Origin of the sequence: Faecalibacterium sp. 9 (assembly GCF_048320955.1) — a bacterium.
GTDB classification, from domain to species: Bacteria; Bacillota; Clostridia; order Oscillospirales; family Ruminococcaceae; genus Faecalibacterium; species Faecalibacterium wellingii.
The window spans coordinates 1,699,004-1,756,674 of record NZ_JBLWGB010000001.1 but is presented as its reverse complement, the minus strand read 5'-3'; the positions used below and the strand labels follow the sequence as shown (position 1 = coordinate 1,756,674).

The 57,671-nt window shown below is 55.2% G+C and carries 51 protein-coding genes (2 of these 51 running past the window's edge); 21 read left to right on the top strand and 30 right to left on the bottom strand.

Translation table 11 applies throughout. From position 1 onward, the window contains the following. From ACKXF9_RS08465 to ACKXF9_RS08375, 19 genes are all read left to right on the top strand, one after another. Window positions 1-145: the 3' end of a hypothetical protein gene (locus ACKXF9_RS08465; RefSeq protein WP_418265850.1), read on the top strand. It extends 314 nt beyond the left edge of the window; the window shows 145 of its 459 coding nt (coding positions 315-459); its start codon lies off the left edge, out of view; the stop codon is at window positions 143-145. Between the two features lie 13 nt (window positions 146-158). Continuing rightward, a complete protein-coding gene (locus ACKXF9_RS08460) occupies window positions 159-695 on the top strand; it encodes a phage tail tube protein (RefSeq protein WP_418265849.1) in 537 nt (178 codons plus the stop codon). Window positions 696-807: 112 nt separating this feature from the next. Then, on the top strand, window positions 808-1,056 hold the full coding sequence (locus ACKXF9_RS08455) for a hypothetical protein (RefSeq protein ID WP_418265848.1): 249 nt from the start codon (window positions 808-810) through the stop codon (window positions 1,054-1,056). After that, window positions 1,053-1,403 carry a hypothetical protein gene (locus ACKXF9_RS08450; RefSeq protein WP_418265847.1) on the top strand — a complete coding sequence of 117 codons (351 nt, stop codon included), beginning with the start codon at window positions 1,053-1,055 and terminating at the stop codon, window positions 1,401-1,403. The genes ACKXF9_RS08455 and ACKXF9_RS08450 overlap by 4 nt, the downstream gene beginning before the upstream one ends. After that, window positions 1,396-2,007 carry a Gp15 family bacteriophage protein gene (locus ACKXF9_RS08445; protein WP_418265846.1) on the top strand — a complete coding sequence of 204 codons (612 nt, stop codon included), beginning with the start codon at window positions 1,396-1,398 and terminating at the stop codon, window positions 2,005-2,007. Before ACKXF9_RS08450 ends, ACKXF9_RS08445 begins: the two co-directional genes overlap by 8 nt. A 161-nt stretch (window positions 2,008-2,168) precedes the next feature. Next, a complete protein-coding gene (locus ACKXF9_RS08440; protein ID WP_418265845.1) occupies window positions 2,169-5,693 on the top strand; it encodes a phage tail tape measure protein in 3,525 nt (1,174 codons plus the stop codon). Continuing rightward, a complete protein-coding gene (locus ACKXF9_RS08435; RefSeq protein ID WP_418265844.1) occupies window positions 5,683-6,546 on the top strand; it encodes a phage distal tail protein in 864 nt (287 codons plus the stop codon). Before ACKXF9_RS08440 ends, ACKXF9_RS08435 begins: the two co-directional genes overlap by 11 nt. An 11-nt stretch (window positions 6,547-6,557) precedes the next feature. Further along, the gene (locus tag ACKXF9_RS08430) at window positions 6,558-7,550 is read left to right on the top strand and encodes a siphovirus ReqiPepy6 Gp37-like family protein (protein ID WP_418265843.1); all 993 of its coding nucleotides are present in this window, start codon (window positions 6,558-6,560) and stop codon (window positions 7,548-7,550) included. Window positions 7,551-7,562: 12 nt separating this feature from the next. Beyond that, a complete protein-coding gene (locus tag ACKXF9_RS08425) occupies window positions 7,563-8,525 on the top strand; it encodes a phage baseplate protein (RefSeq protein ID WP_418265842.1) in 963 nt (320 codons plus the stop codon). An 18-nt stretch (window positions 8,526-8,543) separates the two neighbouring features. Further along, complete coding sequence (locus ACKXF9_RS08420) at window positions 8,544-8,846, top strand: hypothetical protein (protein WP_418265841.1); 303 nt, start codon at window positions 8,544-8,546, stop codon at window positions 8,844-8,846. Next, a complete protein-coding gene (locus tag ACKXF9_RS08415) occupies window positions 8,843-9,115 on the top strand; it encodes a hypothetical protein (RefSeq protein ID WP_418265840.1) in 273 nt (90 codons plus the stop codon). The genes ACKXF9_RS08420 and ACKXF9_RS08415 overlap by 4 nt, the downstream gene beginning before the upstream one ends. Window positions 9,116-9,170: 55 nt before the next feature. Then, entirely contained in the window at window positions 9,171-9,824 is a 654-nt protein-coding gene (locus ACKXF9_RS08410) for a GH25 family lysozyme (RefSeq protein ID WP_418265839.1), read from the top strand. Window positions 9,825-9,827: 3 nt separating this feature from the next. After that, window positions 9,828-10,145: a serine/threonine protein kinase gene (locus tag ACKXF9_RS08405; RefSeq protein ID WP_418265838.1), complete on the top strand. Its 318-nt coding sequence runs from the start codon at window positions 9,828-9,830 to the stop codon at window positions 10,143-10,145. A gap of 17 nt (window positions 10,146-10,162) precedes the next feature. Beyond that, entirely contained in the window at window positions 10,163-10,504 is a 342-nt protein-coding gene (locus tag ACKXF9_RS08400; RefSeq protein WP_418265837.1) for a hypothetical protein, read from the top strand. A 278-nt stretch (window positions 10,505-10,782) separates the two neighbouring features. Further along, window positions 10,783-12,009 (top strand): class I SAM-dependent rRNA methyltransferase, encoded by a 1,227-nt coding sequence (locus tag ACKXF9_RS08395; protein ID WP_418265836.1) that lies wholly within the window; start codon window positions 10,783-10,785, stop codon window positions 12,007-12,009. Window positions 12,010-12,672: 663 nt separating this feature from the next. Further along, window positions 12,673-14,760 carry a glutamine synthetase III gene (locus ACKXF9_RS08390; protein WP_418265835.1) on the top strand — a complete coding sequence of 696 codons (2,088 nt, stop codon included), beginning with the start codon at window positions 12,673-12,675 and terminating at the stop codon, window positions 14,758-14,760. A 149-nt stretch (window positions 14,761-14,909) separates the two neighbouring features. Beyond that, window positions 14,910-16,229 (top strand): glutamine synthetase family protein, encoded by a 1,320-nt coding sequence (locus ACKXF9_RS08385; protein ID WP_348583663.1) that lies wholly within the window; start codon window positions 14,910-14,912, stop codon window positions 16,227-16,229. Between the two features lie 41 nt (window positions 16,230-16,270). After that, window positions 16,271-16,849, top strand: coding sequence for an ANTAR domain-containing response regulator (locus tag ACKXF9_RS08380; protein ID WP_339394719.1), 579 nt, complete (start codon window positions 16,271-16,273; stop codon window positions 16,847-16,849). Window positions 16,850-16,987: 138 nt separating this feature from the next. Then, on the top strand, window positions 16,988-18,631 hold the full coding sequence (locus ACKXF9_RS08375; RefSeq protein WP_339394718.1) for a CTP synthase: 1,644 nt from the start codon (window positions 16,988-16,990) through the stop codon (window positions 18,629-18,631). A 218-nt stretch (window positions 18,632-18,849) separates the two neighbouring features. On the opposite strand, the gene ACKXF9_RS08370 is transcribed toward ACKXF9_RS08375, so the two are convergent. The 8 genes from ACKXF9_RS08370 to ACKXF9_RS08335 all read right to left on the bottom strand — a co-directional run bounded on the left by ACKXF9_RS08370 (window position 18,850) and on the right by ACKXF9_RS08335 (window position 28,661). Then, a complete protein-coding gene (locus ACKXF9_RS08370) occupies window positions 18,850-18,966 on the bottom strand; it encodes a hypothetical protein (RefSeq protein WP_418265834.1) in 117 nt (38 codons plus the stop codon). Between the two features lie 469 nt (window positions 18,967-19,435). Then, window positions 19,436-22,576: a type I restriction endonuclease subunit R gene (locus tag ACKXF9_RS08365; protein ID WP_418265833.1), complete on the bottom strand. Its 3,141-nt coding sequence runs from the start codon at window positions 22,574-22,576 to the stop codon at window positions 19,436-19,438. Window positions 22,577-22,595: 19 nt separating this feature from the next. Beyond that, window positions 22,596-23,369, bottom strand: a complete 774-nt coding sequence (locus ACKXF9_RS08360; protein ID WP_154251405.1) for a hypothetical protein — start codon at window positions 23,367-23,369, stop codon at window positions 22,596-22,598. Continuing rightward, window positions 23,370-23,924, bottom strand: coding sequence for a restriction endonuclease subunit S (locus ACKXF9_RS08355; protein ID WP_341474354.1), 555 nt, complete (start codon window positions 23,922-23,924; stop codon window positions 23,370-23,372). Between the two features lie 17 nt (window positions 23,925-23,941). Then, complete coding sequence (locus ACKXF9_RS08350) at window positions 23,942-25,198, bottom strand: restriction endonuclease subunit S (RefSeq protein WP_418265832.1); 1,257 nt, start codon at window positions 25,196-25,198, stop codon at window positions 23,942-23,944. Further along, entirely contained in the window at window positions 25,191-26,057 is an 867-nt protein-coding gene (locus tag ACKXF9_RS08345; RefSeq protein WP_418265831.1) for a hypothetical protein, read from the bottom strand. Before ACKXF9_RS08345 ends, ACKXF9_RS08350 begins: the two co-directional genes overlap by 8 nt. 2 nt (window positions 26,058-26,059) lie before the next feature. Beyond that, window positions 26,060-27,097, bottom strand: a complete 1,038-nt coding sequence (locus ACKXF9_RS08340) for a virulence RhuM family protein (RefSeq protein WP_154251402.1) — start codon at window positions 27,095-27,097, stop codon at window positions 26,060-26,062. A 1-nt stretch (window position 27,098) separates the two neighbouring features. After that, window positions 27,099-28,661: a type I restriction-modification system subunit M gene (locus ACKXF9_RS08335; protein ID WP_097777956.1), complete on the bottom strand. Its 1,563-nt coding sequence runs from the start codon at window positions 28,659-28,661 to the stop codon at window positions 27,099-27,101. Window positions 28,662-28,946: 285 nt separating this feature from the next. Between ACKXF9_RS08335 and ACKXF9_RS08330 the strand changes: the two genes are divergently transcribed. Then, on the top strand, window positions 28,947-29,489 hold the full coding sequence (locus ACKXF9_RS08330; RefSeq protein ID WP_113621066.1) for a hypothetical protein: 543 nt from the start codon (window positions 28,947-28,949) through the stop codon (window positions 29,487-29,489). 57 nt (window positions 29,490-29,546) lie between these two features. Here the strand turns inward: ACKXF9_RS08330 and ACKXF9_RS08325 are convergent, their stop codons facing one another. The 6 genes from ACKXF9_RS08325 to ACKXF9_RS08300 all read right to left on the bottom strand — a co-directional run bounded on the left by ACKXF9_RS08325 (window position 29,547) and on the right by ACKXF9_RS08300 (window position 34,101). Continuing rightward, complete coding sequence (locus ACKXF9_RS08325; protein ID WP_154251625.1) at window positions 29,547-30,794, bottom strand: plasmid recombination protein; 1,248 nt, start codon at window positions 30,792-30,794, stop codon at window positions 29,547-29,549. A 274-nt stretch (window positions 30,795-31,068) separates the two neighbouring features. Beyond that, window positions 31,069-31,302, bottom strand: coding sequence for a complexin-2 (locus ACKXF9_RS08320; RefSeq protein WP_097778380.1), 234 nt, complete (start codon window positions 31,300-31,302; stop codon window positions 31,069-31,071). Window positions 31,303-31,387: 85 nt separating this feature from the next. After that, a complete protein-coding gene (locus ACKXF9_RS08315) occupies window positions 31,388-32,512 on the bottom strand; it encodes an AAA family ATPase (RefSeq protein WP_113621068.1) in 1,125 nt (374 codons plus the stop codon). Then, window positions 32,509-32,838 carry a plasmid mobilization protein gene (locus ACKXF9_RS08310; RefSeq protein ID WP_097770292.1) on the bottom strand — a complete coding sequence of 110 codons (330 nt, stop codon included), beginning with the start codon at window positions 32,836-32,838 and terminating at the stop codon, window positions 32,509-32,511. Before ACKXF9_RS08310 ends, ACKXF9_RS08315 begins: the two co-directional genes overlap by 4 nt. Further along, a complete protein-coding gene (locus ACKXF9_RS08305) occupies window positions 32,835-33,911 on the bottom strand; it encodes a site-specific integrase (protein WP_113621069.1) in 1,077 nt (358 codons plus the stop codon). The genes ACKXF9_RS08310 and ACKXF9_RS08305 overlap by 4 nt, the downstream gene beginning before the upstream one ends. A gap of 4 nt (window positions 33,912-33,915) precedes the next feature. Then, on the bottom strand, window positions 33,916-34,101 hold the full coding sequence (locus ACKXF9_RS08300; protein ID WP_015538532.1) for a hypothetical protein: 186 nt from the start codon (window positions 34,099-34,101) through the stop codon (window positions 33,916-33,918). Window positions 34,102-34,434: 333 nt separating this feature from the next. Here ACKXF9_RS08300 and ACKXF9_RS08295 point away from each other — a divergent pair, with 333 nt between their 5' ends. Next, complete coding sequence (locus tag ACKXF9_RS08295; RefSeq protein ID WP_097838603.1) at window positions 34,435-34,938, top strand: helix-turn-helix domain-containing protein; 504 nt, start codon at window positions 34,435-34,437, stop codon at window positions 34,936-34,938. Window positions 34,939-35,095: 157 nt separating this feature from the next. Here ACKXF9_RS08295 and guaA read toward each other — a convergent pair whose 3' ends face one another. The 16 genes from guaA to acrA all read right to left on the bottom strand — a co-directional run. Continuing rightward, the gene (gene guaA, locus ACKXF9_RS08290) at window positions 35,096-36,646 is read right to left on the bottom strand and encodes a glutamine-hydrolyzing GMP synthase (RefSeq protein WP_249238532.1); all 1,551 of its coding nucleotides are present in this window, start codon (window positions 36,644-36,646) and stop codon (window positions 35,096-35,098) included. A 102-nt stretch (window positions 36,647-36,748) separates the two neighbouring features. Continuing rightward, on the bottom strand, window positions 36,749-37,378 hold the full coding sequence (locus tag ACKXF9_RS08285; protein WP_339394708.1) for a GyrI-like domain-containing protein: 630 nt from the start codon (window positions 37,376-37,378) through the stop codon (window positions 36,749-36,751). 268 nt (window positions 37,379-37,646) lie between these two features. After that, a complete protein-coding gene (gene tuf / locus ACKXF9_RS08280; protein WP_348583667.1) occupies window positions 37,647-38,852 on the bottom strand; it encodes an elongation factor Tu in 1,206 nt (401 codons plus the stop codon). A gap of 175 nt (window positions 38,853-39,027) precedes the next feature. Continuing rightward, window positions 39,028-41,154, bottom strand: coding sequence for an elongation factor G (gene fusA / locus ACKXF9_RS08275; RefSeq protein ID WP_348583668.1), 2,127 nt, complete (start codon window positions 41,152-41,154; stop codon window positions 39,028-39,030). 24 nt (window positions 41,155-41,178) lie between these two features. Then, a complete protein-coding gene (gene rpsG / locus ACKXF9_RS08270) occupies window positions 41,179-41,649 on the bottom strand; it encodes a 30S ribosomal protein S7 (RefSeq protein WP_005930552.1) in 471 nt (156 codons plus the stop codon). A 161-nt stretch (window positions 41,650-41,810) separates the two neighbouring features. Then, the gene (rpsL, locus tag ACKXF9_RS08265) at window positions 41,811-42,239 is read right to left on the bottom strand and encodes a 30S ribosomal protein S12 (RefSeq protein WP_005926182.1); all 429 of its coding nucleotides are present in this window, start codon (window positions 42,237-42,239) and stop codon (window positions 41,811-41,813) included. Between the two features lie 289 nt (window positions 42,240-42,528). After that, complete coding sequence (rpoC, locus tag ACKXF9_RS08260; protein ID WP_348583669.1) at window positions 42,529-46,101, bottom strand: DNA-directed RNA polymerase subunit beta'; 3,573 nt, start codon at window positions 46,099-46,101, stop codon at window positions 42,529-42,531. Between the two features lie 124 nt (window positions 46,102-46,225). Then, window positions 46,226-50,068 (bottom strand): DNA-directed RNA polymerase subunit beta, encoded by a 3,843-nt coding sequence (locus ACKXF9_RS08255; protein ID WP_249238528.1) that lies wholly within the window; start codon window positions 50,066-50,068, stop codon window positions 46,226-46,228. Between the two features lie 51 nt (window positions 50,069-50,119). Next, window positions 50,120-50,413: a hypothetical protein gene (locus ACKXF9_RS08250; protein WP_418265830.1), complete on the bottom strand. Its 294-nt coding sequence runs from the start codon at window positions 50,411-50,413 to the stop codon at window positions 50,120-50,122. Between the two features lie 202 nt (window positions 50,414-50,615). Further along, window positions 50,616-51,695 carry an RNA polymerase sigma factor RpoD gene (rpoD, locus tag ACKXF9_RS08245; protein ID WP_348583671.1) on the bottom strand — a complete coding sequence of 360 codons (1,080 nt, stop codon included), beginning with the start codon at window positions 51,693-51,695 and terminating at the stop codon, window positions 50,616-50,618. A 51-nt stretch (window positions 51,696-51,746) separates the two neighbouring features. Further along, window positions 51,747-53,522 carry a DNA primase gene (gene dnaG / locus ACKXF9_RS08240; protein WP_418265829.1) on the bottom strand — a complete coding sequence of 592 codons (1,776 nt, stop codon included), beginning with the start codon at window positions 53,520-53,522 and terminating at the stop codon, window positions 51,747-51,749. 26 nt (window positions 53,523-53,548) lie between these two features. Continuing rightward, entirely contained in the window at window positions 53,549-54,547 is a 999-nt protein-coding gene (locus ACKXF9_RS08235) for a deoxyguanosinetriphosphate triphosphohydrolase (RefSeq protein ID WP_418265828.1), read from the bottom strand. Between the two features lie 174 nt (window positions 54,548-54,721). Then, window positions 54,722-55,342 carry an IMPACT family protein gene (locus ACKXF9_RS08230; RefSeq protein ID WP_249238523.1) on the bottom strand — a complete coding sequence of 207 codons (621 nt, stop codon included), beginning with the start codon at window positions 55,340-55,342 and terminating at the stop codon, window positions 54,722-54,724. Window positions 55,343-55,784: 442 nt separating this feature from the next. Continuing rightward, a complete protein-coding gene (locus ACKXF9_RS08225; protein WP_418265827.1) occupies window positions 55,785-56,729 on the bottom strand; it encodes a CAP domain-containing protein in 945 nt (314 codons plus the stop codon). 290 nt (window positions 56,730-57,019) lie between these two features. Then, window positions 57,020-57,202 carry a hypothetical protein gene (locus ACKXF9_RS08220; protein WP_249238521.1) on the bottom strand — a complete coding sequence of 61 codons (183 nt, stop codon included), beginning with the start codon at window positions 57,200-57,202 and terminating at the stop codon, window positions 57,020-57,022. 281 nt (window positions 57,203-57,483) lie between these two features. Beyond that, window positions 57,484-57,671, bottom strand: partial view of an acryloyl-CoA reductase electron transfer subunit beta gene (gene acrA / locus ACKXF9_RS08215; RefSeq protein WP_097774831.1) — the end only. Its footprint extends 907 nt past the window's final position; the window shows 188 of its 1,095 coding nt (coding positions 908-1,095); the start codon falls outside the window, past its right edge; its stop codon occupies window positions 57,484-57,486.

The following is a 57,671-nucleotide window of genomic DNA, read 5'->3' as shown; positions in this document are numbered from 1 at the left end:
CGACCTGCCTGACCTCTCGGCCTGCGGCGGGGGCAAGACCCCTACCGGCATTGCCGTGACAAACAGCGGCTACATCGTCACAAACAGCGCGGGCAGCTGTAAGATGCAGCTGCAAATGCGCCTGACCTACTACATGCCAAAATGAAAGGAGTTTTGATATGACTGTATCTGAAGCCATTACCAAGTCCGGCATCACGCCCAGCGCGTCGTATACCGGCATTGAGACGGCGGACGACTTCATCCTCGCCTTCCAGATCGAGAGCACCCAGACCAAGGAAAGCCAGTGGATCGTCTGCGCCGACCACGTGAAGGAGCATTCCGGCTCCCTGAACGCCACCACCGAGGATTCCCAGTACATCCGCACCGGCAACGTTACCGAAAAGACCGGCACCCAGCGCACCCTTGCCGTCAACGGCGTCCGCTACACGGGCGATGCTTTTCAGAATTTTGTGCTGAGCCACAAGATCGTGTACGGTACCGGCAGCGATATCATCAGGCCGTACATCTATTTCAGCCTTCGCACCGGCAAGGGCGAGAAGGGCAGCGCTTCCATCATCGTCACCAGCGACGTGGGCGGTGCAGCCGGTTCCAAGGCCACCTTTGCCTGCGACGTGAAGGTCATCGGCACGCCGGAGGAGTTTGACTACAACCCCGCCACCCAGTCCGCTGAGCCTGCCAAGGCCGTCAAGGGCTGATTTTTTTCAAACACAGTCCCCGCTCCACACCGGAACGGGGATTTTTTATGCCGTGAACAAAGCTTATTCCTCCGGGGCAGAACCGGGGCACGGCCCAAGAAGGAGCCAGAACATGGTTATTTGTGGACAGGAATTTGAATTTTCGGCGCTGAACGCCAACGACCTCGACCGTATGGACGCGGCACAGCAGCACATGCAGGCGGCTTCTGACCGCGAGAGCAAGCGCTCGCATACGGGCACCGCCGACATCCTGCGCGGCCAGTGCCGCCTTATGATGGGCTACTTCGACGAGCTGCTGGGCGAGGGTGCATCTGAACGTCTGGGTCTTGACGGAAACAGCTTGGTGCCTGTGTCCGTGTGACGAACGCCATCAAGGAAGCCATCGCCGCAGAACAGGCCACCGTAAAGCAGGCGGCTGCAATGCCCATGAACCGCGAGCAGCGGCGCGCAGCGGCAAAGCAGCAGCAGCGCAAGCAGAAACCCGTGTCCCGCAGCGAGGGTTTCCACCCGCAGGTGGCAAGCCGCCCGGCGCAGCAGCCTATCACCCAGACCAACACTTTCTGGCCGGACACGGAAGCCGAGACCCGCCGCAAGACCGACCAGCTGATCGATGCCCGGCAGGCTGTGAATGCCCTGCGGGACGACCCCGATGCCATGCAGCAGCTGGCAGAGTACGCTCTGCAGCTGGCATCCGAGCGCCATGTCTGACCTGCTGCTGGACGAGTTGCCCACCCGGTGGCACGGACACGAGATCATCCCGGATTTCCGGCCCATGGTCTGGCTGGTGAACGCCTATGTGCGCGGCCAGACAGGAGATGACCCCCTCGGTTTTGCGGTCAGCGCCCTCTGGCGTTTTTACAAAGACCCACACTGTTTTCTGAACGACCCTCAGAAGATCATCGACGCCTACGGGTACATGATCGAGTTTTATAAGGCGGGCGAAAAAGCAGCCGAAAGCGCCGCAGCTGAAAGCAGTACCGCGCCCTCTTCCGGTCTTGCCTTCGACTACCAGTGTGATGCCGGTTACATCGTGGCGGCGTTCCAGCAGGCCTACGGCATCGACCTGACCCGGGAGCGGGTGCACTGGTTCCGGTTCCGGGCGCTGTTCGCGGCCCTGCCGGAGGAGACCCTCATGGCCAAGATCATGAGCTGGCGCACCATGGACCTGTCCGAGTACGAGGGCAGTATGCGTGCCCACTATGCCGACTTGCAGGAGCGCTTTGCCCTGCCTGCTGAGCTGAGAGGGGGTGCCGCCCGTGTCGTGTCCGTCGAAGAGCATGATGCTGCGTTCCTTGCGCGGTTCCGGCACTAGCCGCGCCCCGGTGCCCTGCCCATACTGCGGGCGGGCGCTGCCGGTGTGGGCAGAAAATGCCGCATCCGCCCATGGCCTGTGGGTAAAATGCAAAAATCCCGCCTGTAAGCGGGAGGTAGAGATCAAGTTATAACAGCCTGTGCCCTTGTGCCCGCGCTCTTTTGGAATGGAGAGAGGTGGACACAGTGGCATTTGATTTTGACGTTACCGGCAACACCAAACTGGATACCAGCGGTTTTACCAATGGCATTTCCAGCATGACGGTGGCTGCTGGTAATCTGATCGCTGACTTTGTAAAATCGGCCAGCAGCAAAATGGCCGAGCTGGTGACTTCCTCGGTCGATATTGGTTCATCGTTCGAGACAGCCCTTGCCAAGGTCGGCACCATCGCCGACACGAGCAAGGTCTCCGTGGGCGATCTGAACAAGCAGATCCTTGATACATCCGGCAGCATGGGCGTTGCCGCTGCAGACATTGCCGAAGCAGCCTATCAGGCCATCAGTGCCGGACAGGATACGGCAAACGCCGTAGCTTTTGCCGGACAGGCTTCCAAGCTGGCTGCTGCTGGCTTCACTTCCAGCAGTTCGGCAGTCGATATCCTGACCACCGCGCTGAATGCCTATGGACTGAGTGCAGATCAGGCCATCCATGTATCGGATGTGCTGCTGACCACCCAGAATCTGGGCAAAACCAGCGTGGATGAGCTTTCGTCCAGCATGGGCAAGGTCATTCCTCTGGCTGCAGCGTATGGCGTGACCGTCGAAAATCTGTCCAGTGGTCTGGCCGTCATGACCGCAAATGGTATTGCCACGGCAGAAGCCACCACCTACACCAAGTCCATGCTCAACGAACTTGGCGATGCCGGTTCTACTGTCGGCAAAATTTTGCAGAAACAGACCGGCAAGAGCTTTGCTCAGCTGAATGCTGAGGGCAAGAGCCTAGGCGATGTTCTGCAGATTTTGTATCAGAGCGTCGGCGGCAGCAGCACTGCCTTTGCAGGTCTGTGGTCGAGTGTGGAAGCAGGCACCGGTGCATTGTCGCTGGCATCCGGCGGCGCTGAACATTTCAACGATGTGCTCAGCCAGATGCAGAACAGCGCAGGCGCTACCGAGACCGCCTACGAGACCATGACCGACACCTTTCAGCACAAGGTGGAGACCATGCAGACGGCTGCCCAGAACTTCGGCATCACCCTGTATGACTCGCTGGAATCCTCTCTGAGCGATGCCACTCAGTGGGGCACAGACTGCCTCACCCAGCTGACCACCGCCCTGTCTGATGGCGGACCCGAAGCCATGCTTCAGGCTGCAGGCCAGATTCTCTCCGATCTGGCGGCAGGCATTACCGAGCAGCTGCCCGGCCTGATGAACACCGGCGTGGAGATCATCACCCAGCTGGCTGAGGACATCGTGGAAGCTACACCGGCCATGCTGGACACGGCTGCTGAAGTGCTGGGCGCGCTGGCACAGGGCCTTGTTGACAACATCCCGGACCTGATCGCCAGCGCCGCCGAGATCATCGCCGGATTTATCGGCTACCTCGGTGACCACACAGACGAGATGATGACCGCCGGCCTGCAGATCATCGAGAGCCTCATCATTGGTATCACCGACAATCTCCCTGCACTGATCGAGTCCGCAGGCGCGGCGATTGCCAAGTTTGCCGCCGCGCTGATTTCCAACCTGCCGAAGATCCTCGAGTGCGGCGCGGCTATGCTGACCACCCTTGTGGACGGTATCCTCTACAGCATTGAAAATCTGGCCGAAGCCGCCCTCGCCTGCGTGGCAAAGCTGGTGGGCGTCTGGGACGGCAGCATGGACGAGTGGGGCCATATCGGAGAGAACATCGTTCAGGGCATCATCAACGGCATCGCGTCGATGTGGAACCGGCTGACCTCGTGGGTCAGCGGCCTGATTGCAAATCTGGTGGGCACGGCCAGCAATGCCGCCGTCAACGGCATCACCCAGAGCACCTCTGGCTCTACCTCTTCCGGCTCGACGAGCGCCGGGGCAATGAACCGCGACCAGCGGCACGCCGACGCGCTGGCCGGGAAAGGCATCAGCAATAAGAGCTGGACCGAACGTCAGGAAGAAGCCAAAAAGGCCGGTAAGGAGACGGCAGCATCGATTACTCAGTCGGCAAACAACGCCGCTGCTGCCATCGACAAGTCCGGCAAAAAAGCATCGAAAAGCGCCAAAAAATCCACCGCCGAAGTGGTCAAGTCCATCTCGGACACCACGACCGAAATCGACGGCAAGATCACCCGCACCACCGAAAACATCACCGAAACGCTCTCCAACGGCAAGACACAGCAAAAGCAGGTCATCACCGAGACTTCCCGGCAGATGGTGGACGGCGTGCTGAAAGATGTCAAGACCATCACGGAAGTGGCGGCAAACGGCACCAAGACCGTCAAGCAGACCATGGAGACGGTGCGGGAGACCGCCAAAACTGTCACTTCCACCTTCGAGACACTGGCAGACGGGGTCAAGACCACCACCCAGACCGTCACCGAGACCCTGACCGACGGCACCGAGACCCAGAAGCAGGTCATCACCAAGACCTACGACGACGTGGTGGACGGTGCCCTCGTGACCATCGAGCGGGTCAAGACCATCGCCGCCGACGGCACCGAGAAGGTAGCCGAGCAGATCAAAAAATCCAGCGCAGACACCTTCGACGGCCTGTGGAAGGAGATCCAGACCGAGGCCAACACCAGCGTGCTGGGTACCTTCGATGACCTGTACACTGCTGTCAAGAATCAGGACTGGCTCTCCGTCGGCAAGTGGGTCGCAAGCACCATCTACAGCGGCCTGACCGCCGACCAGAAGCAGCAGGTGCAGTCCTTCGCCCTCGGCATCGTGAATAAGCTCAATAAGGCGCTGGGCGGTGCCCGGGACAAGCTGGTGCAGGGAGCCATCGACCTTGGCGGGCAGATCGTGAACGGCCTGACCGGCGGCTTCTCTGAGGTCTGGCAGCAGGCGCAGGGCCTCGGCTCCACCCTGCTGAACATTTTCAACGGCCTGAAAGACCCGCTGCAGGCGGTGGCTCTCGCCATCAGCAAGGGCCTGAGCGGCGGCTTTCTCTCCTGTATGCCCGAGATCCTCATGGGCGCGGGCAGCGTGATCGTGGCCATCAGCTCGGCCTTTACCGGGATGCTGGAAACCATCGGCGCTGTTGCCGACCGGGTTCGGGACCCCGAAGGGCCTGCTGATGATCGCAGCGGGCATCGCGCTGGTGGCCGCGATCGCAGGCATCGTCGCCGCCCTCGGCGGCTCTTTCAGCAAGAAAGGCTCGTCCGGCGGCGGTTCCTCTGGCGGCGGTTCGTCCGGCTCCGGCGGCATGGGCAGCGTGGATATCACCACCGGCACCGGCAGTCTGGAAGATGCCATCAACGCCAACACCAAGGCGCTGGAAAAGACAAACTCTGCCCTTGCCGATATGATCCGGCAGGCGGGAGCGCTGGTGCTTTCCGACAACATGCGCCTCGGCTCCACCGTGGCCGCTTCCGGCACCGCACAGGTGGTGTCCGCCGCCCGCAGCTACCACCGGGAGGGCGACACCAATATCACCCAGAACTTCTACAATGGCCACGACACCGCCGCCGCACAGCAGCGGGAAGCCCGCTGGGAGGCCGACAAGGCCAAGGCCCGCAAACGATGAAAGGAGGACACCGTGCTTTTTAAGGATCACCTCGAAATAGTCACCGACGCCGGTGCCGTCCTGCATCTGGGCTGGGACTACGACGCCCCTTACTTTCTCGACCCGCTCAACGGCATCGACGTGGACTTGAAAACCGCGCAGGGTGTCAATCAGGTGGGCGACACCGTGGAGGGGCAGAGCGTCTCCGGTGTGTCCCGCACCCTCGATGTGGTGTTCTGGGGCGCGTACGCGCTGGACAATGCCCGGGCGTTCAGCAAAAAAATGCCATACTTCACCAAGGGCACCCTGTACTTTGGCGACCACTATTTCACCCGGTTCGTGCTGCAGAAAACGCCCTACTTTTCCAGCTACACGCCGCAGCCGCGCTGTTCGCTCATGCTCTACAGCGAAAAGCCCTTCTGGTACGACCTCAATGCCGTCAGCAGCGTGCTGGGCGGGTATGAGAAAGCGTTCCGTTTCCCCGTCTGCTACGACAGCCACATCTACGGCATCAAGCGGGACGGCACGGCGGCGGTGCTGCGCAACGACGGTTCGCTGCCAGTGCCCTTCACTGCCACCCTGCGGTGCGACATGCCGGTGACGCATCCCAAGGTGGTGGATCTGCAGACCGGGGCCTTCATCGGCTTTGACCTGACCCTGCAGCCGGACGAGACGCTGGAGATCTACCGCAGCACCTCTGACCGGCTGGCCTGCACCCTGACCCGGGCAGGCGTGACCGAGAACATCTTTGCAAAGCTGGACGAGGACAGCACCCTCACCGAGCTGCAGCCCGGCGATAACGTGCTGAGTATGCAGGCGGAGTCCGGCTCCGGCTACCTGCAGGCATCCGTGAGCTTTTACCCGATGGAGGCGGGCATTCTTCCCGAACCGCTATGAGAATAGACGTTTTGGACGCAGACACCCTTGCCCGCGTGGGCTGGGTGGATGTGTGGGTGTCCCTCTACTGGGACAGCCCCTATTACTCCGAGGGCAGTTTTACCCTTGAGGTGCGGCCCACCGCCGAGAATCTGCAGCTTTTGCAGGAAGGGCGCTGGCTGGTGCGCAGCGACGAGAACCCCCGCATCCCCATGCGCATCTGCTCCCGCACCAACCAGAACGAGGATGCGAATTTGGTCGTGAGCGGCTACCCGGCAACGTGGCTGCTGACCAAGCGGGTGTCTGCGGTGAGCATCAAGAACCAGCCAGCGGAAGCCGCCATGCGCAGCCTTGTGAGCGCCGCAAAACCGTGGCCCCGCCTTGAGCTGGGCACCGAGTACGGCTTTGACACCACCTTTGAAAAGCAGACCTCCGGCGGCACGATCTTCGACTACTGCCAGACCATCGGGCAGGCCTGTGATCTGGGGTTCCGCATCGTGCTGGATGGCAAGGGCAGCAGCAAGCGCCTGCTCTTCGAGTGCTTCCGGCCCACCTTCGACCCGAACCGCCGCTACAGCCCCCAGTGGGGCAATCTGCTGAATGCCGGGTGGAGCTTTGCCGACACCGACTACGCCAACGTGGCCCTTGTGCAGGGCGCTGGCGAGGGCGACGAGCGGGCCACCGTCTGGGTGGGGGATGTGACCGCCACCGGCTCAGATCGGCGGGAGATGTATATTGACGCCCGGGACGTGCAGCCGGAGGACGGCGAGACCAGCACCAGCCAGAGCTATCTGGAAAAGCTGGCTGACCGGGGCGGTGAAAAGCTGCTGAGCCAGCTGCGCACCGGGTCCATCGAGTTTGACGTGGACGACGACACCCTGCAGGTGGGCGACGTGCTGAGCGCAAGTCTGCCTCAGCTGGGCTACACCGCCATGGTGCGGGTAGCCGACATCATCACCCAGAGCGAGGACAGCGGCACCACCCGCACCATCCGGCTGGGCACGCCCACATGGCACAAGACCTGAAAGGAGGACTTTATGGCTGATATCATTACTTACCCCGAAGACGGCATCCGATATGACGCCGACGATGCTTCGGGCTACCTTGCCACCCGCCTGAGCGGCGTATACAGCGCCGAGGAGGATTTCTCCGTCACAGCACAGGGCGGCCTGAGCGTACAGGTGAGCGCCGGTCAGGCATGGGTGCACCCGGCGCGGTTCAAGGGCCGCAGCATCATCATGGAGCAGCCCACCACCGTGGTGCTCACCGAAGCGGACCCTGTGCGCAGCCGCATTGACCGCATCGTGCTGCGCTACGACGCCGCCGCCAAAAAGACCAGCCTGCAGGTGCTGGACGGCACGCCGGACTCCGCTGCCCCTGCGGCCCCGGAAATTTCACGCACCGAGCTGGTCTATGACCTCTGCCTTGCCGAGATCAGACGCCCCGCAGGCAGCACTTCCATCACCGCCGCCGACATCACCGACACCCGCGCGGACGAGACCGTCTGCGGCGTCATGCGGGACGGCGTGACCGGCATCCCCACCGGCACTTTGGTGCAGCAGTTTCGAGCTGTCATTGACGCACTGAAAGGGGAAGCCGCCGATAAGCTCGGCTACTACCCCGTGGGCAGCATCTACCAGAGCACCGACCCCACCAGCCCCGCCGCGCTGTTCGGCGGCAGCTGGGAGGAGATTGCCTCCGAGCGGGTGCTGATGGGTGCGTCCAGCACCCACGCAGCAGGCACCACTGTTAAGGCCGGTCTGCCGAACCTCAAGGGCTCATCCTCTGGTGTGGCGAGCACAGCATACCCAAATGTATCTAACAGTGGCGCTCTTTCTATAAACACAAACAATGGCGGTTTGGCTGGTTACGAAGGCGGTTCATACGGCAGTAATTGCACCGTATCTTTTGACGCATCCAAGTCCAATGCCATCTACGGACGCAGCAGCACCGTGCAGCCCGCCGCCTACTATGTGCACATCTGGCACCGCGTGGCCTGAGAAAGGAGGTTTTGAGCGATGATCCCTGTGACATTTGACACTGTGGCAACATTGCAGTTTGGCAGTGAGGGTCACCCAACCAGTCTGCACTTTGCTATCCCGGAAGAGTGGAAAACCTGCAAAATCAGACTCCACCTGCGGCGCAGCGACGGTAGCTTTGTGCCCCCGATGCAGCTGGACGAAAATGGGTGCGTAAAAGTAGACCGCAGTGACTCCGGCAAGACCGGCGGACAGTGGATGCTGTCGGCTGAAAGTCCTGACGGAAAAGTATCTTACTCGCGAATCGGCAAATATGTGACCCCCATGGAGGTGACACCATGAAGATCATCGACGAGACCGGCGCGGTTGTGGAAAACCCGGACCTGACGCTGGGTTATCTGACCGACGACACCCAGCCGCTGGAGCACCCGGCGCAGGAGGCCGTGGCCGAGGTGGCCCACTACGAGACGGTGGCCGAATACCCCAGCGGCGGCAGGGACGTGCAGCGGGTGGTGGATGTGCCGGGCGTACCGGCAAAGCCCGCGCTTTCAAAATCCGCATTGCCGCCGGTGAAGTCTTTGAAGACATCGCCGCCGACTACCCGTCCCTGACCACGGACCATCTGGAAGCCATCAAGGCAGAGCTGGAGAAGTAAAGGAGTAAGCGATGGAAAAGACCATCATGGACGTGAGCCGCCATCAGGGCACGATCGACTGGGCAAAGGTCAAGGCAAGCGGCAAGGTGGACGGCGTGATGATTCGCGCCATGGGCAACAGCGCCGATGGTCTGCCAAGCAAGCCCTACACCGACCCGCAGTTTGCCCGCAACTACGCAGAATGCAAGCGGCTGGGCATCCCCTGCGGCGTGTATGGCTACGTCAAGGCGGTCAACCGGGAGCAGGCCGACAAGGAGCTGGCCTATTTCAAGAAGCTGCTCACCGGCAGGAGCTTTGAGCTGCCTGTGGCGGTGGACATTGAGGACGAGGTGCAGAAGCCGCTGGGCAAGGCCGCACTGACCAACCTGACGGCCTACATGCTGAGCACGGTGGAAAGCTGGGGCGTGTACGCCATGCTGTACACCGGTTTGTGGTTCGGCAGTACCTTCCTCTACATGGGCGGTGCAGAGCTGAAGCCCTACGACGTGTGGCTGGCCGCCTACCGCACGAGGAAGCCCGCGCCCGGCTGGCCGTTCGGCATGTGGCAGTACACCAGAGCTGCCCGCGTGCCGGGGGTGAGCACTAATGTTGACATGAGCCACGCATACAAGGACTACGCTGCTATTATCAAGCGTGCCGGTCTGGGCGCGGTGAAGGGGGTGTGACCGATGGCGAGTATTCTTGCTGCCGCAGGCATTCCGACGGCGGTGCTGGGGCTTCTCGTCTGGCAGCTGAAGCGGCGCATCGAGCGTCAGGAAGCACGGCAGGAAGCCGCAGAGAAAGCCCGTGAGGAGTTCGAGACGAACCTGTACGAAAGCTCCCTCGCCGCAATCGCGCTGGGAGAAGCCACCGCCAAAGCCGTGCAGCGCATCCCGGACGCACACTGTAACGGCGATATGCACGCCGCCCTCGACTACGCGGCCGAGGTAAAGCATAAGCAACGCGATTTTGTCGCCAAGCGCGGCATCAGCGCGATCATCAACTGAGAGAAAGGGATCTGACCATGGAAGCAGTATTGACTAATATCTTGAACGTTGTCCCCGGCTGGCTTGCCCTCGCCCTGATGCTGGGCGGCTTTGCCTTTTACGTCCTCGGTGCCATCCGGCTGGGCTACGGCGCATCTGTCCGTCCGCTGGTGCTCGACCTGATCGAGCGCGCAGAGCACGAGATTCAGGGCACCAAGCGCGGTGCTGAACGCAAGGCGTGGGTAGCCGCAAAGCTCCGCGCCGCGCTGGACGCCAGCAAGTTCGGCAGGCTCTTCAGCTGGGCGATCACCGATGAGACCATCGGCAGGGTCATCCAGTTCTGCTTTGACAGGGCGAAGGATGTTGTAGGGAAACAGTAAACTCAATACATAGCAACAGCCCCGGGGAGCCTGACGGTTCCTCGGGGCTGTTTTTGTGCTTTGCGTGTTACTAATTCGATAACGTGTTTCTAATTTGTTACTAAATACCGTCGAAATTGTCAAATTTGCAGCAGCCAAAGCAATGAATTTTCTCGTGAAGTCGGGCTATTTCGGAGTGTACAAGCCTGAAAAAGTATGCTATTATAAAGAGTAGATTTTTACTCCTTCTGTCTGCAAACGCGGGACGAAGGGAGTTCGTTCATGATAAGGAGAACCATATGAAAGAACGCGCTTACCCTGTGTATACCGTCAACAAACACGCCGAGGGCCTGCTGGTGGGCGGGCATCCATGGGTGTACGAGAACGACATCCTCAATTCCCCGGAAAATGAGCCGGAAAACGGCACTCTGGCTGATGTGGTCAGCACCAAGGGTTCCTACCTTGGCACCGGCTTCGTCTCGCTCAAGAGCAAGATCCGCGTGCGGCTGATCTCCCGCAACGCCAATGACACCTTTGATGCAGCCTTCTGGCGCCGCCGGGTGGAATATGCATGGAGCTACCGCAAAACCGTGCTGGAACCCGCAGACCTTTCTGCCTGTCGCGTCATTTTTGGCGAGGCCGACCAGTTCCCCGGGCTGACGGTGGACCGGTTCAGCAACATCCTCGTCACCCAGACCCTGAGCGTGGGCATGGAAAAGCTCAAGCCCGTCCTCTTCCCCATTCTGGCAGAAGTCCTGCGCGCCGACGGCCAGACCATCGATGGCATCTACGAGCGCAACGATGAGGCCCTGCGCGCCAAGGAAGGTCTTGAGCAGAACAAAGGCTGGTTTGAGCTGCCCGGTGAGACTCATCCGGCAAGCACCCAGACCGAGATCTGCGAGAACGGCGTTTACTACCATGTGGACTTCGAGAATGGGCAGAAGACCGGCTTCTTCCTTGACCAGAAGTACAACCGCCGGGCTGTGGCACGCCTTGCCGCAGGCCACACCGTGCTGGACTGCTTTACCCATACCGGCAGCTTTGCACTGAACGCCGCTGCGGGCGGCGCTGCCCGTGTGACCGCCGCCGACATCAGCGCCGAGGCCATTGCCATGGCGCAGCGCAATGCCCAGCGCAACGGTCTGACCAATATGGACTTTTTGTGCGAGGACACCTTTGAGCTGCTGCCGAGGCTGGAAAAAGAGGGGCACCCCTACGATTTTATCATTCTGGACCCGCCTGCCTTTACCAAGGCGCGCCGCACCGTAGAAAACGCCATGCGCGGCTACAAGGAGATCAACTACCGTGCCATGAAGCTGCTGCCCCGCGGCGGCTATCTGGCAACTGCCAGCTGCTCCCACTTTGCCACCGAGGAGCTGTTCATCAAGATGCTGCGTGCAGCGGCAAAGGATGCGCACCGCCAGCTGCGGCAGATCGAAGTGAAGCAGCAGGCTCCGGATCACCCGATCCTGTGGGGCGTGCCGGAAACGAATTATCTGAAGTTCTTCCTCTTTCAGGTAATCTGACGATTTGAATGCCCTCCGTTTCACTCTGGGCATCTTCAGCGGAAATTTTATTTTTAATGTCTGAGCTTCCGGAAAATCTGCGGATTTTCCGGAAGCTCTTTTTCACGAAGCAGGGCCGTAGCGGACAATGGCACCGTATATTAAAAACACATTTTCACCAGAAGGGACCCCATCGGGTAAATGCATCTTTTTGCTGCGCTGCCTGAACCCTCTCAGTCAAAGCCTGACGGCTTTGCCAGCTCCCCCGAGGGGGGAGCTTTATGAGCAGGAACGGAAAACAACAATCTTTTCCGATGATGAATAAACTTACCCGGCAGCTGGATAAAAGCTCGCCCTTCGGGAGAGCTGGCATTGCGCAAGCAATGACTGAGAGGGTTTTTCCCATCGAGCGGAGAGGGTTCGTCCTCTTAAAAAGTCATACCAAGTGCGGATGCTCCAAAAATGCCGGAAGCTGCTTGTGCAGAATCGTCAGATTTGTCAATTGCCTTTTTGCCCGGCAGCGGCTATAATCAAACCATAGACAGCAACGGCGCTGTGGGTCACCTCCTGACTCGCAGCGCCGTTTTTGTTAAGATGCTTTCGTACTTCTGGGTGCGGCATTGCGGCAGACCAGAATGCAGACGAAAGGGTAAGAAAAATAAGATCAAGTAAGGAGTAGGATTTATGGCAGCGAATGTTATGGAAATCTACGGCAGCAAGGTCTTTAACGAACATGTGATGAAGGAGCGCCTGCCGAGCGCAACCTATAAGAGCCTGAAGAACACCCTGCACAAGGGTGCTCCGCTGGACATTGAGGTGGCAAACGTTGTGGCCAGCGTGATGAAGCGCTGGGCCATGGAGCTGGGTGCCACCCACTACACCCACTGGTTCCAGCCGCTGACCGGCATCACCAGTGAGAAGCACGATGGCTTTGTTTCCCCTGTGGGCGACGGCACCGCCATCATGGAGTTCTCCGGCAAGGAGCTGGTGCGCGGCGAGCCCGATGCATCTTCCTTCCCTTCCGGCGGTCTGCGCGCCACCTGCGAGGCCCGCGGCTACACTGCATGGGACCCCACCAGCTACGCATTCGTGAAGGATGATGTGCTGTGCATCCCCACCGCATTCGTCAGCTACACCGGCGAGGCTCTGGATAAGAAGACTCCGTTGCTGCGTTCCATGAACGCACTGTCCAATCAGGCGATCCGTATCCTGAAGCTGTTCGGCAAGGATGTGGATTACGTCTCCACCACCGTCGGCCCCGAGCAGGAGTACTTCCTTATTAAGAAGGAGGATTACGAAGCCCGTCAGGATCTGATCCTCACCGGCCGCACCCTGTTCGGTGCTCCCTCTGCCAAGGGCCAGGAGCTGGAGGAGCATTACTTCGGCGTTATCCGTCCCGAGGTGTCTGCGTTCATGAAGGAACTGGACGAGGAGCTGTGGAAGCTGGGCGTACCTGCCAAGACCAAGCACAACGAAGTAGCCCCCTGCCAGCATGAGCTGGCCCCCATCTACGATACCACCAATGTGGCCATCGACCACAACCTGCTGACCATGGAGATGATGAAGAAGATCGCTCCCAAGTACGGTCTGGTCTGCCTGCAGCATGAAAAGCCCTTTGAGGGGGTCAACGGCAGCGGCAAGCACAACAACTGGTCCCTGTCCACCACCGAGGAGAACCTGCTGGATCCCGGTGACACCCCCATGGAGAACCTGCAGTTCCTGGTGTTCCTGGCCGCAGTCATTAAGGCTGTGGACGAGTACGCCGACCTGCTGCGGACCTCTGTGGCCACTCCCGGCAACGATCACCGTCTGGGTGCAAACGAGGCACCTCCGGCCATCATCTCCATCTTTGTGGGCGAGGAGCTGGAGGCTGTCATTGACGCCATTGCCTCCGATTCTCCCTACGCCGGCCCCACCAAGATGAAGATGGACCTGGGTGTGGACGTGCTGCCCAAGTTCAGCAAGGACACCACCGACCGCAACCGCACCTCCCCCTTTGCCTTTACCGGCAACAAGTTCGAGTTCCGGATGCCCGGTTCTTCTCAGAACCTCAGCGACTGCGATACCATCCTGAACACCGCTGTGGCCAAGGAGCTGAAGGGCTACGCCGACGAGCTGGAAGGTGCTGAGGACTTTACCAGTGCCGCCATCGCTTTGGTCAAGCGCACCATCCGGGACCACCGCCGGGTCATCTTCAACGGCAACGGCTACACCGCCGAGTGGGAGGCCGAGGCTGCCAAGCGTGGCCTGCCCAACATGAAGAACACTCCTGCTGCCCTGCCGGCCCTCATCGACCCCAAGAACATCGCCCTGATGGAAGAGTTCGGGGTGCTGACCAAGGTGGAGATGCACAGCCGCTACGAGGTGGAGCTGGAGCACTACTCCAAGGTCATCAACATCGAGGCCCTGACCATGCTGGAGATGGCCCGCAAGCAGCTGCTGCCTGCCGTCAACTCCTACATGAGCGAGGTTGCCAACACCGCCGCCTCCAAGCTGGCCGTCAGCGAGAACATCAGCGTGCGCAGTGAGACCAAGACCCTGACCAAGCTCTCTGCCGATGCCGATGCTATGAGCGACGCCGTCGATACCCTGCAGGATGCAGTGGATGCTTCCAAGGCATTGCCCACCGAGGCAGAAAAGGCCGTTGCTTTCCACGACAACGTGCTGCCTGCAATGGATGCTCTGCGTGCCGCTGCGGACGACGCCGAGACCATCTGCGGTGAGGATTATTGGCCTCTGCCCAGCTACAGCAAGATGCTCTACTACGTCTGATCTTTCATCAGCGTAACAGCAGAATAGCATCCGTAGGCTGCGGAATTTAAAATTGCCATTCTCCTTTTCCTATTTCTTACACCAGCCTAAAGACCTGCTCCCATTTTGAGGGCAGGCCTTTAGGCGTTTTATTTGAAAGGGAAACCATTATGAGCTATTCGACCCAACAGGACATCCTTGATTTTGTGGAGGACAACAACGTCAAATTTGTGCGCTTTGCCTTCTGCGATATCTTTGGCACTCAGAAGAACATCGCCGTGCTGGCAAACGATCTGCCCAAAGCTCTGGAAGACGGTGTCTGCTTCGACGGCAGCTCCATTGCCGGCTTCATGAAGGTGGAGGAAAGCGACCTTGTGCTGCGGCCGGATCTGTCCACCGTGACCATTCTTCCCTGGCGCCCTACCGAGGGCCGGGTGATGCAGTTCTTCTGTGATGTGGAAAAGCCGGACGGCCAGCCCTTTGGCGGCAACTGCCGCGGCTTTCTGCGCAGCGTGAACCGCAAATTCAAAAAGCTGGGCATCACCTGCAATGTGGGCGCAGAGTGTGAGTTCTACCTGTTCGAGAATGATGACCGGGGCCGCCCCACCCGTATCCCCATCGACTTTGGCGGCTACTTTGACGTGGCCCCGCTGGACGCAGGCGAGAACCTCCGCCGGGACATCTGCCTGACCATGGAGCAGATGGGCATGAGCCCTCAGCACAGCCATCACGAAAGCGGCAACGGCCAGAACGAGATCGACTGCCACCACGCAGGCCCCCTCAAGACCGCCGACAACGTGATGATGTTCAAGCAGATCGTGCGTGCCATTGCCACCCGCAGCGGCATCCACGCAAGCTTCCTGCCCAAGCCCCTGCCGGATCAGGCGGGCAGCGGCCTGCACATCAACCTGTCCCTTTACATGGATGGCCGCAACCTGTTTGAAGGCGACATTGCCCCGGACAGCATTGCAGGCAGCTTTATGGCCGGTGTGCTGGCCCACAGCCGGGAGCTGACCGCGTTCACCAACCCTCTGCCCAACAGCTATCAGCGCTTTGGCTGCGATGAAGCGCCCCGCTATGTGAGCTGGAGCCGCCAGAACCGCAGCCAGCTGGTGCGCATCCCGCAGGTAAAGGGCGACAACTGCCGCATGGAACTGCGCAGCCCGGACCCTGCCTGCAACCCCTATCTGGCTATTGGTCTGGTGCTGGCTGCCGGATTGGACGGCATTGAGAACCGCATGGTGCTTTCTGCCCCCGTGAACAAGAATCTGTTCGACTCCTCCATGGCTGAGGGGCTCGGTCTTGAGACCCTGCCCGCCAGTCTGGAAGAGGCCGTACAGGCCGCGGAGGAGAGCGAATTTTTGCGCAGAGTGCTGCCCGAGCAGCTTGCCACCCGGTACTTCACCGAGGAGCTCAAGCGCTGTGAAGCACTGAAACATGCGTCCGACCCTGCTGAATACGAGCGCACCCATTACTTCAACGCCATCTGACCCCTGCAAAAAAGAGTGTGTAGGAGAAAGGAGCGAAGGAAATGGGACGTGCACTGATCGTAAGTGCCGGTGCAAGCTCCAACGAGTATATCGCTGCACGGCTGACCGAAATGGGCTACAGCCGCCCGGTGATCATTCCCAGCGGAGCCGAAGCCCGGCGGCGCATGACGGAATCGGATTTTGAGCTGATCGTGGTCAACTCTCCCCTGCCCGATGAATTCGGGCATGAGGTGTGCATCAATGCTGTGGAAAAAACAGATGCCGGCGTTGTGTTTCTGGTCAAAGCCGCACAGGCTGAGCAGCTGCTGGGCCCTTTGAGCGATCAGGGGGTATTGCTGCTGTCAAAGCCCTTCAGCACTGCCCTTTTCGTGCAGGCCATGCACATGGCAGCGGCCGGCAATCACCGGCTGCTGCGTGCCCGGCAGGAGAACGCCCGCTTACAGGAAAAGATCGCACAGGTGCGGCTGGTCAGCCGTGCAAAGTGCTGCCTTGTGGAGCACGAGCACATGACCGAAGCCGAAGCACACCGCTACATAGAAAAGCAGGCCATGGATACCCGTCGTGACCGCACAGAAATTGCACAGGAAGTCCTTGAAAATTATGAGGACATGGGTGTATAATATCAGATTGGGAAAAGTATCCTTGCTTTCACCGGCTCATTTTGGGAGAGGCAGAGAGCAAGACCGTTTGCCTGAAAGAATTTACAAAGGTTTACAAGGGAAAGAATTCAGAAAAGCAAAAATAGAGGAGGAAATTCTATGGCAGAGAAACAAACCAAATTCATCTTTGTCACCGGCGGTGTCGTTTCCGGTCTGGGCAAGGGCATCACGGCCGCATCGCTGGGCCGTCTGCTCAAGTGCCGCGGTCTGAAGGTGGCCAGCCAGAAGCTGGACCCCTATGTGAACGTAGACCCGGGTACCATGAGCCCGCTGCAGCACGGCGAAGTGTTCGTGACGGATGACGGTACCGAGACCGATCTGGATCTGGGCCACTACGAGCGCTTCATCGACGAGAACCTGAACAAATACTCCAACCTGACCACCGGCAAGGTGTACTGGAACGTGCTGAACAAGGAACGTCAGGGTGCATACCTGGGCCAGACTGTGCAGATCATCCCCCACATCACCAACGAGATCAAGAGCTATATCTACAATCTGGCTTCCTCCACCGAGGCTGACGTGGTCATTACCGAGATTGGCGGCACGACCGGTGATATCGAAAGCCAGCCCTTCCTCGAGGCCATCCGTCAGGTGGGTCTGGAGCAGGGCCGTGACAACTGCTGCTACATCCATGTGGTGCTGGTGCCCTACATTTCCGGCTCGGACGAGTACAAATCCAAGCCCGCACAGCACTCTGTGAAAGAGCTGCAGGGCATGGGTGTGAACCCCGACATTATCATCCTGCGTGCAGACGGCAGCGTGGGCGGCGACATCCGCCGCAAGATCAGCACCTTCTGCAATGTGAAGCCTGAGTGTGTGATCGAGAACCTGACCATGCCCAGCCTGTACCAGTGCCCGCTGATGCTGCACACCGGTGGTCTGGACGACGTCGTGGTGAAGAAACTCAAGCTGGACGTTCCTCCTGCCGACCTGACCGAGTGGAAGCAGGTGGTGTCCCGCATTGCCACCCGCAGCAAGACCTGCAGCATTGCACTGGTGGGCAAGTACGTCAAGCTGCACGACGCTTACCTCTCCGTGATGGAGAGCCTGTATCACGCCGGTTTTGAGAACGATAGTCAGGTAGAGATCCGCTGGGTGGAGAGTGAGGACCTGACCGATCAGGCCGCCTGCCGGGAGGCCTTTGCAGATGTGGACGGCATCATCGTGCCGGGCGGTTTCGGTGACCGCGGCATTGAGGGCATGATCCAGGCTGCACAGTATGCCCGCGAGAACCATGTTCCCTACTTCGGCATCTGCCTTGGCATGCAGATCATGGTAATGGAGTTTGCCCGGGGCGTTCTGGGCTACAAGGACGCCAATTCCAGCGAATTCACCCCGGACGGCAAGCACAACGTGATCGCGCTGATGGCCGACCAGCAGGGCAACATTCCCAAAGGCGGCACCATGCGTCTGGGTAAATATCCCTGCAAGGTTGCACCCGGCACCAAGATGGCCGAATGCTACGGCGAGGCCGAGATCTGGGAGCGCCACCGCCACCGCTACGAGTTCAACAACGAATTCCGTCAGGAAATGCAGGATGCCGGTCTTGTCATTTCCGGCACCAGCCCGGACGGTCGTCTGGTGGAGACTGTGGAGCTGCCCGGCCGTGACTTCCATTTGGGCGCACAGTTCCATCCGGAGTTCAAGAGCCGTCCCAACCGCGCTCACCCGCTGTTCAAGGCCTTTATCGCTGCTGCGCTCAAGTTTCGCGCCAGCGAGCAGCGCAGCCTGCTGCACATGTAAAGTCTCCAATAAATGAGGGTCGCTGCGGCATAGCAGCTCCTCAAGAATACACCGCACAAAACCCGGAACCCTTTCAAAGTCAAATGACTCAGAGGGCCCCGGGTTTCTTTTGGTTTTATATAGTATCACACATAGCACTGGTAACGACGGACAAGCGTGGACTGTCTGCACCGCAGCCAAGACTTCCATGAAGTTTATTGAAGGAGGTATGATATGGCTTAGGAACGTTCTTTCCGCTTCAGATCAGCCAGATAGCCGTGGAAGATTTCGAAGAACTTCGGGCTGAGCAGGAGAATGGCGATCATGTTGGGAATGACGATGAAGCCAACGGCCATATCAGCGATATAGTATCACCCCATTGTCAGGCAACAGTGCCTTATTTTCGATAATGTCACGGTCATTTCTTAATGTCAACAATGTCAAAAAGACCCCTGAAAGTTTCGATTTCTCGTCACTTTCAGGGGTCTTTCAAATTATTCTCAAATGTTAAACCGTGAAGGCTCGTTGAATTATAATTCTGTGTGCTTTTTCGCGGCTTAATGTCAAACTAATGTCACAGCGCGATTTATCTTTCGATTATACTCGTAGCATCGTTAAAAGTTTGCGTCATTCCATTATTCGAGCTCGGTAAGCTCGGATTCTCACTAAACAAATTTGTTTAGTAAGGCTATTCTTGAATGTTCACTTTTTCATGAGATTGCTGTGCTAGATGTGGCTTGCTGATTTTTTAGTATCAGGATAGTATCACACAACCAGCGGGATCTCTGTGAATATTATAGCAGATATTTTTCCTAATATCAAATATTATTTGCTATCATCCTCTGCCATTGAACTTTCACCAATCCCAAAGAACTTGTCAAAGAATCCTTTCAGCTTGTCGATCACACCCTGTTTTTTCTGCGCCCGGCCACCGCCGCCGAAACGGGAAACAGGCGGCATCAGCTTATCAATGTCAGTGCCCACAGTTTTGATCTCGCCATCACGGAACGCATTGGCCAGATACTTGCGCGTCTCCGGCTCCTTTAGCTTTTCCTCTTGGATGATCTTTGTAAGCTCTTTCTCTCGCTGTTCGGACACAAAGGTATTCCACTCTGCCATCACGTCATCCACATCGCTGACCCCTGCAATAAACGTTTCAATCAGCTGCTTTTTGCTACGCAGTTCCGGGCTGGCATCAATCGCCTTGCGAATCGTGATGAGCACTTCTTTATCATCGCAATGGGTGTCATGGTACTTTTTGACCAGCATCAGAATGTAGTCAATGTTAATTTCGACCTGCCGAATCAGTTCCACCTCGAACACCACATCATCCGTGATGTCCTCTTTGGTTTCATCGTGCTTCTTGTTACGCCATTCATCCCGCAAATCTTGATAGCGGCCCAAATAGTCCTGTAAATCCCGTTCAGAGATCAGTTCGTTGCCCTTGAAATCATCAAAGGAGGACAGCAGGTTCCGCATCCGCAGCAGTGCACCAAACAGCACGATAAAGTCCTTCTGGTTCTGCTCCCCGTTGATTTGCGGCTCTGTCAGCGGGAACTTCTGCGTCAGGTCATCGATCATGTCCGTATAGCCCTGATGGTATTTTCTCTGCTCGTCCATATAACCGTGGTAGTAGTCCGCATATTTGCGCAACAGAACGATGCCGCCCGCATTTTTATCTCCAAACAGCGAAATTGCCGCATCCACCCGCTTTTGCAGATTGCGGAAGCAGACGATATTGCCAAAGGTCTTGATGCTGTTCAAGATACGGTTCGTCCGGCTGAACGCCTGAATCAGACCGTGCATCTTCAGGTTTTTGTCCACCCAAAGGGTATTCAGGGTCGTGGCATCAAAGCCCGTCAGGAACATATTGACCACGATCAGCAGGTCAAGCTCTTTATTTTTCATGCGGAGCGATACATCTTTGTAGTAATTCTGGAACCGTTCGCCATCGGTCGAGTAGTTCGTGTGGAACATCTCGTTGTAATCCTGAATGGCTGCGTCCAGGAAATCCCGGCTGCTCTGGTCAAGGTTGGAGGTATCTTCCGGGTTTTCCTCGTCCAGAATGCCATCCGTTTCCGCTTCGTTGGCTCCATAGCTGTAAATGGTAGCAATGCGCAGCCGCTTGGTTGGGTCTGCCGCCATCTGTTTTTTGAACTCCTGATAATACAGCTTTGCCATCGGCACAGAAGCCACGCAGAAAATCGAATTAAAACCGCTGACGCGCTGTTTTTGCTTAATTTCCTCCACCGCACCACGCTGGGCAGAGGCCACCTCTGCCACATTCGTCAGCAGATTAAACTCATACGATTTGTCTCCCCGATAGGTTTTCTGGTCGAAGTGGTCGAGGATGTACTTTGTCACCAGAGAAATACGCTTGGGAGCCATGAATGCCTTTTCCCGGTCGATATCCCAAACCTGTTTATCGTCCATGTCTGGCTCTGCATCCATCGTCTTGATGTAATCCACACGGAATGGCAGCACATTCTTGTCGTTGATGGCATCCACGATAGTGTAGGTGTGCAGTTGGTCGCCGAACGTCTGCGCCGTGGTGAAATAGCGTGGATCAGTGGAGCTTCCTGCGTTGACTGCAAAAATCGGCGTTCCTGTAAAGCCGAACAGGTGGTACTTTTTGAAATTGTGAACAATGGCCTTGTGCATATCACCGAACTGGCTGCGGTGGCACTCGTCAAAGATGATTACAACGTGCTTCTGGTAGACTTCATGCCCCGGATTTTTCTTGATGAAGGTCGCCAGCTTCTGGATGGTGGTAATGATGATATGTGCTTCCGGGTTTTCCAACTGGCGTTTCAGAATCGTGGTGCTGGTGTTGGAGTTTGCCGCGCCCTTCTCGAAGCGGTCATACTCTTTCATAGTCTGGTAGTCCAAATCCTTGCGGTCTACCACAAACAACACCTTGTCGATGTAGGGCAACTGCGATGCCAGCCGTGCCGTTTTGAAGGAGGTCAACGTCTTGCCGGATCCAGTGGTGTGCCAGATGTAGCCACCGCCCTCGATAGTGCCATACTTTTTGTAATTGTTAGCGATCTCGATGCGGTTCAATATCCTCTCGGTTGCCGTGATCTGATATGGGCGCATCACCATCAGCATCTTTTCTGAGGTAAAGATACAGTACCGGGTCAGCACGCTCAGGATCGTGTGCTTTGCAAAGAATGTCCGGGTAAAGTCGATCAGATCCGTTAGCACGCGGTTGTTTGCATCGGCCCAGTAGGAGGTAAATTCAAAGCTGTTGCTGGTCTTTTCCTTTTTCGTCTTGCCGTGTTTGGCGTCCTTGATGGCATTGTAGCGGGTGCTGTTGGAGTAGTACTTGGTATTTGTGCCGTTGGAGATCACGAAAATCTGCGCATACTCGTACAAACCGCAGCCCGCCCAGAACGAATCCCGCTGATAGCGGTTGATCTGGTTGAACGCCTCCCGGATGGCCACCCCGCGCCGCTTCAGTTCCACATGAACCAGCGGAAAGCCGTTGACCAAAATCGTCACATCGTAGCGGTTATCATGCCGTGCGCCGTCTGCTTGTTTTACCTCATACTGATTGATGACCTGCAGGCGGTTGTTGTGGATGTTCTTTTTGTCGATCAGTGTGATATTTTTGGAACTTCCATCATCCCGGTGCAATACCTGCACATTATCTTCCTGAATCTTCCGGGTCTTTTCGGGAATATGCTCGTTGGGGTTGGCAATTACATCACTGAAAAACTGCTGCCACTCCGTATCGGAAAACCGGTAGTGGTTCAGCTCTTCCAGTTGGCTGCGGAGGTTAGCAATCAGTTCATCCTCGGTATGCAGCGGCAGATAGGTGTAGCCCTGCTCGCACAACAGCCGGATAAACTCTTTTTCCAGTTCCGCCTCTCTTTGGTAGCTGTCAGAGCGCACCTTGGAGGGTTCATAGGCAGCAACAACGGTATCCTCATTGGTAGCCGCAACGATATTGAAAAAGGACATTTCAAATTCCTCCTGCAATTTATCCTTCCGCTATATGCCACAATTCACAATATAGCGAACTTCTATAAACTGGTATCATTTCAACAAATTCAAGTTTATCTCCTGTCCATTTGGTTATTACAAAGTTTTCTTTTTCGTAGATGAATGAAACATAGGTATCATACTCTGGCAACCTGTCCATTCGATATTGAAAAAGATACTTAAAGTCCGCATTCAATCCATCAATCGCAAGTTTTCTTCCCTGTTCAAAATTGTCATTTGAATCAAAATTGAAATTATATGGAAAGAACAGCATTATATTTTTCTTTGTCTCAAATATCTTTATAATTTGAGATACATCCTTTTCCAATACATCTTCTTTCTCTTTCTTCTCTCGAATTTCTATCATTTTATTCCAGATTAGGCTCCGAAACACTGCATGCGGAATGCTGTAAGTAATCGGTTTATACCCCGGAACACCTTCGTGCTTTTCTGGCAGTCCAAAGCCTATCACACCGGGCATGAATTCTTGGATTGATGGTGAGAGGATTTTAGCCGCTTGCAGCCTTGATTGAGATGCGAAAAGCTTAAAATCAAGCTTGTATTCATCTGAAGCGCAGTCGTATTCTCCGTGTGCTTCTGACTCCGGCTTCTTATATAGCTTTCCATTGGATTTTTTCAGGAAGCAGCTTGAACAATTCACAAAATCCCGCAAGTAATCTTCATACGAATATGGCTCCATCACACCACCTATAAAGTTGTCAATCACTCTAGCTGCTCCAAGAAAATCCACTCTCATTTCAGAATATTCCAATCAATTCAACTCCTTAAAACTCAACAGCCTATCCCGATAGTACTCATACTGCTTTTGCCTTGCCTCAATCTCCGCGGGCAGGCCGCTGGTCAAATCATTGCAGATAGCATCAAAACGGTCAAGAATATCCACAATATATTTTTGCCGTTCCTGACTCGGAAGCGGAATTTCGATTCGGTTCAAATTCTTCTGGTTCAATTTAGGCTGTGCGCCGCCCGAAATATATAGAGCCAAATCAATCGAGTTCAAATAAAACTCTACAAACCGTCTGGTTTCGTAGCAATCAAACTTCAAAACGTGCGCATGATTATTGACCCAGTTTTTCCCCGAAATTGAAAACGCAATCGGCGTACTTCTTGCCAAAAGATTTGCGCCATCTTCTGACACAAGCAGGTAATCGCCGTCAAAAATATAATCCTTTACATAATCCACGATGCCAGAAGCCCCATAATACGGGTACTCTCCCGCTTCACGTTTGCCACTTGTGACAGGCTTACGCATACTGTCGCAATTTTCAGCAATATCTTCAAGCGTAACAACCGCATAGCCAAACACATACTGCAAGAGCTTAATCAGAGTTCCGTTCCGTTCCGTTCCGTTCCGTTCCGTTCCGTTCCGTTCCGTTCCGTTCCGTTCCGTTCCGTTCCGTTCAAAATTGTGTTACCAGTTTCTGCAAATGTCAAGAGCTTATCTCGGTAATACTCGTACTGCTTTTGACGGGCTTCAATTTCAGCAGGCAAGCCGATATTGAGGTCAGAGCAAATTTTCTCAAAGTTGTCCAGCACATTCACAATGCGATTTTGGACATCAAGGGGAGGAACCGGAACTGTCATTTTTGCCAATGACGCAAGCCCTATTGTTTTTTGTGCAGCCCCCTTTGCCGCCAAGTCCGCTTGTCTATGGAATGCTGTTCCATTCATTGCATGGTACAAATACCGTGAATCAATAACAGCATTGTTTGGTCTCAATATTGCAATATGTCGTTGAAATACAAACCTTTTATTTTCAGAAATATACACAGGGATTCCATACGACCCTACCACTGTATACAGCACATCACCTTTTTGGGGTCTACGCTTGTCCGCCAACCGGTTATAATATTCATCCGGAACATATTTTGTTACATTAAGGTTAATTTCATGTCGTTCATCAATATCTGAAATTGTAATAAACGGAACACCGCTATCCGCTTTAGGTGGTGCCTGATGATCGCCATCCGCTATCGAATCGCAGCATTCTTCTAACTGTTTTATTTCGCCTTTATAGCTATTCGCAAGCAACTTATCCCTATAATAAGTATACTGTGTCTTTCTAGCTGTAAGCTCCGCTGTAAGCTCCGCTGTAAGCTCCGTGAAATTGTCTAAGATACTGACAATTTCACGCTGAATTTCAAGCGGCGGAAGCGCAATTTTCAGTGACCGGAAATCCCTACCCGTAAGTTTAGGGATATTTCCATGAATTAATGAAGTAACATCAATTGTTTGAATATAAAAATAGAGGTACCGAAGCATTGTCCCCGACTTTTCTTCTATAACATGTGCGTGATTATTAACCCAAATTTTTCCTTCTGCCCATGTCACAACAGGTGTGCCAGATTTTGTTATTACACTACCATCTTCTCCAACTAAGACAAACTTTCCATTAAAAATATAATCAGAAACGTAATCCTGTACTCCATTAGCTCCATAATAGGGATATTCTCCCTTTTCGCGAGAGTTTTTTGTTACAGGCTTACGTTTTTTATCAAGAATATTACAGCACTCTTCCAATGGAAATGTTTCCACACCATCCGGGCAAAGTTCCTGAATCAGTTCTTCCAGCTTACTCATTCGCACTCTCTACTTTCTTTGCAATGTAAGTACTATACAACGCCATCACCGCATAATAATACATATCTTCCTGTGTTTCGATCAAATCTTCATCGAAAATAATATCTTCTTCTGATTCAGCAAATACCCGGCAACAGTCAATAACGATTCGCATCGTCCAGAATGTCATTATTTCTTCCGGGCATCCAGCCAAATTGCATTGCGACCAAACCATATCAATTGGTGGCTGCAGTAGCCATTTGGACTTTCCCAAATCTGCGGAGTGAAGGTAATCATACATATATCCGTATAGCGTTCCGTTATAGCTCGTGTCTTTTAATAATCGGAGTGAATCGCCTTGATAAAAGTGTGTTCGCCTTATGTCCTCAAATCTGTATGGATTTACTATTTCAGTTTTTTCGTCCGAATAACGTTCCATGCCCCAATGAAAGTATTTAGCTCCACCATACAAAACATCTCGACCAAAATAGTATGTTTTAATATCGTCTTTTAATAGTTTCAACGCAGCACTTATCTGTTCTTTGGAAACTTCTATTGGCTGAAAATTGGCTTGCTTGAGGATTTCCTTTTGGACTTCCTCACTACATCTTAAAAACTTGGTCGTTATCGCTCTATGATGCTTTCTTTTGAGTTTCAGACTCTTTGCAATCGCCGACAACGGCAAATACTCTATTTCATCCTCATTATCAATCAGAAAAACTCTTGCCGCTTCAGCAGCAGCCTTTTTCTGCGCCTCCACTTCCATTTGCTCACGTTCTTTTTCATGTGAGCGCTGTAGCCAATAGATTGCAACTGTCAATACAACTGTTGCAATCAATGAGAGCACATCCACTACGAAACTCCAAATCTCAAGGCTCATCTTTACTCTAGGTTTTCCTCCAAATACCTGTCAAAATCGCTCTGGTACAGCCGATCTTGCACCACACGGTACTTTTCAAACTCCGTTTCGGCGTGCATCTTTGCAAGCTGTGCCGAGATTTTGCCTGCATCCTTCAGCACTTCCAGATCATCTGCCTGCAAATAGATGTCCAGCCGCTTGGCCCAGTCCTCCATGGTCATGGGAATATGACGGCGGGCACGGTTCTCGGCAAGGTCGAGGTATGCCGAAACGATCAGCTCCATGGACTTCATTTCATCTTCGGTCAGGTAGTTTTTCGCTACCGAAACATCGCTCTTTTTGATTTTGCCGTTGGGAGCGTCCTTCCATGTGTGAAGCCCCATGTGCGGCTTTTCGGCATCGGCACGTTCATAGATCAGTTCTGCCGCCGTATGGCGATGCACGGCATAGTGCATCTTATTCTGCACCTTCGCAAAGAACTCTTTTGTGGTCAGCGCATTGCGGTCATAATCCAGCGAAGTAGCGTAAATGTCAGTAAGTTTCTGGTAGAAGTTGCGCTCCGAAATGCGGATCTCCCGGATGCGCTCCAACTGCTCTTCAAAGTATTTCTTGGTCAGGACTGTGCCACCGTTTTTCAGGCGTTCTTCGTCCATTGCCCAGCCCTTGATAGTATACTGCTCCACGATCTGATTTGCCCAGACACGGAACCGCACCGCCCGCTGGTTGTTCACCTTGAAGCCGACCGCAATAATCATTTGCAGATTATAGTGGTTCACGCTGCGAGCAACCTGTCGGCCACCCTCATTTTGAACTATTCGGAATTTCCGAATAGTTGCCGCTTCGTCCTGCTCATGGTCAGCATAAATCTTTTTGATATGCTCATTGATGGTCGGAAGCCCCACATCGTAAAGGGTCGCCATCATCTTTTGCGTCAGCCAGATGTTTTCATCCTCGTAGCGCATCTCAATGCTGTCCTTGTCCTCACCCGTAGAGGCAACAAAGGTCAGGTATTCAGCCGCAGAAGAACGTACCAATGCAGAATCTTTCTTCTTGCTTTCCATCTCAGCCCTCGATTTCTGCCACGATCTGGTCAATGGCGGCTCGCAGTTCATTCTCCCGTGCTACGATTTGTGCAATTTCAGCGTTCAGCTTTACAATGTCGATCTTCTCACGGGTGTCCTTAGCCTCCACATAAGTGGAAACCGACAGGTTATAGTCATTTTCCTGCACCTCGGAATACTCCGCCAGATGGGAGAAGTGTGCTTCTTCTGCCCGCTGTGCAAAGGTGTCCACTATTTTGTTAATGTTCTCCGGGGTGAGTTTGTTGTTGTTCGTCACCTTGACGCACTCGGAAGAAGCATCAATGAACAGCACCTTATTGTCCGTTTTACCCTTTTTCAGCACCATGATGCAGGTGGCAATACTGGTACCAAAGAACAGGTTGCTCGGCAGCTGAATGATGCAGTCAATGAAGTTGTTGTCCACCAGATATTTGCGGATCTTCTGCTCTGCGCCGCCACGGTACATGATGCCGGGGAAACAGACGATTGCTGCCGTACCGTTGGAAGCCAGCCATGCCAACGAATGCATGATAAACGCCAAGTCCGCTTTGCTCTTCGGAGCCAGCACACCTGCCGGAGCAAAGCGAGGGTCATTGATGAGCAGCGGATTCTCGTCACCGGCCCACTTGATGGAGTACGGCGGATTCGATACGATCAGCTCAAAAGGTTCATCATCCCAGTGCTGCGGATTGGTCAGCGTGTCCTCACAGGCAATGTCGAATTTGTCAAATTCAATGTCGTGCAGGAACATATTGATGCGGCACAGGTTGTACGTTGTGATGTTGATTTCTTGTCCAAAGAAACCATTGCGCACGGCATCCCGTCCCAGCACCTTTTCTGCCTTCAGCAGCAGCGAACCGGAACCACAGGCCGGGTCATATACCTTGTTGATTTCCTTCTTGCCTACGGTACCCAGCCGGGTCAGCAGCTCCGAAACATCAGCAGGCGTAAAGAACTCGCCACCGGACTTGCCTGCATTGCTGGCGTACATGGTCATCAGGTATTCGTAGGCATCGCCAAAGGCATCAATGTCATGCTCTTTCACATCGCCAAGGTTCATATCTGCCACGCCGTTCAGCAGTTTCACGAGCTTCTCATTGCGCTTGGCAACGGTCGCACCCAGCTTATTGCTGTTGACATCGTAATCATCAAACAGCCCTGCAAACTGTCCCTCAGAGGAGCTGCCCTTTGCGGATTCCTCAATGTGCCGGAACACCGTTTCCAACGTTTCGTTGAGGTTTTCATCGCTGGCCGCTTTTGCCCGCACATTGCAGAACAGCTCACTGGGCAGGATGAAGAACCCTTTTTCCTGTACCAGTCCTTCCCGTGCCTGCTCTGCCTCTGCATCAGACATATCTTCATAGCGGAAATCCGGGTTGCCTGCATCAATTTCGCCCTGATTGATATAGCTGGCGATGTTCTCCGAAATATAACGGTAGAACATCGTACCGAGAACGTAGCTCTTAAAATCCCATCCGTCCACTGCGCCGCGCAGATCATCCGCAATCGCCCAGATTGCACGGTGCAGCTCTTCGCGTTCCTGCTCTTTTTTGGTGTCTACCATTTTTATTTCCTCCATCAAATGCGGATTTCCGCATTGTTTTCTTTCATTTTAACATAGTAAATGTACCACTATTGGTACACCATGGTGTTTTTCCCAAAAAGGATATACTTTCCCTTTATACTATCCTAGTAAAGCGTACCACAGCTTTTCCGTGATTGCAAGCCGATAAAAATTTCTATTGCTTTTTTCAGCGAGATAGTGTACACTTTTTTCAATCTCGTCCACTATCTGCATCTCAGACGGTGTTTCGTATTAGTAAGCATCTACGATTTTGGAGGGAAACAAATGAAAGTGAAAAAGACCAAGCTGCCTGAAAACCTGTATCACTACACCAGCCTTATCAAATATCGGATGATTTCGGCCACTGGGAAATTAGTGCTGACGCCTTCCAACCTAAAGTACGATGGTGCAACTTTCCATCAGGAGCCGCTGTACTTCAATGGGCATGAAATTGGCATCAAAGCCGTTGACAAATATGAAAACTATCATCCTGTCGTCTGGCTGACTGCCAATGACCATGCCGGTGCAAAAAACACCGGTCTGTCCAACGACAAAATCATGTGCCGCATTACCATCAAGACCAATGGTAAAATCTGGCGATATCTGCCTTGGCGCACTTTCTGCGACAAGTATAACGCTGACCGCAGCGTTGCCTCAACCCTCAAACAAACCGCTAATGACTACCTGAACTGGTATGTCTGTGAATCTGAGATTCCAGTTGCGGACTTTGCAAAGGTCGAGTTTCTGGCTGAAGATGGCACCTACAAAGACGAGAAAGACATTCCCGGATTTGCTCTGACGGATATTGCCCCGGAACTTTTTGAGTAAAATATCACTTATATGTACAGACCCCCGCCAACATCCGCTGGCGGGGGTCTGCTATGCTTACAGCTCTACACTGTTCTGTCTGCTCTTCTTCTGGCTCCTATCTGTGGTCTGCTCCTGCTCCCTCATAAACCCAATGACCTGCTGCATCTTTTCGGCACCGAAATAGTTCCATACTCGCCTGAAATCACGTTTCATCGCATAGAGCTGCAAATTCTCAGCTTTTACCTGTTCCAGCTGCTGGCTCAAATGGCGGGTAGCTTTCTTCTCGTCCTGATAGAAATACTGGTACTTATCCCTCTCGTTCTTAACCTCCCAGTACTTCCGATGGAGGGCAAAGAGTACCTTCACCAACTTCTGGATCAGCGGCATGGCCTTCTTCTCCCGATAGCTCTTGGCGGTCTCAAATGTGGCTGCTTCTGGCACCCATTCTTCTGGCCGCTGGGAGTATTGCGCTGACAGGTTTTCCAAACCTTCCATAATGGGAGCCAGCTTGTTCAGCTTCTGGCTCTGCTTCTGGTAGGTCAGCTCTGCTTTCTGTACCCGCTGTTCAGCGGCTTCTACGGCTGTCTGCGCTGTTTCCAGCTGTTCCTGCATTTCGGTCAGGTCGGTCTGGCACTCCTGCTTGGCAGCTTCCAGAGCCGCTACCTCTTTACTACGCTCCTGCTTTTTGAAGTCCAGCACAGACAGGTGCTCTTCGTGGGTGCCTTTCTGTTCCCACTCGATGCCGTGCCGCTCCATCACGGCGGCAAGCTGCTCTTTCTCGGCGTTGATCCACTGGTTCAGCTCGGATTCCCGTTTAGAACCGCCTGCAAAGCCCAAGGCTTTCAGCGCCTGCTTCAGGGACACCTTGGTGTCCAGTCCTTTGCCTTTCCAGCCGGACACATACGGCACGAAGTCGATGTGCAGATGGGGCGTAGCTTCATCCATGTGGAGGAAAGCCCCGAACACCCGCAGTGTCGGGTTCCGCTCTTGGAAGCCCTGCATATACTCGTCCAGCAGTTCCTTTGCCAGTGCGCCATTCTCGGTCAGGACACCCATATCATCTTTGTTGCCGATCTGGACGATCAGCTCATGGAAAAGCTTTTCCTGCTTGCCTGTCCGCAGGTGCTCATAGTAGTCGGTGATACAGCGGTCCTTGCGCTTCTGCTTGGCATTGTAACGCTTCACTGCCTCGTCAAACAGTTCGTGGTACACCTTCTGAATCGGCTCATCCCGGTACACGACATTCAGGCTGCTGCGCTTCGGGTCAACGTTTTCAGCGGTGAAACTTCTCCGGTTATGGTTGAGGGAGCCGGGACCCCGCATTGCGGAAATGGTTCTTTTCAATCGCACGTCCTTTCTCTGTGGAAGTAACTGGTGCCGGACACGGCAAAGGCTTTGTTACTTTCGTCGAAAGTAACGCAAAAGCACTTTTGACAGACGTTCCGTCCATCAAAAGATGCCTTTGCGCCCTGCCGGGGGCTTCCGTCTGCGGACGGGGTTTCGCTGTACCTCGCCGCTGCCCGGTCCAACACCACCTTCCTGCGTGATTGCATTCACAGGAGCGTGACACGCTCCTGTACTTTGCCAATAGAGGGACTCACCAGCGGAAGCTTTCTGGCACGCCTCGTCTGTCCAGATACTCCTGCCGAGCCTGCTCCCGCTGTTCCTCGGTGGGTGCTGTCTTGTACTGGGCATACAGCTCATGCCGCAGCATCGCATCCAATTTTTGCTCCAGACCCTGCTCAATGACCTCTTCGTACTCATTTTCGCCGCTCAAATGATAATGCAGCAAGGCGACGAAAAGTTCCTGCGAAATCTGCACATTTTTCATCATTATCACCATCCCGTGTCGGTTGTGTCGATTGTGACGGTATTTTACATAGTAGCAAAAATACCGTCACAACCGTCACGAATCGTCACGTCCCAGAATTTTCCAGCGTTAATTTGACCACTCTGCCCTCATGGGTGCGCTTGCTTTCGTACCGAATTCCATAATCGTTGTAGAGCCTGTCGGCACTCACGTTCAGCTTCCGGGTCAGGATGTTTGCCTGTATGCTCACACCCGGCAGACGTTCCAGCAGCTCCGTGGGCGTACCGCTCCACTCTGGCTGTTCCGGGGTGAGCATCTTTGCCACCGCTTCCAGAAGCGGGTCGGGCGGCAGCTTCCAAAGTTCCGTTTCGGCTCCTTGGAACTCCCAGACACAGCGTTCTCGGTTGAACTCCAATGTCAGCTCCTGATCCGGCTGGTCACGCCCCACGATGTCCAGTAGTGCGGTGTTGTCCGTGCGCCGCTTCTTCTGCATGATGAATGCGCCATCCGCTGCACCCAACAGACCGTTGGTGCCGGAGATCATATCAAAGCTGTCCTCGGCTTCCATCTTCCGGGTGTGATGAACCACCAGCAGGCAGATGCCGTACCTGTCGCTGAAAGTTTTCAGTTTGGTCACGATCTCGTAGTCGCTGGCGTAGCTGTATCGGTCACCGCCGATCTCCCGCACCTTCTGCAGGGTGTCGATGATGATGAGCCGTACATCCGGGTGCTCCCGGATGAATCCTTCCAACTGCTGGTCAAGTCCCTCGCTCACGGACTTAGCTTGCGTTGCGAAGTAGAGATTGCTGGTCTCCTCTACCCCGAACATCCGGGAGAGCCGCCGCTGCAGCCGGGCGTAATCATCCTCCAACGCCAGATAGAGGACGGTGCCTTGATGCACCTCGTACTCCCACAACGGAAGCCCCATCGCCACATGGTAGGCGAGCTGCCCCATGAAGAAGGACTTGCCCACCTTGGGTGCTCCTACAAAGAGGTAGGTGCCACTGTACAGCAGGTCGTTCACGATGGGCTTCCGGGGTGGATACACCGTGTCGTACAGCTCGGTCATTGATACCGTGTTCAGTCCGAAATTGTTTGACTTTTTCGCGGCTTGCAGATTGATTTGCTTGCCCGAATTTGTTATAATATTGGTGGTAATTTTATCAGACGACTGTACCGCATCTGCGCCAACAGATGCACCCGGTACGGTCGTTTTTCTATTGTCCGTCATTCGCATTCCTCCTTAAGTCCGTTCAACGTCAGGGCTACCATTTGCAAGGTCTCCAGCAAGTCCGGCGGGACTTCTTCATCCACGGCCAGCCGCTGTAATTCCTGATAGATCAGCTCCATCTGGCCTCGTAGGGCTTTGTAGACCCTTGGGTTGCCTACCACGGTGATTTCCCGGTCGGTCAAGCGGCGGATGATATACTCCTGTTTGGTCAGCCCGGAGAGCTTTACTTTGGCTTCCAGAACCTCGTCCTCTTCCGGGGACATTCGGAAGGCTACCACCTTGTTCCGCCAGCGGCCTTGCTGGTCGAGCACTCGTTCCATCTTCATCCTTCCTTTCGTTCCATGTCCAGCTTCTGCGCCATCTCCTGCTGCTTTGAGGGGAAGAGGTGGGCGTACTTATAGGTGATGTCCACACTCTCATGCCCTACCCGGTCAGCGATTGCCAAAGCCGAGAAGCCCATTTCAATCAGCAGCGACACATGGGAGTGCCGTAGGTCGTGGATTCGTATCCGCTTCACCCCGGCCTCCTTGGCTCCCCTGTCCATCTCGTGGTGCAGGTAGCTCTTGGTCACCTCAAAGATCCGCTGATCCGGCTGGACTTTGTAGAAGGATTTCAGATAGTCCCTGATCTCGTCCGTCAGAAACTGCGGCATCTGGATGACCCGGACGCTCTTGGGTGTTTTCGGGTCGGTGATCACATCCCGGCCTTTCAGCCTTTGATAGGATTTGGTGATGGAGAGCAGCCCCTTGTCCAAGTCGAAGTCTGCCGGAGTCAGAGCCAGCAGCTCGCCCTCCCGGATGCCACACCAGTAGAGGACCTCAAAAGCGTAATAGGACTGCGGCTTGTCCATCATCGCTTCCGCGAACTTGAGGTACTCCTCCTTTGTCCAGAAGAGCATCTCCTTGTGCTTTTCCGACCCCATGCACCCGGCTGTGGCCGCTGCGTTTGATTTCAGCCCGTAGAACCGGACGGCGTGGTTCAGAATGGCACTGAGCTGTCCATGGAGCGTCTTGAGGTAGGTCGGCGAGTAGGCCTTGCCGTTTTTGTCCCGGTAGTTCAGCATCTCGTTCTGCCATGCGATCACATCCCGCGGCTTGATCTCGCTGAGCCGCTTTTCTTTGAAGTACGGTAAGATTTTCGTTCGGATGATATGCTCCTTGACAGACCAGGTGTTTTCCCGGAGTCGCTTTTTCTTGTCCGTGATATAAATTTCCACGAAGGCTTCAAAGGTCATGGTCAGGTCTGCCGCCTGCTGAAGAAGGAACTCCCGCTCCCACGCCAGAGCGTCCTTCTTGGTGGCAAACCCCCGTTTCAGCTTCTTCTGCTTCACACCTTGCCAGTTCTCGAAGTAGAAGGAAGCGTACCATGTGCCTTGCCTGCTGTCTTTGTAGGCTGGCATCTTATCACTCCTCTCCTGCCCCGTAGATCTTCTCCTGATAGTACCTCCTGCTTACACGGCCTCCCACGGTCGTGTAGCCCTTGGCCCTCAGTTCCTCGTTCCACTGGGCAATCATCTTGTACGCCAGACCCTGCGAGATGTCCAGCTCCTTTGCCAGCTCGTCTGCCTTGATAAAAATGCTATTTGCCATTTTTTGTCCTTTCCTTGTCGGTTTCGTTTCGGTGCCGCTTCATCCTCGCTGACTTCCGGCAGGCATATCCCCTTTGCGGTGCTGTGCCGTCCCCTTACGGAGCGCTCGCTTCCTTTCGGAAGGTCTTGGCGGTTTGGGTCAGTTTGGCGGTCATTCAATTTTACTAAGCATTTTTGCTTATCTTTTTGCATTCTCATTATACTAAACATATTTCGTTAAGTCAAGAGGCTTTTGGGTAAAATCTTAAACTTTTTTGTTTATTTTCTATTGCACCTCCTGTTTTTCTGTGCTATACTGGGTTCAACAAATATGTTTAAGTCAGGAGGCAATCGCATGGCAGTCGGTGACCGCATCAAACGTGCCCGTAACCTCCGAGGTATGACCCAGAAAGAACTGGGCATTGCCATCGGGTTTGAGGAGAAGAGCGCAGACATCCGTATCGCACAATACGAAAGCAACACCCGCACACCCAAGGAAGAGTTGCTCCGCAAGATTGCGGAGGTGCTGGACGTGAACTACCGTTCCCTCTATGAGCCGACCCTGTACGCCGCAGAGGATGTGATGTACACTCTGTTCGAGCTGGACGAGCACTACCCCGGCACCCGGCTCTACGAGGTCACAGACACCACCGACCCAGATTTCCCGGAAAAGCACATGGCAGTCAGCTTCCGCTATCGCCTGCTGGATGAGTTCTTAAAGGAGTGGCAGCTCCGCAAGAAGCAGCTCCGGGAGGGCGAGATCACCAAGGAAGAGTATCTGGAATGGAAGCTCAACTGGCCTCAGACTGCCGACGGCTGCGGCCGGTACGAGCCGAAGAAAAAGTGGCGTAAAGAATAAAAGACACAAAAATGCCCTCTGAAAAACTTACCGTTTCTCAGAGGGCATTCTCATGTCTCTCTTTATGAATAATCGCCTGATAGTATCAAAGCAGTATCACAGAGTCTTTTGGCTCTCAAAATATTGCATTGCATCAATACTTTTCAGGGTTTGCAGATTACTCGAGCTCGATCGTTGCCGGCGGTTTGCCGGTGCAATCGTAGAACACGCGGTTCACATGCTTGACTTCATTGACGATGCGGCTAGTGACAGTGCCCAGAACATCCCAAGGCATATTGTAGCTCTCGGCCGTCATAAAGTCGGTGGTGGTCACAGCACGCAGCGCCACAGCGTAATCATAGGTGCGCTCGTCGCCCATGACGCCCACACTGTGCATATTGGTCAAGGCTGCATAGTACTGGCTGATTTCCTTATCCAGACCAGCCTTTGCGATCTCTTCGCGCCAGATGGCATCGGCATCCTGCACGATAGCCACCTTCTCCGGGGTCACCTCACCGATGATGCGGATGCCAAGACCCGGGCCGGGGAACGGCTGACGGCTGACCAGATATTCGGGCAGGCCCAGCTCACGGCCGGCCTGACGCACTTCATCCTTGAACAGGTTGCGCAGCGGCTCCACCAGCTCCTTGAAGTCCACGGTGTCGGGCAGACCGCCTACGTTGTGGTGGCTCTTAATAACGGTAGACTCGCCGCCCAGACCGCTCTCGACCACGTCAGGGTAGATCGTACCCTGTGCGAGGAAGTCCACCTTGCCGATCTTCTTGGCCTGCTCTTCAAACACACGGATGAACTCTTCACCAATGATCTTACGCTTGCGTTCCGGCTCCGTGACGCCAGCCAGCTTGCTGAAATAGCGCTCGCGGGCATCTACACAGATAAAGTTGATATCAAAGCCATTGGCATTGCCCGGGCCGAAGACCGCGCAGACCTCTTCCTTCTCGTTCTTACGCAGCAGACCGTGGTCCACGAACACACAGGTCAGCTGTTTGCCGATGGCCTTAGCCAGCATAGCTGCCAGAACGGAGGAATCCACGCCGCCGGACAGGGCGCACAGCACCTTGCCATCGCCGATGCGCTCACGCAGGGCCTTGACATTGTTCTCCACAAAGGAATCCATCTTCCAGTCGCCGGTGCAACCGCAGACGTTGTACACGAAGTTGCGCAGCATCTTTTTGCCTTCCGCAGTGTGCAGCACTTCCGGGTGGAACTGAACTGCGTACAGGCCCTTTTCCTCGTTCTCTGCCGCAGCTACAGGGCAGTTGACCGTGTGGGCTGTGATCTTAAAGCCCGGGGCCGCCTGCTCAATGTAGTCGTTGTGGCTCATCCAGCAGATGGTGGACGGCTGTACATCCGTGAACATTTTACTGTTATTGTCCACGAACACCTCCGTCTTGCCGTACTCACGCTCCGGTGCACGGCAAACGTGACCGCCCAGCAGATGCATCATCAGCTGGCTGCCATAACAGATGCCCAGCACAGGCACACCCCATGTAAAGATCTCCGGGTCGATCGTGGGAGAATCCTCCAGATAAACGCTGTTGGGGCCACCGGTGAAGATGATGCCCTTGGGGTTCTTTGCCTTGATGACCGACAGATCGGTTTTATAGGAATAGATCTCACAGTAGACATTGTTCTCGCGGACACGGCGCGCGATCAGCTGATTGTACTGGCCGCCAAAATCCAGCACGATAACAGTTTCATGCTGCATGATATTCTCTCCTCCCTTATCCATTCAATGTGTTTCTACAGATAACTTTAGTATAGCACATCTGCCAAATAAAAGCGACATCATTTGTGAATTTTCCTGTATTTATTTTTTCACCGGATGCCGCAACACCGTTTTCAGTGTCCCCGGTGCAGCACGGCGAGGATCGCTCAGATAAATTTCGTGGTGGAAGCGTGTCTCTGAAAAATCAAGCCTATACCCCTGCTCTACGGCAAAGGCATCCATCTGCGCCAGCGTTTTCGGTTCTTCATCATAAGGGCCGATATGCAGGCACTGAATACAAAGTCCCTCGTCATAGGTCAGGAATTCCGCCTTGGAAAAATCCTTTTTCTTTTTTGCCGTTGCTTCCTGTACGGCCCAATCAAACGCTTCCGGCGTCACGAATTCTGGCAATCGGATCATGGATGTCCACTCAAATGTTTCTTTATGTGCATAGTCAACGCCATCCACGCCCTTCTGATGCCACAAACCCTCCAACGGTGGAACCACATATTCAAAATAGCCGTCCATCTTGTGGCTGCCCTTATAGCTCATTTTGATGGTGAAAGCAATGCCGTACAGCACTCCCATTGCCTCCTGATAGGCTCCACCCGGAGCATTCGGGTCGCCCTTGCCGTGCACTGCCACAAAATTCATACGCGGTATCGTAATCAGATGCGGTTTTTTCGGCGGAAGATAAAATTCCCTGTACTCTTTCTTATAATCAAACGGCATTACTCTTCACACCTTCCAGAAGTTCTCGCTGCTTCTTTTTGCCGAATCCTCTCAGCACCAGCCGATAGGACTTTTCCAGCATTTCCTTTTTCAGTATACCAGAACAACCTTGTTTTGTAAACAAAGAGTTGTGACATGCCGCAAAAAAAAATCCCCTGCCCTTACAGACAGAGGATCTAAAACAAAAAGAGACCTTCCCACTCTCCGGAATGGGAAGGTCTCTCGTAAGTTTAACCTTTAGCCTTAGGAAAGGCGCGAAGGGTCAAAATCACTCAATGATCTTGCCAACAACGCCAGAACCAACGGTACGGCCACCCTCACGGATAGCGAAACGCAGGCCCTCTTCCATAGCAACAGGGGTCAGCAGCTCAACGTGCATCATGACGTTATCGCCGGGCATGCACATCTCAGTGCCTTCGGGCAGAGTGATGATACCGGTCACGTCGGTGGTGCGGAAGTAGAACTGAGGACGATAGTTGGAGAAGAACGGAGTATGACGGCCGCCTTCGTCCTTGGTCAGAACGTACACCTGAGACTCGAAGGTCTTGTGGGGGTGCACGGAACCGGGCTTAGCCAGAACCTGACCACGCTCGATCTGGGTACGATCAACACCACGCAGCAGAGCGCCGATGTTATCGCCAGCCTCAGCGAAGTCCAGAGACTTACGGAACATCTCCAGACCGGTGATGGTGGTGCTCAGACGATCGGGCTTGATGCCGACGATTTCCATAGCATCGCCAACCTTAGCAATACCACGCTCAACACGACCGGTTGCAACGGTACCACGGCCAGAAATGGTCATGACGTCCTCGATGGGCATCAGGAAGGGCTTGTCTTCCTCACGATCGGGGTTGGGGATATAGGTGTCAACAGCGTCCATCAGCTCCTTGATGCAAGCATACTCGGGAGCATTGGGATCGGTGGAGGTAGACTCCAGAGCCTTCAGAGCGGAACCACGAATGATCGGGGTATCGTCGCCCGGGAAGTCGTACTCGCTCAGCAGCTCACGGATCTCCATCTCGACCAGATCCAGCAGCTCTTCGTCGTCGACCATATCGCACTTGTTCATGAACACGACGATATAGGGCACGCCGACCTGACGAGCCAGCAGGATGTGCTCACGGGTCTGGGGCATGGGACCATCGGTAGCAGCAACGACCAGAATAGCGCCGTCCATCTGAGCAGCACCAGTGATCATGTTCTTAACGTAGTCAGCATGGCCCGGGCAGTCAACGTGAGCATAGTGACGAGCCTCGGTCTGATACTCAACGTGAGCGGAGTTGATCGTGATACCACGAGCACGCTCCTCAGGAGCCTTATCGATGTTGGCATAGTCCATGAAGTCTGCGTCGCCCTTCAGAGCCAGGTACTTGGTGATAGCGGCGGTCAGAGTGGTCTTGCCGTGGTCAACGTGACCGATGGTGCCGATGTTCACATGCGGCTTAGAACGGTCGAACTTTGCCTTTTCAGCCATTGGAATATCCTCCCTTAATTTAGGTTTTGATATTTGGTTACAACAACCCTGCAAGATGCAGACATTGCATTGCAAGGCTATTCTACTAAATTTGTCCTGTAAAATCAAGTGCTTTTACAGGAAATTTTGCCGGAGTTACACTACCCCGGCAAAATCTTTATCCATTTTTCAGGAATCAGCCCTTGGTGCGGCCAGCAATGATCTGGTCAGCAATGTTCTTGGGCACCGGCTCGTAGTGAGACGGCTCCATGACATACTGGCCACGACCCTGAGTCTTGGAACGCAGGTCGGTAGCGTAGCCGAACATCTGAGCCAGAGGCACAAATGCATTGACACGCTGAGTACCGGCCATAGCCTCCATGCCCTGGATCTGACCACGGCGTGCATTCAGGTCGCCGATAACATCGCCCAGATACTCATCGGGAACGATAACTGCAACCTTCATGATGGGCTCGGTGATGATCGGATCAGCCTTGCGCATAGCATCCTTGAATGCCATAGAACCAGCAATGGAGAAGGCCATTTCAGAGGAGTCGACCTCATGATAAGAACCATCCCACAGGGTGACCTTGACATCAACGACAGGATAACCAGCCAGAACACCGGACTTCATAGCACCCTGGATACCATTGTCGATAGCCGGGATGTATTCCTTCGGGATGGCACCGCCAACGATGGCGTTGACGAACTCGTAACCCTTGCCGGGCTCGTTGGGCTCGATCTTGATCTTAACATGACCGTACTGGCCCTTACCACCGGACTGACGTGCGTACTTGGTTTCCTGGTTGGCCTCTTTACGGATGGTCTCACGGTAAGCAACCTGGGGTGCACCCACATTTGCTTCAACCTTGAACTCACGCAGCAGACGGTCAACGATGATCTCCAGATGCAGCTCACCCATACCAGCGATAATGGTCTGACCGGTCTCTTCATCGGTGTAGGTCTTGAAGGTCGGATCCTCTTCGGCCAGCTTTGCCAGCGCGATGCCCATCTTCTCGTTGCCGGCCTTGGTCTTAGGCTCGATTGCAACGCGGATAACAGGCTCGGGGAACTTCATGGACTCCAGAATGATGGGATGATTCTCATCACACAGAGTGTCACCGGTGGTGGTGTTCTTCAGACCGACAACAGCAGCGATATCACCTGCATAGCAGCAGTCGATATCCTTGCGGTGGTTAGAATGCATCTGCAGGATGCGGCCCATACGCTCCTTGCTGTCCTTCACGGAGTTGTAGACAGTGGTACCTGCCTCAACCTTACCGGAGTAAACACGGAAGTATGCCAGCTTACCAACGAACGGGTCGGTAGCGATCTTGAAGGCCAGAGCTGCGAAGGGTGCGTCGTCGGAAGACGGACGGGTCTCCTGCTCTTCGGTCTCAGGATTCACACCCTTGATGTCCTCGACATCGGTAGGTGCGGGCATATAGTCAACGATAGCGTCCAGCAGCTTCTGCACGCCGCGGTTCTTATAGGAAGAGCCGCAGGTCACAGGCACCAGAGTGTTGGCGATGGTCTCCTTGCGGATCGCAGCCTTCAGCTCGGCACGGGTGATTTCCTCGCCCTCGAGGTACTTCTCCATCAACTCTTCGTCGTTCTCGGCAACAGCCTCGACCAGAATGTTGTGGTACTCCTCGGCCTGCTCACGCATATCCTCGGGGATGGGCTCAGTGCGCATGTCGTTGCCCATATCGTCGTAGTAGACCTCAGCGTTCATATCGACCAGGTCAACGATACCGCGGAAGGTATCCTCCTGACCGATGGGCAGCTGGATCGCCACGCCGTTTGCGTGCAGACGATCGTGCAGCATCTTGATGCAGCGGAAGAAGTCAGCACCCATGGTATCCATCTTGTTGACGTACACCATGCGGGGGACCTTGTACTCGTCAGCCTGACGCCAGACGGTCTCAGACTGGGGCTCGACACCGCCCTTAGCAGCCAGAACGGTCACAGAACCGTCCAGCACGCGCAGGGAACGCTGAACCTCAACAGTGAAGTCCACGTGGCCCGGAGTGTCGATGATGTTGATGCGGTGACGGTTCTTCTTGAATGCAACCGGATCCTTCTGGGTCTCAGAGTGGCTCCAGTAGCAGGTGGTAGCAGCGGAAGTGATGGTGATACCACGCTCCTGCTCCTGAACCATCCAGTCCATGGTAGCGCCGCCATCATGAACTTCGCCGATCTTATGATTGATGCCGGTGTAGTACAGAATACGCTCGGTAGTCGTAGTCTTACCAGCATCGATATGGGCCATAATGCCGATATTTCTCGTCATCTGAAGAGAAACTTCTCTGGGTGTAGCCATGAAATTAACCTCCTACAGAACAGATCAATAACGGAAATGAGCGAAAGCCTTGTTGGCTTCTGCCATCTTGTGAGTGTCCTCACGCTTCTTCACGGCGTTACCAGTGTTGTTGGCAGCATCCATGATTTCAGCAGCCAGACGCTGAGCCATGGTCTTCTCACCACGGCTGCGGCTGTAAGCAGTCAGCCAGCGCAGACCCAGAGTCTCGCGGCGAGCCGGGCTGACTTCCAGAGGAACCTGGTAGTTAGCACCGCCAACGCGGCGGGTCTTGCACTCGAGGCTGGGCATGATGTTCTCCATCGCCTTCTCGAAAGTCTCCAGCGGATCGTTGCCGGTCTTCTCCTGAATCATGGAGAAAGCCTCGTAAACGATCTTCTGAGCGACGCCCTTCTTGCCATCCAGCATAACGCTGTTGACCAGACGAGTGACCATCTTGGAATTGTAAATAGGATCAGCTAAGACATCGCGCTTAGCAATGTTACCTCTTCTAGGCATCTTTCTTCCCTCCTTCACAGAATGATATCATCGGTACTCGAAAGTAATAAAACTCCCGTTGTGTCACAAAGAGCTGACCTTTACATAAACTGTTGCCCTCCGCTTTATCAGCGGACTTGTTATTTATATAATGGAAAGCCGTTTATGGCGGTTGTCCTCAATTACTTCTTTGCAGCACCGGCCTTAGGACGCTTTGCGCCGTACTTGGAGCGGGCCTGATTACGGCCTGCCACACCCTGAGTATCCAGGGTACCACGGATGATGTGGTAACGCACACCGGGCAGGTCCTTAACACGACCGCCACGGATCAGCACGACGGAGTGCTCCTGCAGGTTATGGCCGATACCGGGAATGTAAGAGGTGACCTCGATACCATTCGTGAGGCGGACACGAGCAACCTTACGCAGAGCAGAGTTAGGCTTCTTGGGGGTCATGGTACGAACAGCGGTGCACACGCCACGCTTCTGGGGGCTGCTCAGATCAGAATACTGCTTCTTCTGAGAGTTGTAGGTCTTCTGCAGGGCGGGAGCGGTGCTCTTGGTAGTCAGAACCTCACGGCCTTTGCGTACAAGCTGGTTAAAAGTAGGCATTTTGTTTCTCCTTTCTTAATGATGAGCATCGGACTTTTTCCGACTTTTTTGCCGCACTATCCCCATGAGGGACGCGCAACAGTTATATAATACTCGCTTTACAGGCGGATGTCAACAGTTTTTGCAAAGTTTTTTTCGTTTATTCCAGTTTTTTTCTTTTCGTGTTTTTTCGAGGCAAAACGCTGTTATTTTCTCCCCTGCTTCTGTGTTTTGGACATACAAAAGACCGTTCTGCCGGCGGTTGCCCACAGAACGGTCTGTGCTTTATACTTTCAGGAAGGAGCTTTGCTTACTGTGCAGCAGCTGCCTGTTCGGCAGCGACCTCAGCGTCGCGCTCAGCCTCACGATTCTTCAAATCCTCACGGACTTCCGGCAGACCGGTACCTGCGGGGATCAGCTTACCGATAATGACGTTCTCCTTCAGGCCGGCCAGCGGATCGACCTTGCCCTTGATGGCGGCTTCCGTCAGCACGCGGGTGGTCTCCTGGAAGGATGCGGCAGACAGGAAGGAGTCGTTGGCCAGAGCAGCCTTGGTGATGCCCAGCAGCACCTGCTGATACTCGACCAGCTTCAGGCCCTCTTCACCAGCATCGATGCGCTGCTGCAGATCGGCGTTGATGTTCTCCACTTCCAGACGGCTTGCCAGAGCACCGCCGATCAGGTTGGAAGAACCGGAATCGGTCACACGCACCTTGCGGCACATCTGACGGACGATGACCTCGATATGCTTATCGTTGATTTCCACGCCCTGCAGACGGTAAACCTTCTGGACCTCGTTGATCAGGTAGTTCTGGACATCCTCCAGACCCTTGATCGCCAGAATATCCTGCGGATACAGAACACCTTCACGGGTGATGATGTCGCCCTTTTCCACACGGTCGCCCGGCATCACGCGGGAATGCTGGGTGAACGGGATGGAGTAGCTCTTCACGACCTCAGCACCGGTCTCGTCCTTGCCGGTCACCTTGATGACGACATTCTTCTTGGTATCATCCTGAGAAACAACACCGGAGATCTCGCTCATGATGGCCATGCTCTTGGGACGACGGCTCTCGAACAGCTCCTCGACACGGGGAAGACCCTGTGTGATATCTTCAGCAGATGCGATACCGCCGGTATGGAAGGTACGCATGGTCAGCTGGGTACCGGGCTCACCGATGGACTCTGCGGCGATAACACCGACAGACTCACCCAGACGGACCGGCTCACCGTTTGCCATATCGGAACCATAGCAGCGTGCGCAGACACCGGTCTTTGCACGGCAGGTCAGCAGGCTGCGGATCTTCAGCTTGGTGATGCCGGCTGCCTCGATCTCGTTTGCGTCGTACAGGTCGATCATCTTGCCTTCCGGCACGATCACCTTGCCGGTGACGGGATTGACCACATCGCCCACAGCAAAGCGGCCGATCAGACGCTCACGGAAGCTCTCGATCTTCTCCTTGCCCTCGTGGATCTCGGAGACCCACAGGCCGTCGGTGGTGCCGCAGTCGATCTCGCGGACGATGACATCCTGAGAGACATCGACCATGCGGCGGGTCAGGTAGCCGGAGTCAGCGGTACGCAGAGCGGTATCTGCCAGACCCTTACGGGCACCACGGGCAGAAACGAAATATTCCAGAATATTCAGACCTTCACGGTAGTTGGCACGAATGGGCATCTCGATGGTGTGGCCGGCGGTGTTTGCCAGCAGGCCGCGCATGCCGGCCAGCTGCTTGATCTGGTTCATAGAACCACGAGCACCGGAGTCTGCCATCATATAGATCTCGTTGTCCTTGGGCAGGTTGTCTGCCAGAGCCTTGGAGACCTTATCAGTGGTAGCCTGCCAGATGGAGATGGTCTGGTTGTAACGCTCGTTGTCGGAGATCAGGCCGCGGTTGAACAGCTTGCCGACCTTGGCGATCTGCTGATCAGCCTCGGCGATCAGCTCCTGCTTCTGCGGCGGGATCACAGCGTCGCACACAGCGACGGAGATTGCAGACAGAGTGGAGTACTTGTAGCCCTGCGCCTTGATGGCGTCCAGCATCTTTGCACACTTGCGGGTGCCGTTGCGGGTCATGCAGCGGGAAATGATGTCGGGCAGAGTCTTCTTGGTCACACGGAAGCTGACCTCGTACTCCAGCCAGTGCTCGGGATCAGTACGGTCGATATAGCCCAGATTCTGAGGAACCGGGTTGTTGAAGATGATGCGGCCGACGGTAGCATCCACCAGACCGGTGCGCTCCACGCCATCGATCACCATGGTGCGGCGCACCTTGATGGGTGCGTGCAGGGTGACGATGTGCTCTGCATAAGCCATCAGAGCCTCATTCTCATCGCGGAACACCTTGCCTGCGCCCTCATCGTTTTCACGAACGGTGGTCAGGTAGTAGCTGCCCAGGATCATATCCTGCGTAGGCACGGTAACAGGTGCGCCGTCAGAGGGCTTCAGCAGGTTGCCGGAAGCCAGCATCAGCATCTTGGCCTCACGGCAGGCATCCTCGCCCAGAGGCAGATGCACTGCCATCTGGTCACCGTCGAAGTCGGCGTTGAATGCGGTACATGCCAGCGGGTGCAGCTTGATGGCACGGCCCTCCACCAGCACCGGGTTGAAGGCCTGAATGCCCAGACGGTGCAGGGTAGGTGCACGGTTCAGCAGAACGGGATGACCCTTGATCACAGTCTCCAGGCTGTCCCAGACCTCAGGCTTTGCGCGCTCCACCATCTTGCGGGCGGACTTGATGTTGTTGGCGATGCCCTTCTCCACCAGATCCTTCATGACAAAGGGCTTGAACAGCTCCAGAGCCATCTCCTTGGGCAGACCGCACTGATCCATCTTCAGCTCAGGGCCGACGACGATAACGGAACGGCCGGAGTAGTCAACACGCTTGCCCAACAGGTTCTGACGGAAGCGGCCCTGCTTGCCCTTCAGCAGGTCGGACAGGCTCTTCAGAGCACGGTTGTTGGGGCCGGTGACGGGACGGCCGCGGCGGCCGTTGTCGATCAGGCTGTCCACTGCTTCCTGCAGCATGCGCTTCTCGTTGCGCACGATGATGTCGGGAGCACCCAGCTCCAGCAGACGGCGCAGACGGTTGTTGCGGTTGATGACGCGGCGGTACAGGTCATTCAGGTCGGAGGTGGCGAAGCGGCCGCCATCCAGCTGGACCATGGGGCGCAGGTCAGGCGGCAGAACAGGCAGCACATCCATGACCATCCACTCGGGACGGTTGCCGGAAATGCGGAATGCCTCCACGACCTCCAGACGCTTGAGGATGCGCACGCGCTTCTGACCGGAGGACTTTTCCACCTCAGCGGTCAGCTCTGCGCTCAGCTGATCCAGATCGATCTCCTTCAGCAGATCCTGAATAGCCTCGGCGCCCATAGCAGCCTCGAACTCATCACCGTAGTGGTCGCGCATTTCGCGGTACTCGCTCTCGGTGAGCAGCTGCTTCTTTTCCAGACGGGTAGCGCCCGGATCGGTGACGATATAGCTTGCAAAGTACAGGACCTTCTCCAGCAGGCGGGGGCTGATGTCCAGCATCAGACCGATACGGCTGGGGATGCCCTTGAAGTACCAGATATGGCTCACGGGAGCAGCCAGCTCGATGTGGCCCATGCGCTCACGGCGGACCTTGGCCTTGGTGACCTCAACGCCGCAGCGGTCGCAGATCTTGCCCTTGTAGCGGATGCGCTTATACTTGCCGCAGTGGCACTCCCAGTCCTTGGTAGGTCCAAAAATGCGCTCGCAGTACAGGCCGTCGCGCTCCGGCTTCAGGGTACGGTAGTTGATGGTTTCAGGCTTTTTGACCTCGCCGTAGCTCCAGTTGCGGATCTGCTCCGGGGAGGCAAGGCCGATCTTGATCGAATCGAAAACGTTGTTTTCCATGAAACGAACCCTTCCTTAATCTCTTGTTGTCTCGATGATACAGGCGGCTTTCTTATTCAGAGCACAAGCCTCTCCCCTGCCGCAGCACGCGGTCAGGGGCAGCAGACCTGTGTTTTTGTTCTGATCAGAAATCTACTTCGTCGGAAGAAGCGGGAGCCTCGCTGCCAGAGTTATCGTCCTCCAGCACGGAAGGATCATCGAAGCCAGCATCGGCGTCCTTAATATTGTAATCGTTGAGCAGTTCGCTCTCCTGCACGACGTTCTCAGTGCCGGCCACATCGCGCATGTCAAAACCGGTCTCTTCGTCGTCGAAGTTCTGGCGCATGTCGATCTCGTTGCCTTCCTTATCCTGCACGACAACATCCATACCCAGAGACTGCAGTTCCTTGAGCATAACACGGAAGGACTCGGGGATGCCGGGCTGCGGGATGGGCTCGCCCTTGACAATAGCCTCGTAGGTCTTGACACGGCCCTCCACATCGTCGGACTTGACGGTCAGGATCTCCTGCAGGGTGTATGCAGCGCCGTAAGCTTCCAGTGCCCAGACTTCCATCTCGCCGAAGCGCTGGCCGCCGAACTGGGCCTTGCCGCCCAGAGGCTGCTGAGTGACCAGAGAGTAGGGGCCGGTGGAACGTGCATGGATCTTATCATCGACCAGGTGATGCAGCTTCAGGTAGTACATATAACCGACGGTAACGCGGTTATCGAACTTCTCACCGGTGCGGCCGTCGTAAACGGTGGTCTTGCCATCGCGGTCCAGCTCGATCTTGGAGAAGTCGATGATGTGGCCCTTCTCGCCCATGATCTTGGGGAGCTTGGTGGGATATGCAGGAGCATTCTCACCGTGCCACATCTCGCGGGCGGTATCAAAGGTATCGCCGATGTCGTTCTCACGGGCGGAATCGAAGACGGGAGTCATGACCTTGATGCCGCATGCCTTGGCAGCGTAGCCCAGGTTGACTTCCAGCACCTGACCGATGTTCATACGGGAAGGCACGCCCAGGGGGTTCAGCACGATGTCCAGCGGGGTGCCATCGGGCAGGTAGGGCATGTCCTCCTGCGGCAGAATACGGGAAACGACACCCTTGTTGCCGTGACGGCCTGCCATCTTATCGCCGACGCTGATCTTGCGCTTCTGGGCGATATAGCAGCGGACGACCTCGCGCACGCCGGGCTGCAGCTCGTCGCTGTTCTCCGGGGTGAACACCTTGACGTCCACGATGATGCCGTATGCGCCGTGGGGCACACGCAGAGAGGTATCGCGCACTTCGCGGGCCTTCTCGCCGAAGATGGCGCGCAGCAGGCGCTCCTCAGCGGTCAGCTCGGTCTCGCCCTTCGGGGTGACCTTACCAACCAGAATGTCGCCGCTCTTGACCTCGGCACCGATGCGGATGATACCGCGCTCGTCCAGATCCTTCAGCGCATCCTCAGAGACGTTGGGGATATCACGGGTGATCTCCTCGGGTCCCAGCTTGGTGTCGCGGCTCTCGGTCTCGTACTCTTCAATATGAATGGAGGTGTACACGTCCTCGCGCACGATCTTCTCGTTCAGCAGAACGGCGTCCTCGTAGTTGTAGCCTTCCCAGGTCATGAAGCCGATCAGGGCGTTCTTGCCCAGAGAGATCTCGCCGTTGCGCATTGCAGGGCCGTCGGCCAGCACCTGACCGGCCTTGACGCTCTCGCCGACCTCGACGATGGGACGCTGATTGATGCAGGTGCCTGCATTGGAGCGTGCGAACTTGATCAGAGGATAGTCCTCCAGCTCGCCCTTGTTGTTGCGCACAACAACGTGGTCGGCATCCATCTTCTCAACGATACCGTCATTCTTTGCCAGAACAGCGGTGCCGGAGTCGGTAGCTGCCTTGTATTCCATACCGGTAGCAACGATGGGCTGCTGCGTGACCATCAGAGGCACTGCCTGACGCTGCATGTTGGAGCCCATCAGAGCACGGTTACAGTCATCGTTCTCCAGGAAGGGGATGCATGCGGTAGCAACAGAGACCATCATTCGCGGAGAAACGTCCATGTAATCGACCTTTTCTGCGTCGATTTCCAGGATCTCATCGCGGCGGCGGGCAGAAACGCGGGGACGCACGAAGTGCTTGCCCTCATCCAGCGGCTCGTTGGCCTGTGCCACAACGTACTCGTCCTCAACGTCAGCGGTCATATACTCCACTTCGTCGGTGACGACCTGCTCAAGCAGGCGGCCGTTCTCGTCGTAGGTCTTTTTGACCTTGCGGTACGGAGCTTCCACAAAGCCATACTCGTTGATCTTTGCGTAGGATGCCAGATAGGAGATCAGACCGATGTTGGGGCCTTCAGGGGTCTCGATGGGGCACATACGGCCGTAGTGGCTGTAGTGAACGTCGCGGACCTCGAAACCTGCGCGGTCACGGCTCAGACCGCCGGGGCCCAGAGCAGACAGACGGCGCTTGTGGGTCAGCTCAGCCAGCGGGTTGTTCTGATCCATGAACTGGGACAGCGGAGAAGAACCGAAGAACTCCTTGATGGCTGCCACCACCGGACGGATGTTGATGAGGGCCTGCGGAGTGATCACGCTCTGATCCTGACTCTGCAGGGTCATGCGCTCACGGATGACACGCTCCATGCGGGAGAAGCCGATGCGGAACTGGTTCTGCAGCAGCTCACCCACGCTGCGGATGCGGCGGTTGCCCAGATGGTCGATATCATCGGTGGTGCCAATGTTGTGGCCCAGACCGTTCAGGTAGTTGATGGAAGCCAGAATATCGGCGACCGTAACGGTGCGGCCGATCAGCTGGTCGTGGTTGCGGCGCAGCATCTCCTTCTGCTCTTCCACATCAGAGGTGGTGTCCAGGATCTTCTTGATCTCGTCGAAGGAGCAGCGCTCGTTGATGCCGCACTCCTTCACGTCAAAGGAGAAGAAGCCCTGTGCATCCACACAGCCGTTGGTGATGACCTTGATCTTCCGGCTCTCTTCCTTCATGGGATCGTCGAGCTTCAGCTCGACCAGATTCACACCGGCGTTGTCAGCCTTCTCGGCCAGCTCGCGGGTGATCTTGGCACCGGCCTCGATCAGGATCTCGCCGGTGAGCGGAGCAACCACATTCTCAGCAGCCACCTGACCGGTGATGCGGCGGGCCAGAGACAGCTTCTTGTTCATCTTATAACGGCCGAAACGAGACAGGTCGTAGCGGCGCGGATCGAAGAACAGCATGTTGATCTGGCTGGTAGCGGACTCCACCGTGGGAGGCTCGCCGGGGCGCAGCTTGCGATAGACTTCCAGCAGGCCCTCTTCCTGATTCTTGGTGGTATCCTTTTCCAGAGTAGCGAGGATGCGCTCATCGTCGCCAAAGAAGTTCAGGATGTCCTCATTGGTGGACAGGCCCAGTGCACGGCACAGCACCGTGACCGGCAGCTTGCGGTTCTTATCGATACGGACATAGAACACATCGGAAGCATCGGTCTCGTACTCCAGCCATGCACCGCGGTTGGGGTTCATGGTTGCGCTGTACAGGTCGTTGCCCACCTTATCCTTGGCATCGCCGTAGAACACGCCGGGAGAGCGGACCAGCTGGCTGACGATAGCACGCTCTGCACCGTTGATCACAAAGGTGCCGGCATCGGTCATCAGCGGGAAATCGCCCATGAAGATCTCCTGATCCTTCACTTCACCGGTTTCCTTGTTCAGCAGACGGGCGGTGACGCGCAGGGGTGCTGCATAGGTCACGTCGCGCTCCTTGCACTCCTTGATGCTGTACTTCGGCTCCTTATCCAGACGGAAGTCCACAAAGCTCAGTGCCAGATTGCCGGTGTAGTCCTCAATGGTGCCGATATCGTGGAAGACCTCTTTCAGGCCCTCGTCCAGGAACCACTGATAAGAGTTCTTCTGAACCTCGATCAGGTTCGGCATACTGATGACTTCGTCGATGTGGGAGAAGCTCATGCGCTCGGTTTTGCCGAGCTTTACGGGCTTGACTTTCATCATAAAATCAACCACTCCTTACTTTTATACTCTACGGGATGTCGTATACACGGGTCAAATTTGAGCAGACACACATAATTCGACCCGCGTCGAAGGGAGCCTTTCGGCGTTTTTCACAAACTTTCCGGTTCGACCCATCCAGCCGCTGCCTCTGTGTTCCCCTTTTTGGCGCACTAGTCCATTATGTGATACTAATACAGTATAAACTCTAAAAGTCTTGTTGTCAAGCCATTTTTCAGATTTTTGCCAAAATAAATTTATTTTCCTTTCAATTTCGGTACACCCGGCAGCGTGTTCGTTTTTATCGTTTTGGGCCTTGATTTTTTTATTTTGCACGTTCCTGTTCATAATCCCCTTGTGCAATTTGTCTATCTTTGCTCTTGTGTTTTGGAGTATTACTTTTACAGTCGGATATGCCGGTTTTCCTTCGCGGCCCTTTTTTCGTGAAAAAACAGCTCAGAAAAGCCCGCAGGCTTTTCTGAGCTGCAAATATAAAAAATAATGTTTCCTCTGATATTGCCAGAGCGCACGCAGCGGCAATTATAATCGTTCACTCATCCAAGTAATCCCGCAGGCGCTTTGCACGGCTGGGGTGCCGCAGCTTGCGCAGGGCCTTGGCTTCGATCTGCCGCACCCGCTCCCGCGTCACGTTGAACTCTTTGCCCAATTCTTCCAGTGTGCGGGCTCGGCCATCCTCCAGCCCGAACCGCAGTGCGATCACCCGCTCTTCCCGGGGCGTCAGGCTCTTGAGCACGCTGAACAGCTCCCGGCGCAGCAGCTGCCGCCCGGCTTCATCCACCGGGACGCCCGCTTCCTCGTCCTGAATAAAATCCTCAAGGTGGGCGTCCTCTTCTTCACCCACCGGTGTTTCCAGGCTGATGGGGTCCTGTGCCAGCTGCAAAAGCTCCCGCACCCGGGCAGGCTCCATATCCAGCCGCACGGCGATCTCCTCCACCGTAGGCTCCCGGCCATTTTTGCGCAGCAGGTCGCCAGCCGTCTTTTTGACCCGGTTGATGCTCTCCACCAGATGCACCGGGATGCGGATCGTTCTCCCCTGATCCGCAATGGCCCGTGTGATGGACTGCCGGATCCACCATGTGGCATAGGTGGAGAACTTGAAGCCCCGTTCCGGCTCAAATTTTTCTGCAGCCTTCATCAGCCCCAGATTGCCCTCCTGGATCAGATCAAGAAACGGCAGTCCCCGCCCGGCGTAGCGTTTTGCCACCGACACCACCAGCCGCAGATTTGCTTCGCTCAGGTGACGGCGGGCATCCTCGTCTCCGGCCTGCGCCGCACGGGCAAGCTCCGTTTCCTGTTCTGCCGTCAGCAGCGGCACCTGACCGATCTCCTTCAGATAGGTCTTTACCGGGTCATCCAGTGCCACGCCTTCGGCCGAAAGCTCGTGCTCCAGCCTGCCGATCTGCGTTTCGTCCAGTGCAGGCAGCTCGGTCTCTTCTTCGGCCAGATGTACGCCGCGGGTCTCCAATGCAGCATACAGCTCATCCAGCTGTGCCACATCGTAATCCTTCTCGTCCATAGCACGGCTGATCTGTTCCGGCGTCACGGTGTGACGGCGGGCATGGGAGGCCAGCTCCCGGGCCAATTCCTCCGTTTGCGACAATTTCTGCATGATTCCTGCTCCTTTCCGCTCCTGCTCCAGCCGGAGGGAAAAGCAGCGGTCTCATTCTTCTACAGGAACGCTTCCCTGCTTTTTTTCGCGCATCGACTGGAGGTAATCACTCAGTTCCTCATTGGACATATGCGCCGCCTTGCCTGCCACGGGCATCCCCCGGGCAATGCGGTCCAGATACAGCCGGATATCGTCCGGCGTGCAATTCACTTCGCTGTATTGTGCCGCAAAACGGCTCAGCTCATTCAGCGCTTCTTCACTGACATAGGCCCGCAGCGTGGTCAGGTTGATTTCAATGCCTTCCCTGCTGCAGCGAAGCATGGCTTCGTACAGCTCCTTTTGCTGGGGCTGGATGAACTGCTCCGGCAACAGCTCCTTCTCTGCCAGCTTCAGATACTGCGGCTCCCGCAGGATCGCTGCCAGCAGCCGCTGCTGTGCACTTGCGATCCCCAGCGCCTGACTGCCGCCCGCGCTGTAGGGCAGCTTGATCTGGTTCATTTCGCCGGACTTGAGCACCTGCTGCCGTTTCTCCCAGCGGCGCCTGTTTCCGGCCTTTTTCACTGCCGTTTCCAGCTGGGTCATAATGGCTGTTTTAGAGATATTGGTCTCCTCTGCCAGACGGCCCGCATACACCTCCTGCTCGGTAGGGTTGGAGCGCTCTGCCAGCATATTCACAGCTTCCTTGACGTATTCCAGCCGCTGCGCGTCCTGTGCCAGATCGTACTGGCTGCGCAGGCGGCCCAGCCGGAAATCCAGTGCATTGCCCACACCGTCCAGCAGCGCCTTGAACCGTTCTGCACCGTACTTTTTGATGTACTCGTCCGGGTCTTTCGCCCCGGGGATCTGCAAAACGCCCACTTTCACCGGGCTGTTGCGGAACAGTTCCAGTGAACGCAGAGTCGCCTTCTGGCCGGCCTCGTCGGAATCGTAGCTCAGAATGACCTCATCTGCATATTCGCTGATGAGCCGCACCTGCTCCGGTGTCAGGGCAGTGCCGCAGGCGCACACCGCAGTATCGATCCCCGCCTGATGCATACTGATCACGTCCATGTAGCCCTCACACAGCACGAACCGGCGCACTGCACTGCGCTTTGCGATCTGCAATGCAAATACCGTTTCCGATTTGTGGTACACCAGCGTTTCCGGGCTGTTGACATACTTTGGTTTGGAATCGTCCAGCACCCGCCCGCCGAACGCGATGATATTGCCCCGCAGGTCAAAGATGGGGGTCATCACCCGCTTCCAGAACAGGCAGTAGATACGGCCGGACTGGCTGCGCTTGAACAGGCCGCTGGCATCCAGCTCCTGCTGGTTGTAGCCCTTATCCCGCAGGTACAGGTACAGGGCCTGTCCGTCATCGGGTGCATAGCCCAGCCCGAACCGTGCAATGGTCTTATCGTCCAGTCCGCGCCGCCGCCAGTAGGCCCGCGCCTGCCGTGCTTCCTCCACAGTGGAGTTCAGACAGGCATGGAAAAAGCGCGCAGCCTCCTTGTTCATGGAAAGGATGCGGCTGCGCATCCGGCCTGTCTTGTCGTCCTCCTGCGGTTCGGGCATTCCGGCCCGCGCCGCCAGCAGCTTGACGGCCTCCGGGTAATCGATGCTGTTGATCTTTCTGACAAAGCTGATGGCATCGCCTGCCGCCTGACAGCCAAAGCAGTAGAAGCTCTGGGTGTCCGGGTAGACATAGAAGGAGGGCGTTTTCTCGCTGTGGAAGGGACACAGACCGCCGTACAGCCGCCCTTTGCGCTTGAGCTGCACATAGCTGCCCACCAGCTCCACAATGTCGGTGCGGCGGGTCAGTTCCTCAATGTATTCGTGTGGGATCATGGATCTTTCAAACAACCTTTCAAAGTTTACAACACATGCCATTTCTGCGGCACAAAAATTTCCTCAAAGGTCCGGATGGCAAATTCATCGCTCATGCCGCTGATGTAGTCGGTGACGGCACGCTCTCTGCCCTCCTGATAGGCCAGCTGGACATAAAAGTTGGACATCTGATCGATGTGGCTCAGGTAGTACTCATACAGCTCTTCGATCACCTTGCCCACCTTCTGCTCCTCCCGCTTGGCGCTCCGGTCCACATACACCGTAGCGTACATGAAGTCGCGCAACGCGAGGAAAGCCTCGTTTTCCTCTGCGCCTACCTTCACATCGCCTTCGCTGTTGGCCAGAATGCTGTTGATCATTGTGGTGATGCGGGCAGATTTGGTCCTGCCCAGCACAGCCGTGCACTCTTTGGGCAGAATGTCCGGGTCCAGCACCCCGGCACGAACGGCATCCTCGATATCATGGTTCACAAAAGCGATCTGGTCGGCCATGCGCACGATGCGTCCCTCCGGCGTTGCCGCCCACGTCCCCTTGGTGTGGGTCACGATGCCGTTGCGCACCTCCCATGTCAGGTTCAGGCCCTTTCCATCCTTTTCCAGCCTGTCCACTACACGCAGGCTCTGCATATAGTGCTTGAAGCCATCCGGGCAGAGCTCGTTCAACGCCTGCTCACCCGCATGGCCAAAGGGCGTATGCCCCAGATCATGGGCCAGACTGATGGCCTCGGTCAGATCCTCGTTGAGCCGCAGGGCCCGGGCAATGGTACGGGCGATCTGTGAAACCTCCAGCGTATGGGTCAGCCGGGTCCGGTACAGATCTCCTTCCGGCGAGAGAAACACCTGCGTTTTCTGCTTGAGGCGGCGGAAGGCCTTGCAGTGCAGCACCCGGTCGCGGTCTCGCTGGAACACCGGCCTGATCGGGTCCTGTTCCTCCTGCACCATCCTCCCCCTGCTCTGGTCGCTGAAGGTCGCCCACGGTGCAAAGGTCATACGTTCGATCTCTTCCGTGCGCTGTCGTACATTCATACAGGGTCCCCTCCTTTTTTTCAGCATTCCCCCTCTCTGCTTCGGCACAGCCGATCCCAATTGCTGCGCCCGCGGCAATTGTAACACACCCGGTTTGTCGAAGGGGGAAATACCCTGTCGTTTCACAAAATTTTGCCCGATTTTTCAAAAGTCCTCTTATAGACGCAGTTTTTATCAAAAGGGTGCGTAGAAAGGTTCCGAGACATGGACCTGTGCTCCGCCCCGGGTCAGCTCCCGCAGCTGCTCCAGCAGCGGGCCTTCTGTGTGCTCCGGCATCTGCCAGCACAGGGTCACACGATCCGTGAACTGCGGTGCAGCCTGTTTTGCTCCCGCCGCATCGATGAGCAGCGAGGCCCGCTCATACAGCGAGTAGTCCACCGTCACGCTCAGTTCCACCACGCTGCGCACCGTGACCACCTCGGCGTTCTCCAATGCCCGGGCTGTGGCCGTCGTATAGGCACGCACAAGGCCGCCGGTGCCCAGCAGCACACCGCCAAAATAGCGGGTCACCACCACGATCAGATCGGTCAGACCGCTGTGCTGCAGCACTTCCAGCGCCGGGGTCCCCGCCGTTTTTGCCGGTTCGCCATCGTCCGAGTAGCGTTCCCGGTTGCCTTCCCGCAGGCGGTAGGCATATACATTGTGCCGCGCGGTCCGGTTGGCCGCACGCACCTGTTCCAGAAATGCAACGGCGGCTTCCTCACTGTCCGCAAAAGACAGGGATGCAATGAAGCGGCTCTTCTTCTCTTCGTATTCTCCTGTGGCCGTGCCACGAATCGTGCGGTAATCCTCCACGGTGGTTCCTCCTGCTTTTTATTCAGAATAAGTATAACATAAATCGGCCGTTGTGCAACCACTGCAGAACACGTTATCAAGGAAATCAATTTTCCTCTAAAGGCTTCCCCCGGTCGGGGGAAGCTGTCACCGCAGGTGACTGATGAGGGCGCAGGACAACAGCGTTTTGCTCTAATTACCCCTCATCCGGCGCTACGCGCCACCGGCTCCCCCTTTTGTCGCTATGCGACATTTTCCCCCGGTGCGGGGGAAATCTGTCCCCAAGGGGTGAAGGCTTTTGCTCTGGGTCAAGCATCAAAAGTTGATTTCCGTGACACGTTATCTAGTTCATTTCTTTCGGGTCGGATCCTCAGCTCCCCCGGCTCTTAAAGAAGACAGCAAAAAATCGGCTGAGCCCTGCGGCCCAGCCGATTTTTCTGAAGAAAGCATATGATTACGATGATTACTTGGTAAAGAGCTGGATCCACTGATGGCCCCAAGTACTGGAGCTGTTGTAGTAGTAGCCAACACCCATTGCGCGGGCTTCCGGGTCCAGAATATTCGCACGGTGGCCTTCGGAGTTCATCCATGCCGTTACGACCTCTTCGGGAGAAACGCTGCCCCATGCGGCATTCTCACCGGAAGCAGCATCGGTCACACCGTATTCACTGAGCACGGTGTACCACTTGGAACCATTGGGGCGCACATGAGAGTTCACAGTTGCGATCTCCTCAGCACGATGCTGTGCAGCTGCAGTGAGCTTTGCGTCACCCATGACCAGAGGATGCAGGCCGTAGTTTGCGCGCTCTGCATTGACCAGATCCAGAACTCTCTGACGATAGTCGCTGGTGTAAGAGTTTTCGGGATAAGAGAAGATCAGCACCCAGTAGTTGTTGTAAACGCCGCCTTCATAGTGGCCCACGCTCATGGTGGTCGCATCTGCGTTCAGGATGCGCTCACGGGCAAAATCAATGTTCATCCACTGATCCACTGCTGCATCGGGGGTGGAAACGCCCGCCATGTAGTCCTCGCCAATCGACACATCTTCGATGCCATTCTCTGCGAAGACGGTAAAATCGCGCTGGCCATTGGGACGAACGTAAGAATAAGAAGAGGCCAGTTCCTTCGCGCGCTCCTGAGCAGCACTATTGTGGCTGCTATCACCCAGCTGGACAGGCTTCAGGCCAGCCTTTGCGCGCTCGCTGTTCACACGGCGCAGGAACTCGTTCTGGTAAGCTTCATCCTGATGGTTCAGGAAGGAGTTTTCTTCTTCCATCACGGAAGCTGTCTCAGGCCCGGCCTGTGCAGCATTTGCGGCAACAGGCTTGAGGGATGCAGCACCAAAAACCACAGCCAAAGCCATCGCAGCGGCTGCGACCTTCTTTACGATCCTCATCTCAAGTTCCATAAGACATCCTCCGTAGGTTTTTGCAACTTGTTTGCAACACTACCGTTTCACAAGTGCAACTATTGTGCAACAATAGTATCACAAAAGTGTCTCATGGTCAAGGGATTCAGTCGTATTTTGATGAATAATATAAAATTTTAGAACTTTTTCTCCTAAAAAGCCCCCTTGACGAGCACTGTAGACTCGTCTTAAATGTTGTTCTATTGTTATGTAACTGTTGCAGTGCGCCCTTTTTGGAGGCTTTTTACGGCACTTTTTGTACGGAAATTTACTTTTGCAACACGGTTTTGTTACGCTTTAATTGTGTATTTCCGTCTTTTTCTTAACTCAAAGCCGTTTTTCCATGTTTCGCTGCACTTTGTGTGCACTTTCAGACGCTGCTTTTTCTTCCTCTGGCTATCCCTGCACTGCATCCGCTCTTTTGCAGCACCATCCGCAACAAAAAACAGCGCAGACGGTTCTTCCGAACCCATCTGTGCTGTCCCGCCGTACAGTTTAATGCTCTAATTCTTTGCTCTGACTGAACCGAGTATTACGCAAAATGCAACAAGCCCCGCCAAAAAGGACATCGCTCAAAGAATCGCCGAACAGAGCAAAAAGGCAGGATCTCTGGCGAAGCCCTGCCTCTTGCTGTTTTGTCCACCGTCTTTTATGCGTCACCTTAGCATTTGACAAACAAAAAAGAAGAGCGGCTCCGAAGAGCCGCCCTTCCACAATTCAGGCTATGCTATTGAAAAGATCTTGCTTCAGGCGATCACTGAGCAGCCTTTGCTGCCTCGATCTGCTTGATCAGCTCGGGCACGACCTTGAACAGATCGCCCACGATGCCGTAGTCAGCCACGCCGAAGATGGGAGCACCCTCGTTCTTGTTGACAGCGATGATGCACTCGGAGTCCTGCATACCAGCAGTGTGCTGGATAGCGCCGGAAATGCCCAGAGCAA

Coding starts and splice junctions, on each gene's coding strand:
- ACKXF9_RS08315 (WP_113621068.1), bottom strand. CDS start 32,512: ATGACGGACAATAGAAAAACGACCGTACCGGGTGCATCTGTTGGCGCA.
- ACKXF9_RS08350 (WP_418265832.1), bottom strand. CDS start 25,198: ATGAGTAAGCTGGAAGAACTGATTCAGGAACTTTGCCCGGATGGTGTG.
- ACKXF9_RS08455 (WP_418265848.1), top strand. CDS start 808: ATGGTTATTTGTGGACAGGAATTTGAATTTTCGGCGCTGAACGCCAAC.
- ACKXF9_RS08285 (WP_339394708.1), bottom strand. CDS start 37,378: ATGCCGTTTGATTATAAGAAAGAGTACAGGGAATTTTATCTTCCGCCG.
- ACKXF9_RS08320 (WP_097778380.1), bottom strand. CDS start 31,302: ATGAAAAATGTGCAGATTTCGCAGGAACTTTTCGTCGCCTTGCTGCAT.
- ACKXF9_RS08415 (WP_418265840.1), top strand. CDS start 8,843: ATGAAGATCATCGACGAGACCGGCGCGGTTGTGGAAAACCCGGACCTG.
- ACKXF9_RS08375 (WP_339394718.1), top strand. CDS start 16,988: ATGGCAGAGAAACAAACCAAATTCATCTTTGTCACCGGCGGTGTCGTT.
- dnaG (WP_418265829.1), bottom strand. CDS start 53,522: ATGATCCCACACGAATACATTGAGGAACTGACCCGCCGCACCGACATT.
- ACKXF9_RS08385 (WP_348583663.1), top strand. CDS start 14,910: ATGAGCTATTCGACCCAACAGGACATCCTTGATTTTGTGGAGGACAAC.
- ACKXF9_RS08330 (WP_113621066.1), top strand. CDS start 28,947: ATGAAAGTGAAAAAGACCAAGCTGCCTGAAAACCTGTATCACTACACC.
- ACKXF9_RS08410 (WP_418265839.1), top strand. CDS start 9,171: ATGGAAAAGACCATCATGGACGTGAGCCGCCATCAGGGCACGATCGAC.
- rpsG (WP_005930552.1), bottom strand. CDS start 41,649: ATGCCTAGAAGAGGTAACATTGCTAAGCGCGATGTCTTAGCTGATCCT.
- rpsL (WP_005926182.1), bottom strand. CDS start 42,239: ATGCCTACTTTTAACCAGCTTGTACGCAAAGGCCGTGAGGTTCTGACT.
- ACKXF9_RS08250 (WP_418265830.1), bottom strand. CDS start 50,413: ATGAACAGGAACGTGCAAAATAAAAAAATCAAGGCCCAAAACGATAAA.
- ACKXF9_RS08390 (WP_418265835.1), top strand. CDS start 12,673: ATGGCAGCGAATGTTATGGAAATCTACGGCAGCAAGGTCTTTAACGAA.
- ACKXF9_RS08310 (WP_097770292.1), bottom strand. CDS start 32,838: ATGAAGATGGAACGAGTGCTCGACCAGCAAGGCCGCTGGCGGAACAAG.
- ACKXF9_RS08335 (WP_097777956.1), bottom strand. CDS start 28,661: ATGGTAGACACCAAAAAAGAGCAGGAACGCGAAGAGCTGCACCGTGCA.
- ACKXF9_RS08420 (WP_418265841.1), top strand. CDS start 8,544: ATGATCCCTGTGACATTTGACACTGTGGCAACATTGCAGTTTGGCAGT.
- rpoC (WP_348583669.1), bottom strand. CDS start 46,101: ATGGAAAACAACGTTTTCGATTCGATCAAGATCGGCCTTGCCTCCCCG.
- ACKXF9_RS08305 (WP_113621069.1), bottom strand. CDS start 33,911: ATGCCAGCCTACAAAGACAGCAGGCAAGGCACATGGTACGCTTCCTTC.
- ACKXF9_RS08395 (WP_418265836.1), top strand. CDS start 10,783: ATGAAAGAACGCGCTTACCCTGTGTATACCGTCAACAAACACGCCGAG.
- ACKXF9_RS08445 (WP_418265846.1), top strand. CDS start 1,396: ATGTCTGACCTGCTGCTGGACGAGTTGCCCACCCGGTGGCACGGACAC.
- ACKXF9_RS08460 (WP_418265849.1), top strand. CDS start 159: ATGACTGTATCTGAAGCCATTACCAAGTCCGGCATCACGCCCAGCGCG.
- ACKXF9_RS08425 (WP_418265842.1), top strand. CDS start 7,563: ATGGCTGATATCATTACTTACCCCGAAGACGGCATCCGATATGACGCC.
- ACKXF9_RS08380 (WP_339394719.1), top strand. CDS start 16,271: ATGGGACGTGCACTGATCGTAAGTGCCGGTGCAAGCTCCAACGAGTAT.
- ACKXF9_RS08365 (WP_418265833.1), bottom strand. CDS start 22,576: ATGTCCTTTTTCAATATCGTTGCGGCTACCAATGAGGATACCGTTGTT.
- ACKXF9_RS08295 (WP_097838603.1), top strand. CDS start 34,435: ATGGCAGTCGGTGACCGCATCAAACGTGCCCGTAACCTCCGAGGTATG.
- ACKXF9_RS08340 (WP_154251402.1), bottom strand. CDS start 27,097: ATGGAAAGCAAGAAGAAAGATTCTGCATTGGTACGTTCTTCTGCGGCT.
- fusA (WP_348583668.1), bottom strand. CDS start 41,154: ATGGCTACACCCAGAGAAGTTTCTCTTCAGATGACGAGAAATATCGGC.
- ACKXF9_RS08325 (WP_154251625.1), bottom strand. CDS start 30,794: ATGCGGGGTCCCGGCTCCCTCAACCATAACCGGAGAAGTTTCACCGCT.
- ACKXF9_RS08225 (WP_418265827.1), bottom strand. CDS start 56,729: ATGGAACTTGAGATGAGGATCGTAAAGAAGGTCGCAGCCGCTGCGATG.
- ACKXF9_RS08405 (WP_418265838.1), top strand. CDS start 9,828: ATGGCGAGTATTCTTGCTGCCGCAGGCATTCCGACGGCGGTGCTGGGG.
- ACKXF9_RS08300 (WP_015538532.1), bottom strand. CDS start 34,101: ATGGCAAATAGCATTTTTATCAAGGCAGACGAGCTGGCAAAGGAGCTG.
- tuf (WP_348583667.1), bottom strand. CDS start 38,852: ATGGCTGAAAAGGCAAAGTTCGACCGTTCTAAGCCGCATGTGAACATC.
- ACKXF9_RS08255 (WP_249238528.1), bottom strand. CDS start 50,068: ATGATGAAAGTCAAGCCCGTAAAGCTCGGCAAAACCGAGCGCATGAGC.
- ACKXF9_RS08345 (WP_418265831.1), bottom strand. CDS start 26,057: ATGAGCCTTGAGATTTGGAGTTTCGTAGTGGATGTGCTCTCATTGATT.
- ACKXF9_RS08220 (WP_249238521.1), bottom strand. CDS start 57,202: ATGGGTTCGGAAGAACCGTCTGCGCTGTTTTTTGTTGCGGATGGTGCT.
- guaA (WP_249238532.1), bottom strand. CDS start 36,646: ATGCAGCATGAAACTGTTATCGTGCTGGATTTTGGCGGCCAGTACAAT.
- rpoD (WP_348583671.1), bottom strand. CDS start 51,695: ATGCAGAAATTGTCGCAAACGGAGGAATTGGCCCGGGAGCTGGCCTCC.
- ACKXF9_RS08370 (WP_418265834.1), bottom strand. CDS start 18,966: ATGGCCGTTGGCTTCATCGTCATTCCCAACATGATCGCCATTCTCCTG.
- ACKXF9_RS08235 (WP_418265828.1), bottom strand. CDS start 54,547: ATGAATGTACGACAGCGCACGGAAGAGATCGAACGTATGACCTTTGCA.
- ACKXF9_RS08400 (WP_418265837.1), top strand. CDS start 10,163: ATGGAAGCAGTATTGACTAATATCTTGAACGTTGTCCCCGGCTGGCTT.